This is a genomic window from Nitrososphaera sp. (assembly GCF_036397675.1).
In the GTDB taxonomy this organism is placed as follows: Archaea; Thermoproteota; Nitrososphaeria; order Nitrososphaerales; family Nitrososphaeraceae; genus Nitrososphaera.
In genome coordinates, this window is the sequence record NZ_DASWIL010000028.1 from 1 (window position 1) to 47,281 (window position 47,281).

Sequence of the window (47,281 nt, forward strand, 5' to 3'; positions counted from 1 at the left end):
TGTCATTTACGTCGGAAGGCTGTCTGGAGTCCAGTTCTCCGGCTTGCAAGCGCAGGAAGCTGGAATGACTGAGTCAGGCGCTAAACCAGATTGGATTCAATCCGGCCGCTGGATTGCCCGTGTGCACAGTTCAGGGGAGGACATGACTGTCGCATTTATGGCCACAATTGACATGCTAAGACCTGACGGCACTGCGATGCACCAGCATTCCATCAGACACTTCCAGCTATCAGAGTTCTCAGTGTCGGAGGATCATTCGACTGTCGTTCTGGAGGGAACAGCTATCGTGACAATGGCCAACGGTCCTGTCGCCGATGTTCCCCTGACCATGAAGTTCCATGATGAATCCCTGATGGAACTCGTAATAGGTCCGGAAAAAGTCGATGGGCATTTTGGTACAATTCCGATCTACGGCACATTTACATTCGCCAGGACTACCTTTCTAGATACTGGCGAGACTGAATCCAAGCAATTCTCAAAACCAGAGCCACTGCCAGCACAAGCGAAGGGTCCAGAGATACCCGCAAAGGGCTACCTGGTTGAAGAGCTCAGAGACAACCTGTACTGGGTCACCGATGGTACATACAACGCTATGTTTCTAGTCGGAGATGAGGGGGTTGCCGCGGTAGATGCTCCACCTTCTCTTGGTCAAAAGTACCTACAGGCGATCGAGGAGGTAACGGACAAACCCGTAAAGTATGTCATCTATAGCCATTCACACCTCGATCATATTGGTGCGGCGACCATGTTTCCGAACGATGCAACATTCATAGCTCACGAAAACGTGGCTGCCGAGCTGCGGAGGGCCCATGACCTGGCCGGCAGCAGTACCTTCGCATCGCAGCTTCCGCCCGTGCCCACGGTTACGTTCACCGACAGCTACACTCTGGATCTCGGCAACAATGAGATAATTGAAAACAGCCAGACGCTGCTGCTTGATTACCACGGCAACAACCACGAAGCAGGAAACATCTTCATCTATGCACCAGACCAGAAAGTGCTAATGCTTGTTGACGTCGTCTTCCCCGGCTGGGTTCCCTTCTTGGAGCTCGCACTGGCTAAGGACGTGGCGGGCTTCGTTGAAGCCCATGATATTGCTCTAGGGTATGATTTTGATACCTATGTAGGCGGCCACCTGACAAGGCTGGGAACGAGGGCGGATGTAGAGACGCAGCAAGAGTTCGTATCGGATCTCATGATGGCTGCCGGCAGGGCAAACGGGGCAGTAAGTTTCGCTGACGTAGCAAGGAAAGTTGGGCCGACAAATGATACATGGGCTTTCTTCAGGGGATATGTTGAAATGGTAAATGAAGAATGCACAAGAGAAATGTTGTCAAAGTGGGTTGGCAGGCTGGGCGGTGCGGAAGCTTTCATGGAAAGCCATTGCTGGACAATGACCGAGGCTGTGCGCGTGGATCCCTCAGCAGCCGCTTTGTCACAAGGACAGCAGTAAGCCAGGATCACTAACTACGCGAATCCGGAATACGGCGGCTTGTATGTAGCAGTTGGGGCTTGGAGCGTGGAGCCTGGAGCGCGGAGTGCGAAGCGTGGAGCGTGGGGCATGCAATTTTGCAATGCAGTGCAGTCCTAATGAATAAATCGATGAATGACGAATGAGCATCGTGGACATTCCAAAACTGCAGCACATTGGAATTGACAGGTGGAAACTGGAGCAAATCATTAACCTGTATGAGGGAGGTCATGCCCTCCAGGACATTGCTGACCAGGTGGATGTGGAAGGGCGTATAGTGGAGAAGGTAATCGAACTCGCAAAGAAGCAGAGATCAGAGCCTATCCCGCATTGATCTACGAGGAGCCTCAAAGAAAGGTCGAGACTAGGAAACTGGCTTGCATACGAAATCTCAGTGAATTGCCTTCAGTCTTCTTATGCAGAAGCGCAGCAACACTTAACACCCGCTATGGGACATGACACCTCATGTCAGAAGACGTGCTAACCAAACTCAGAGTGCGCAAGGAGCTCCTAGACAAAGAGTTGAAGGACAAGGTATCGAAAGAGTATCAGGACTTGATCAGCAAGGTAAGCGAAAACATCGAATCCATGAGAGTGGGAACCAAGGACTTCTATGCACGGAAGGCGCAAGAGGAGCTAGACAAGTGGGAACAGGCAGCAAAATCGGGCAATCCAATTTTGGCGGTCAGTCACAAAATGATGGCAGAAACCTATCTTACGCTTGCGGGAACTCTATAATCCATCATTCATTATTTACTAACCGTAAAGCCCTTCGGAAGCACACTGAAACAGAATGGTATTGCCGTACATCTCATAGCTTCCTGTAGATTTTACTACGATGGCCGAGATCGATAACAAGAATAACCATCTTACCCTTCTCAATACTTACTATTACGCGGTAATCACCAACTCTTATGGAGTAGAGGTTCACGCCGGTTAGCTTTTTTGCTATAACAAACGGATCTGTAGTTGCCTCGTCCAGTCTTTCAACTATTCTTTCTTGAGTCAGGCGGTCAAGTATTTGCAGCTTCTTGAAAGAAGACTCCGTCCATCTTATTTCAAAAGTCATCTGATGTTCAGTCTTTGCTTGACTTCCTTCATCGATAATGTCCTGCCGGCCTTGATGTCCTCGAGACTTTGTTCTATGTTCCTTATTGTTTCTTCGCTCAGTTCCCCCTCATCGGTTTTTATGGCTATTAGTCTCTCGACGACCTTGTTATAAGACTCGCCGGGATGCAGCTTGAGTTCCTTTAGTTTGTCCCTGACCTTCTTGTCAAGCTGTATGGTGGTGCCCATATACGCTAGCTATAGGCTGCTATAGCTATTTATATGTCACTATATGCGGCACTGCTAATCTCATGGGGGATATCGTGTAGTCGAGAATGCGACAGTGGTGATTCTTCGTCGGATTTCGGAGGGTGTTACATTCGTCGGATGAAGTGTTGCATTTGGCGGATGGAGCGTGATATTCACACGGTTCATTCTTGGGTTGATTTTCCCTTCCCTCTCCAAGTGTTCAGTTAGGTTGATGATTGGTCGATTAGCGCCACTTAATCAGGGTGTAGAGTTCTGTTCGACGCTGGTGAAAATTCGGGTGAAAAGCGACTCCTGTTGAATTAGGGGCATGGAGTGGTGAATTAAGGTGATAGAACATCATCGTATATGATAAAGTCTTTCTTAAGCACAACACCCCCAAGCTCAACTTCTAATATGTAGTGCCCAGACTCGCCAATCAGGACAGGAGAGTATGGGTACATGATGTCCCTCAATGTCCAAGTTATATCAATATCTACAGGATCAGACAAACACTCGTATATCACCTCAACATGGGGAATATCATAAGCCACCTCTCCTGAGTCTGCATTCAGTATTTTAGCAGTTGGGTCATCACAAAGAGCACCGCGTCCTTTAGCGGTTACTGTAAAATTTAGAGGTTCGTTGAGGGCGTGCTGATCCTTCAAATCTGCAAGGGAAACACTGATACCGCTTTTTGTTGTTCCAGTAACAATGTCGCGAAAAGGAGCAGAATAGAAAGAGAATAGCAAAACAAAGGCAATGCCAATAACCAAGCCTGCAATTACAGGTATCCCAATTCCATTGCCCAATAAGCGCCGACAGAGCAAGGAGCTTTTTGAATCTTGTGCACAGCTTATCCATTGATCATTTTTATCCAGCAGCTATCCTTGCCATTCGATAACCAGCTAAACCTATTGACCCTGAGCATGCCGTTTATTTCCTTCCATTCTCGCCTTTCAAGCTATGCCTTCTGTTTGAAAAGATGACACTCATTAACGAAAAAGACTGCATCAAGTTCAAGCAAAAGAGCTGGATTGAGAGGCAGGAATGGCGAGAGATCAATGATATTCTCAGGGTCAACGGCTTTGCGTGGCTGCCAAACGGGAAGGATAGCTGCTGGATCAAGATGATTTGATACTATTAATTTAGCTCGAACGCCATGCGGAATAGGTGTGGAACTAGCAGACATGATATTTCTTGTAATCGGATTTTTCTCAGAAGTAGTGGGTACTATGGCTGGATTTGGCTCGTCTACCATCTATCTGCCATTAGCATCATACTTTGTCGATTTCAAGACTGCACTCGTCTTGGTAGCCATATTCCATCTCTTTGGTAATATCGGCAGAATCACATTTTTCAGGCATGGACTGGAGAAGAGAGTTTTGCTATTGTTTGGCGTGCCCAGCTTTCTTCTCAGCCTGCTTGGTGCTACATTGGTTGGCGATCTATCGCAAACACTTCTCAAGTTAATGTTGGGGATATTTCTCATTGCTTTTTCTGTTACGTTCCTTGTCAGGCCCAAACTCGCTTTTCCCGCAAATTCAAAAACATTGCTTCTAGGCGGCGGGATTTCGGGATTTATCGTTGGCTTGATAGGAACGGGCGGCGCTTTACGGGCAACATTTCTTACGGGATTGAAGCTTGACAAGGAAAAATACATCGCCACAGCCGCCGTAATTGCTCTTGGCACTGATGCAACCAGAATCCCTTCTTATGTGGCAAGTGGATTTCTAACAGAGCAGTATTATTACTTCATCCCAATTCTGTTTGGTATCGCATTGGGAGGTTCATTCGTTGGTCGCAAAATAGTAAATAGAATAAACCAAGGGAAATTCAAAAAGATTGTATTGATAGCCATTATACTTGCTAGTATCAAGTTCATAGTAGACGGCATAGCAGGGTTTGGAACGTAAAACTTGCTATCTTCCTAAATTAACACCTTATCCATCTAAGAGCCTATCCCAAAAATAAGACGCCAACAGCACCGAGCAACCTATAGGACCCTTGTCATTTCGTGATAGCACGCACCATCCTTAAATGATTGTAAAGCCTTTATTTATCAAATGCAACTTTTGGACCCTCGTACCTCGAGGCAGGTTCAACCTTCTTCTACCAGCTTTATTCCCGCAGAGTGGAAGATTTTGCTAGTGGCTCCGAGATCAGATTCAGAGACTCCAAACTTCATTAGCAAGATCGACAAACAAGGCAAGCACAAATGGCTTAACGCCTACACTCCTGCCATGGGCATAAGATTCATTGCAGAGAATTTTAACGGAATAGAAGTACTAGAGTATCCCACAATTCAAGAATTTGAGAAAGTATTAGAAAATGGCTTTGATGTCGTAGGTATCAGTTTTCTTACTTCTCAAACAGAACAGGCAAGAATCATGTCACAAATTGCGCGTACTCACGGAGTAAAAGAAGTTTGGGGAGGCGGCTGGGGTATAGATACACCGGGTGCCAGAGACTACTTTGACAGGTCCTTTAGCGGCTATGGAGAACGGCTCCTCCTTCCAGTAATTGGAAACAGACTGAAAGGCAAAATGCGTCATCCTGTTCTCCTCGGGGAAGCTCATTTCTTCAAGTTCAAAGCCAAAGTTGGATACCTTTATTCTATACGCGGTTGCAAGTACAAATGCGAATACTGTCCAACGCCTGCTGTCATACCAGAACTTTTGACTATGGAGCTAAATGAGATAGAACGAGTACTCGATATTTACGCTAAGGAAAGAGTGCATGCAGTAGTAATCTACGACGAAACGTTTCTTCAAAATCCATCGCATTCCTGGAAGGTAATAGAAATGTTAAACGAACGGGGACTGATGTGGTTTTGCCTTACCAGTTCCGAAGAACTTGACGGTAACGTTTCGAAGTTGCGTGACAAAGGGTTCTTGGGATGTTTGATGGGCATGGAGTCTTTGCGCGACAAGACATTGATAGATTATCGAAGAGGCAGACTTACGAGTACGAATATGAGGGTGATTAAAGAAATGAAAGATAACAGCTGCTTTGTACTTGGCACCTATATGTTTTGTCACGAATTGGATACGAAGGAATCCATGCGTTCAGACATCGAGAAACTAGCAAGATTGGAGATTCCAGCTGTATTGCCTGTCATTTTCACCCCCTTTGCGCCTACGCCGCTCTTCCAGAAATATGAGGAACGGATTATCGATTGGAACTGGAACCACTGGGATGACGGTCATCTGGTGTGGAAGCACCCGGATGTTACTCCTGAAGAGGCCAGGCAGATGCTGTTTGAGTGTGATTCGATGTGTAATACATTCTCATGTAACGTTGGTTTTGCCATGAAAGAAGCTGTGCGCAACGTCATTCCGTTCGTAATCAAGAAAATGGTCAATAGAAGGTTTCATCCGATGGCGGTACATTAATCAGCCAGAAGCCAAATTCGACGCCGTCAGAATTTGGCAGTTATGACCGTCAAATATCAATTATTCCCATATAAGAAATGGCATCCATCGCTGACCTACCTTACGATATCACCATAGGGGTATTTTTTGGATGGGCTCAGATAAAGATTCTCGGCTCGCTCATTCTCCTTTCGGAATTATGTTAAAGGTCTCGACGAACTTTAGTGTTTTTATCGTTGTCCATATGCTTGCCTTAGACTCTGTATGTCAATCTTGACCATCTGGAGCAGCGCTTTCATGACTCTTTTCGTTTTCTCGCCGTCGTTGTCTTGCATCATCTCGCCCAAGACAGTGGGAACGATTTGCCATGACACGCCGTACTTGTCTCTCAGCCAGCCACACTGTTCTGTTGCTCCCCCTTCGGAGAGCTTCTCCCACAGTTCGTCTATTTCTTCCTGCGTCTCGCAGTTCACGAGGAATGATATGGCTGGCGAGAAAGTGAATTGCGGGCCGCCGTTTAACGCTATGAATTCTTGCCCGCCGAGCTGGAATGTAACGATCATTACCGTTCCTTTTGCTCTCCCGGTGGCCTCTGCCCCTTCTTCTCCATAGCGGGTAATGCTTCCGATCTTGGAATTTTTGAAAATCGATACATAAAAGTTCGCAGCTTCTTCAGCTTTGTCATCAAACCACAGGAACGGGTTGATTTTTTGCATGATATTCAATAGGCTAGAATCATTTAAATTTGTAGGCACATGGCCGCCCTTGTGTACAGGGGCCATTTGACCTATGACCGGCTTAGAAAGGTGTGGGTAACCACAAACAAGGGGTACGGGTTCCTAAAGTCTTGATCAGCGCACTGCAAGGACAGGGCACGAGGGTCTGCAAGGAAAGACACAGGCAGAAATAGCGGGCGTCGAGATTGAAGGACAATACAAGTGGAAAACTGCGATACAAAACGCGGCAAGGCAACTAGGCAACTAAAGCCTAACGCCCGAACCGTACCAATTCCCGTGTGGCGCCTCTTGAAAAACTATAATCACATCTTTCTTGTCTATTTTCAATATCTTCACCATATCTTCTGTGATCGCTTCTGCCAATCTGTCTTTTTCAGCTTGACTTTTCCCGCTGTACATAGCCACGGTCACTATAGGCATGATGATGATTAGCGGGATAGAAAGATAAGCATTTTGCGAAATTGAATAGGAAATTGGTGCGAAGTGCGGATTGCGACCAGTTTCATGCCCTTGACAAAAGCCTTCAAGCGGATCTTCTTCGATAAGCTGACTTTGAATCTACGCTTTTCTTTGTAGAGCTCTTTCCTCTTTTTTTCACTTTTGCCATAACCTCTCAAACTCTTTTTCCCTAGGTTTCATAGTAGACATAAAACAAGATTCTTCGATGAATCTGATGATTATCCCTCTCACGACCTACCATAGCGACAGCATAAAACGATGGGGAAAGAGCAGGATTATTTTTTGACATAACATCAAGAAAAACACCAGCAGCAATCAAACTGCTGGTTCTTGACAAGATTAGGCAGAGGAAACCGGGCTACTCAGCTTGTCTTGCACGTCTTTTGGCAGAGCCTCGAACCGTGATTTTGCTAGTGTCACAATCTGGCTTTCTTCGATCTTGGCTGCGCGCAGTAGAGTTGTTCTTGCGTCTGCATTAGCATCGTTGTATTTTGTTGTTGTTTGTGGTTGTGACATGTATATTGAATATGCTTGCATTGCACTTAATACTTCCTCCAACAAATAATAGCCTGCATACTAATGTAGTGGACCGGCCCAAATCCAAACACAAGGAAGCGGTTGTCTTTTTTACTCCTTGTCTATAAAAATAGGCATCCCCTCGTTGAGCACAAAAATCCGCTCCTTGTCGTAAACTAAACTGTCAACTTCCACGTGGTAGGAAGATGTGACTTTGAAGGGGAAGAAGAATCACTACGGGATAAAGCTTCTGAGGGGATACGGCGTATCTATCAACCTCAAAGACAACCGTATATGTCTGAAGGATGGCCGTGACCCTTTCACCCGCGAACAAGCTACTGAAGAATGGTTTGTGACTCAAATCCCGTATGAGAGGATTGTAATATCAGGCAGGCGTTACCTCTCAACTGATGCTATCAAGCCACTGACTGATCTTGCGAGGTACGAGGCAGTAGAGTTTGTCTATAACCAACCGCGTTATCTTCAGGCGGTATGTGTCAGGATAGCTCTTGAGAGCTTTTTGACTCCCTCATAGTGTTTGAGGCTTTGCTGCTTTTAGTACTTGCGTTTCGCGGGTCTGTGATATATTGGCGGGTGTTGCTCCTTGTATGCGTCTGCCATTATTTCTTTAGTATATGAACCCAGATTGGCTGTGTTTTTTTGTTCATTCTTTTTTCGGTTAGACATGTCTTTTAGTATGCGTATCAGTTATTAAAGCTCAAGCACTTGTGCTATCGGTTCTGCAGAAATTTAATAAACGACTGTTATAGATCAGTTCTACTCTTGGCTAATCCCAGCATCACATTCTATGGCGGAGTGCATGAGACGGAGGGAAAAAGTTTAACCTTTCTTGAGTATATCCTGCTTTGTGATTATTCCAGCAATTTTGTCAGCAATTCAAACTGATGAAATACGAAAAAGATGCGAAGTGCGGGATTTGAACCCGCGATCCCGAGCTTGGGAAGCTCGTACCTTAACCGGGCTGGGCTAACTTCGCATGAATTGAAATTTTTGAACTGAAGATAAAAGCGTTTTGTTATTTCAGCACGAAAGGTCTTCCTTCGCGGAACGCTATAGTCCTTGCAGACGAACGGTCGCGCAGCCCCCTCCTGTTGGCTTCCGCGTTTTGCGATGTGCCGTGCTCGTCCACTATCTCTACCTGCAAGGCATCGTGGAACTTTTTCTTTAGCGCCCACGCCATCTGCCTTGCCATCGTCATTTTGCCGTCTCCTATCCTGACCACCTTTCTGCGCGAGCTTATGCCCCCTACAAGCGCCGCGACCTGCTCGATGGTGCCCAGCGGCGACGACTCGAGCATGCTCGCAATCTCTTCGTGTAGGTAGATGACTGAAATGCCTATCCTTGTGCCGGGGTCAATGCCTATCGTCAATTGGTCGTCTGCGGCTGCGCCGACCAAGCTTTTCAGGATCTTGGCCTTGGCTATTGCAGGGTATTTTTCAAGCTCGGTGTCAAGCAGGACAGCCTTTTTGCGCCCTGCAAAAGCTCCCGCCTCGTCGCGCGTAGTTATTACCACCTTGGCGTCTGACAGCGAGGCTTCCTCGGGCGACAGCGAGTCGTATTTCACGTCCATAGACTTTAGCGCCCGGATAATCTCGTAATAAGAGCGGCCGCGGACCGTGGCCACGGTCACCCGGGTTTGCAAAAGCTCTTTTATCAGGGGCGTTTCATCGACAGGTAGGTTTTATTAAAAAGCACTTTTAAGCTTTTAGTTTTCGGACTTTTTCTTGGTCTTCTTGACCTTGAGCGGTTCCTGTTCCACGCCAAGTACTGTCTGGACTATGCTTTCGACCGCCTTGCCAAGAGAGGAGTCGATGTTCTTTTTCATGTTGGCCAAGTTCTTTTCTGCTTCTTTCATTATCTGCGCAGACTCGGCCTCGGCTTCAGCCCTTGCGCCGTCCACTATCCTTTTGGCCTCCTCGTTTGCCATCGAGATAAGCTGCTGCTTTAATTTTTCCACCTGCTCGTTCGAGTGCGCCATCAGACGCTTCTTCATCTCGTCGACGCGGGCGTTCATCCCGTCGATTTCCTTCTCGAGCTCGCCGAGCGCGCTCACTATGGACTCGACTCCAGAATGCGTGGCAGAAACAGTCGCGGTCTTTTCGTGCTCCAAGCCACCAGAAATGCGCAATAAGGGTTATTTAAAAGTAGAGAGCTAGGTCGTCAGGCTCAGTATGGCCTGCGCCATGTCGCCCTTTGACTCTGTCAGCGCGACTATCGCCTTTTCCCTTGACACGTTGGCCTGCTGCACGACGAGCATGATGTCCTCCTCCTTGAAGGTGGGCACGTCGCGCTGCTTTTCCTCGATGTCTGTTGCGACCACCTGGAATATCGTGCTGTCCTTGCCCTTCATCTCTATGACCTGCGGCTTGATAACGTAGAACTCTTTTGTGTCCGTCTTTATGATTACCTCCTCCACGTTTGGCATCTCCTTCATATCGAGGCCCATCTTGTCCAGCATGCGCCTCATTTCGCGGTTGCCGCGCATCATGCCCCTTGCTAGGCCGTTCTACCTTTTATTCCTTCGCGAACCTTGACCGCTACCCCGCGGCTGTATTTGTTGATAAGGGCGGAGCCGAGCACGGCTATGCCCACCGCTATCACGCCTTCGCCGTCCAGAATAGCAACGTCAGAGCCGGCGCGCACGTTCTGGCCGCACCATTGCACGTGGCGGCAGAAAAGCGAGCGCCCCTCGCTTACGAACGGCACGGCCTCCTCCACCGGGACGACGCAGTTCTGCCTGAACTGCTTGCTGCTTTCAACAAAGTGCCGGGCCCCCTCTATGGTAAGCGCAAGGCCGCCGTCTGTGCGAAGCGTCGCCAAGAGCCTCCCGTCCAGGCTGAAATTCTTTATCCTGCCGGTCCTTCGGGAAAATTCGAATTTCAAGCTGTCTGGGAGCGCGTCTGACACGCTTGGGCCAAATATCGCGTCGACGTGCCTTGACACTTTTAAGAGAGGGTCGATCGGCAGCGGGTTCAATTCGCAGGATGTTCGCACGGCCCCAATAAATACGGTGTAACCATGTAGGTTTCTCCCATCTATATAGGGCAAGCTACACATATATAGAATCGATGAAAACCATGTTTTTGATGGAAAGCATTGAGAACGGGAATGGCAAGTCCGCCCACGGCGAGGAGACGAGGAAGCTTCAGTACACCGGCGGTTCTTCGTACATCGTGTCGCTGCCAAAGAAATGGATTCAGGAGCTTGGCCTAAAGCAGGGAGACCACGTCGTTATTTTGAGGCAGGGCAACTCGAGCCTCCAGATAGCTCCGGCCTCAAGGCGCATGACAAAGGAGCAGAAAGAGGCCACCATAGAGGTGGCCAAGGACAACAATCCGTACTTTATTGCGCGAAAATTAATTGCGCTTTACTTTTTGGGTTACAACGTCATCAACATAGTGCCAAAGGATGGCAGGCTGCAGGCGGACCAGCGCGAGGTCATCAAGAATATTGCCAGGCGGGTCCTCATGGGGACCGAGATTATTGCAGATTCCGCCGGCGGCATCACGCTGCAAGTTCTCATCAACCTGCTCGATCTGTCGGTTGACGCGGCGTTCAAGAGGATGCTCCTCATCTCCAAGTCGATGTACCGCGACGTGCTCATTGCGCTGCGGGAAAATAACAGCGAGCTTGCGGAGGAAGTGATAAAATCGGACGACGAAGTGGATCGCTTTAGCTTCTACATAGTCAGGCAGTTGAAGATAGCCATCAAAAACGAACACCTGCTCAAGGAAATAGGCCTTGAAGAGGCCAGGAACTGCCTGGGCTACAGGCTGATAGCCAAGTCCGTCGAGCGCGTCGCTGATCACGCCTCGATAATCGCCAAGGACATCATCGACATGAAGCAGCCGATAAACAAGGACATGGTAGAAAAGATAGACACGATGTGCACCTTTGCCCTCGAGGTCCTGGACGACGCGTGCCTCTCGATGTTCAAGCGTGACTACGAGGCGGCAGACAGGGCTATTGAAAAGGCGCGGAAGATAGACGACATTGAAAAGTCCATCCTGCGCTCTGTCACAAAGCCCCGCGACTTGAACGAGACTTACAGGATAAAGTTGATAACAGAGAACATCAGGCGCGTCGCAGAATACGCAAGCGACATTGCCGAGATAGTGCTCAACATGACTGTGCAGCAAACCGTAAGGAAAGGATAAATCGCTCCTGCGCAGGTGCTTGAACAGTGTCATACTGCGAGTTGTGTGGCCGGCCGGCGCCGGAGAGAAAGCGCGTCATAGTCGACGGCACCGTGTTCAACGTCTGCATGTCCTGTTCCAAGCATGGCAAGCCCTACGAGCCGACGCCCGTTCCAAAGAAAAAGAAGGCTGCGCCGCTTGCCACAGCAAGGATAGCGCTTACAGACGACCTCATTTTGGATCCTGACTTTCCGGGCATAATAAGGGAGGCGCGCATGAAGCGCGGCCTGACTCACGAACAGCTCGGGATGCAGATGAACGAAAAATCCAACCTTCTCAGGCGCTTTGAGACAGGCGCGCTCAAGCCCGACGACCTGATGGCAAAGAAACTCGAACGCCACCTCGGCATAAAGCTGTACGTGAGCGCAGAAGGGAAGTAGGTTGACCCTTTCCAAAAGAGCGATACTGATAACATACCCCGTGGAGCAGGCCATTGGCGAAGCAGCATCCCTTGCCGACGCCGCCGGATACAAGGTGGAAAAAATCGTCACGCAGAAAAATCTCACTAGATCCCGCTACGGCGTAGGGCGCGGCAAGGCAGAAGAGGTGAAAGTCATAGCAGACAAGCTAAAGCCTGACACCATCCTCTTTGACGAGGTTCTCAAGCCAACCCAGGCCTACAACCTCGCAAGCGTCGTCAAGGTAGAGGTCATTGATAGGGAACGCCTTATCCTGGAGATATTCGAGAGGAGGGCAAGCACGACAGAGTCGAAGACGCAGATCAAGCTGGCACAGCTGCGCTATGACATGACGAGGGCAAGGGAGAGTGTCAGACTTTCAAGTGCCGGCGAGCAGCCGGGTTTTTATGGCATCGGCAAGTACGAAGCTGACGCCTACCTGCTCGACATAAAGAGGAGAGTTTCTGCGCTCAAGAAAAAGCTGGAAAAAGAAGTGACGAAGAGGCAGTTGCACAGGAACCAGCGCGCAAAAGAGGGACTGATGTCCATATCGCTTGCAGGCTACACTTCCGCCGGCAAGACCACGCTTTTCAACGCGCTCACGGGCGAGGGCAAGACGACTGCGGCGAGCGTGTTCACCACGCTATCCACCGCCACCCGCGCAGTCGGCCTTCAGGGCGACAAGGTGCTCTTGCTGGACACGGTGGGTTTCATAAGTAAGCTCCCGGCGTACATGATAGACGCGTTCAAGTCAACGCTTGAGGAGCTGTCGTACGCCGAGTTGGTGTTGCTTGTGATTGACATCAGCGAGCCGGCCCACGAAGTCAGGCACAAGCTTGCCAGCTCGCTTGAAGTGATAAGGGAGTTTGAAGTTCCGGAATCAAGGATAGTATACGTATTGAACAAGGTCGACAAAACCGGCGTCGATGATGCTTTTGAAAAAGCGGGGCAGCTCGGCATCCTTTCGTCAAAGCGTGTAATACCTGTTTCCGCAAAAACAGGCTTTAACTTGGATCAGTTGAGAGACTTGGCAAGGTCTCTGCTGTTTGAGACGGAGAAGGTTCAAGATGAGATTGGCGGTTCTTAGGATAGGGCACAGGCTGGTCCGTGACGACAGGGTGACCACCCACGCGGCTCTGGTCTCCCGGGCGTTTGGTGCCGAGAAAATCTACATGACCGGCATAGACCAGTCCGTGAAAGAAACGGTGGACGCAGTGGGCAAGAGGTGGGGCGGCAAGTTCGAAGTAGAAGTTATCGACGAGTGGAAAGGGATTGCAAGAGCCTGGAAAAAAGACGGCGGAAAAGTTGCGCACCTGACTATGTACGGCGTAAACGTCAACGATGTCGTTTCAAAGATAAGGAAGGAAAAGAAGCTGCTTGTGATAATAGGCGCGGAAAAGGTGCCCAGAGATGCCTACGACCTTGCCGACTATAACATCGCAGTTGGGAGCCAGCCGCATTCAGAGATAGCGGCGCTCGCAGTGTTCCTTGACAGGCTTGCCGGCGGCAGGCAGCTGGAAAAAGAGTTTGAAGGGGGCAGGCTGCGCGTCGTCCCCTCCGAAAAGGGAAAGAGGGTCGAGGAGAGGCAGTAAGCCTTTAATCACTCTAGCAATCAAGCCAGCCTAGTGATGACACTAACCTGCGCCGACCGCCCATTCAGCGGGATGAGGAAATGCACCTCGACTGACACAAATACAGTTACAGGGTGCACCCTAATATTTTAGGCTACCACAACAGCGTTTTTGTCATCCAAAAGCCTTCAGTTTACAGGCGATGCCCTGCTTCTGGATAAACAGCAAAGCTTACTCGTCGATTCCTTCTAGATATTGTGTAAACCTTCTCCAAAAGGAGTGCGCGGCAGAGGATTACAAACTAAGGACAAGGCTCCGCTTGCTTAGACACGCTCGTCAAGAACTGAAGAAAAGAAAAAAGCTCTGCTGCTAATTTGCCTCAGTTGTTGCAGCTATTCGGTATTGTCGTATCAGGGACCAATCCAACCAAGCGTGCTTGGACTTCATTGCCAATGCCTAGCGTGAATGTAGCCAGGAAGCTAATGAAGTCTCCAAAGAGTGATCCTCCTTGAGCATACCCGGAGAAATCAGGTCCAAGGCAAGCCTGATTGTTTGGTTGGGCTGCGTAGGCTAAGTGACCTTCAGTCGCTGTTGGCACGATAGCTGAAAATGCAGCTATTGCGGCCAAGGTTGCAATTGCTGAAATTCCAGACAGTTTGAATAATTCTGGTCCTTTTGTCATGTCTGCAGTTACACTTATGGGTTCCTTTGATAAGACAACTAAGGGAGCTTCACGCCCATAATCTACAGTACGATAATACAGACGGCATCTGCAAATATCGCCAACATATCGTCTTTAAGCCGTTTCCAGGAACTTCACTGACAGGATAGCTAAGTGGAAGTGTAGTTTACTGGAAAGACATTTACCGAAGTGCCCCTAGATGAATCGCATGGCAAGCATGCTTACATGCCCGTGTGGTTGGACGCTTGTTTCACCACAAGGAGCAGAAGACGTAAAGAAACATACCAAAATGCATCTGAGCGACGCGCACCCCGGCATGACAATGACAGAGGAAGAAATTGGAAAGATAATCAAGACTGTATAGACTCTTGCAATTAATTGAATTGGGCCTCTTGCTTTGACATGAAAATTGAAGAAGTGACTTATTTTTAGATTGCTGGAGCGCGCTGTTTCTTGTCAACTCGACTTTAGGGATGATATTTTTTGTTCGATTAGGCTGTCTATCCAATTTGGTCTTTGAGGTTCAATGATCTCTTTGAAAATCAAAAGAGAACAGGACCTGACCCCTTCGAGTTCAAGTGCGTTCACAGTCGTGTCTTCCGGTTCTCCAAGGGTAAATCCAAAGAAATTGGCGAGCAGGACCCCGCCCTCCGAAGTTCGGATGGACCAGAGCTTCTCTCCATACCCTTCACTTAGTGCCTTAACAACCACAAACTGTTTCGCCTCCTCAACCGACATGTCTAATTCATAGAATAGTAAACCCTCTTGCTTCTGTGTGTTTATTATTGCTCGGATTAGAAGACCACCTGAATCTAAAAGCCTTGTAATACGGTATTCTACCATCCTAGGTGTTATCGATAACGCTTGCGCAACATCCTTGGTGCTGCACAAGGCATCATATCTTAGCTTTTGAATTATCTGCCAGTCTAGCTTATCTGGCTGTGAAAGCTGTTCCCTAACGATGCGGCCTCCGAGGCTTGTCTTGTTCAGCTCAAATTGATTGACTATTCTTCCAACTACTTGTTCAATATCTCGGGATGAAGCTCCAGCTATACTGACAGTGATGACCGGTCCCAAGTAGTCTATTGCCTCAACAATATAGGGAACTTGCTGGATGTTCTTCACCACTCTCTGCTTTGTGGCTATATTTACCGCCTCAAGTTTGTATGAATTCAAGCTCTTCAAGCCAAACAGTGCCAAGCTGGGGATCGCTTGGTAGTATTTTATGAACCCGTCATCCTCCATCTTCCTTACTCTGACTCTGACGGTCTTTTCATCTAAACCCAACTTCCTTCCGATAGCCAGAGGACTAACACGTCTATCTGTGAATGAATCATAATCTAGACCCTTGAATGCCATTTCACAGAAGATCCTGACATCCCTGGCATCCATGCATCTATTCTCCTTCTTACCTAGCTGAGAAGCCTGAATGGCAGGCAATAAGGTTACCTAGAAAGGACTCTCAGCTGTTAGAATATCCTGACTTGTTAACCCCGCTACGTAACTCTTACAATGTGGAAAACGGGTGTCAAGTGCCCGTCCATGATTTATCACCCAACCACCATAACGTATTCTATGACACAAGAAAAAATGTCATCTGAAAAAATCGTAAACGGAGTGAATGTCGACAACCTGTTCAAAACTGTCGTAGCAGTCAAGGGCAATCCAACAATTGCGAAATTCAATTTCAAGGCAAAGAATCGATGGATAGCTGGTGGAAACAACCGTACGACAGTGAACGAGTTTTATGGTGCCTGCCAGACACATAGCCGAAGCAAACCCTTCGAATATGTGAAGGACGAGCCACCTGTGCTTTTGGGTCAAGATCAAGGTGCTAACCCTGTGGAATATGCTTTAGCTGCACTGGCAGGTTGTTTGACCACGAGCCTCGTCTACCACGCCGCGGCGCAAGGAATCAAAATAGATGAAGTTGAATCAACATTACAGGGTGACTTGGATCTCCAAGGCTTTCTTGGGTTGTCTGAGAGAATCAGGAATGGTTACGAGAAAATTGATGTGACCTTTAGAATAAAGGCGAACGCCCCAGAGGAAAAGCTTCAACAGCTAGTTGAGCTTGCACAAAAGCGTTCCCCTGTGTTCGACATCATATCAAACCCGACTCCCGTGCATGTTCATCTTGAACCCAACTAGGCATATCAAAACCTGACAATGGGGTCTGGCTCTACCCAGCATCCCCACTATTTTTCAATTGACTATAACTGATATGAAGGTGAAATGAATTTATCCCCATCGTTCCCTGTAGGCGTCCAGACTGAGACGATCTGTGCCTCGGTGCATCGCTATCTCGCCGGGCGTCTTTTCCCGTTCCCACAGCAGCACGACTATCTGCCGCCGGCTGTGGTCGGCAACTGCTTTCCATGGAGATCCCATGCCAATTCAATAATTCAATAATTACTTACATATTTAGTCACTGCGACATGAGCGCACCATGGCCTCTGCTGCCTCAGAGTCGCCGAACAGGATCTCTGCTTTTTTCTTTCTTTTCGCCGGGTTAAGCTCCACTATGTTGAGTCGGCCATCCACTAGGAATTCAAGGTGCAGTGAAGTCCTCACGATGCCGGTGTTGCGGATGCCAAACCGTTTCCCCGCAAGGCTGTCTGGGCTTGACGGCTCTAGGAGCGATAGCCTGCAGACCGCGTCCACGAACAGGTCCAAGAGCGCAAACATTGGGTCAGGTTTTTCTCCAGCTCCCCACCGCACCTTGCTCTGGGAAGCAGACGCAAGGCTGTCGAAGGTTTTCACAAACTCGCCAAACACGGACTCCATTGTTACGTCGATTACATGGCCGTTTCTGACAAACTGCGATGTCACCTTCTGGTCCGTAAATGCTAGCCCACGATACTTGACGTAAAAGAGCGGCTGCCCGTACTTGACCAGGGTCGGTTCGCACCCTTCCATCTGCGATACGAGTTTCTCAAAGTATTCTCTCGAAGCCTTGTTCCGGGCAGGCGAGTTCATCTTTGAAATTATCATCAGCTTGACAAGGTCGCGGACAAAGTCGTCGGCGTACCTCTGGTGATCCTCAAAATCGTACCGGACCTCTTCTACAACCAAGTCATGGGGTATGGCCGGGCCTCTGCATTTAATTTTTCTTACCAGTAACGAACCGACTTGAGCCTTCAACACCGCCGGTTAGTTAAGTAAAATAGGTATCGGGCTCGCCAAAGCTGGGTTGCAAGGCTTTGCGCACGTGCCGACCGAGCCCCACCTGTCTGGGAGCAACATTGCCCGGTTTATGAAAAGGCATGGCATTTCGGATTACCGCGAGCTTGTCAGGCGCGCAAATAACGACATAGGATGGTACTGGGACGCCGTCAACGACGATCTCGGGCTTGAATGGCAGCGCAAATACGACCGTGTTTTTGACTCGTCGGCCGGCCTGCCGTGGACAAAATGGTTCGTTGGCGGTAAATGCAACATTGTCGCTAATGCTATTGACAGGCATGCAAAAGTTCGCCCAGACAAGACGGCCTACATATTTGCCAGCGAGACCGGCGCAAGAAGGGCGACCTACGGCCAGCTCAACCTTGAGGTGGGCAGGCTTGCCTCTGCCCTGAGGGAGGCAGGCATAGGGAGGGGCGATGTCGTGGGCATCTACCTGCCTATGGTGCCCGAAGCGTTCTACGCCGCTTTTGCCTGCTCCAAAATAGGCGCGGTGCACGCCACCGTGTTTTCCGGCTTCAGCGCGCCCGCGCTCAGGGAAAGGCTCGCAGACTCTGGCGCCAAGATGCTCATAACGGCCGACGCCGCAAGGAGGCGGGGCAAGGACATTGACCTGAAAGGCCAGTGGTCAAAGGCCGTCGAGGGCACCAAGGTCTCCAAGATAGTCTCCGTGGGAGGGCAGGACAACAATTACGAAGAGTTTGTGAAGAACAAGGGCAAATGCGAAACAGAGGTCATGGACGCGGAGGACCCGCTGTTTATCCTCTACACATCCGGCACGACCGGCCGCCCAAAGGGGACACTGCAGACGCACGGCGGCTTTATGGCAGTCGCCGCCCAGCAGACTTCGTACTTGATTGACATGAAGCCCGACGACATGTTGTTCTGGTACGCCGACATCGGGTGGATAACGGGACAGGTCTGGGTAGTTTACGGGAGCCCCATAGTTGGTGGGATGTCGCTTGTCTACGAAGATGCGCTGGATTATCCCGACGCGACGGCGTGGTGCCGGCTGGTCGAGCAGCACAAAGTCAGCATCTTTGGAGCCGCGCCCACCGCCATCAGGATGTTCATGAAGGCCGGTATCCCCGAAAAAACAGACCTGTCGTCGCTTCGGATGCTTGCGTGCACCGGCGAGCCGATAAACAGCGCGGCGTGGGGATGGTTCTACGACAGAGTCGGCGGCAAGAGGTGCCCCGTGATAAACCTCTCTGGCGGCACAGAAATCGGGGGCGCCATCCTGAGCGCCCTGCCGGTGATGCCGCTAAAGGAGTGCACGGTAGGCGTGCCTATCCCAGGTTTTGACGCGGACGTTTTCGATGATGAAGGCAAGTCAGCGTCAGAAGGCTACCTTGTCATAAAAAAGCCGTGGCCTTCCATGACAAGGGGGATACTTAACGACCCGGACAGGTTCATTGCCACCTACTGGTCGAAATACAGGGACGCCTGGTACCACGGCGACATCGTGCTCGTTGACGCCGACGGCCTGTGGTACATGCGCGGCAGGGCCGATGACGCCATCAAGGTGGCTGGCCACAGGATCGGAACGGCGGAGGTCGAAGCAGCCGTGTCGTCGCATCCGGCCGTGGCAGAGGCAGTCGCCGTCGGAAAACCTGACGGCTTAAAGGGCGAGGTAATAGTCATTTGCGCCGTCGTAAAGGACGGCCTTGCCGGCGATGGCCTCAAGGCCGAAATTGCCAAGAGGGTCGAAGACGCCATAGGCAGGTTTGCCCGGCCCAACGAGGTGTGGTTTGTTGCTGAACTGCCAAAGACAAGAACCGGCAAACTCGTGAGGCGCCTCGTGAGGGCCAGGGTGGCAGGTGAGGACGTGGCGGGGCAGGACCTCTCAACCGTCGAGAACCCCGCCTCGCTTGACGGCATTTAGCACTCATATAGGGTCGCTGCCATAGCACCGGCCATGCAGGGGGAGGACAAGAAAAAATTCGAGCTTCCAGGCAGCCGAGCCCACTATGCCCCGTCGCTTGCCGTTACGGTAAACCACATGCGCCTTGAGATAGAGCCCGACCTTGAAGCGCAGTCTGTATCCTGCAGGCAGGAGCTGGAGCTGATCGCCATCCAAGACACGGACATCGTCGAGCTCGACGCGGCCGAGCTTGTCGTCAAATCAGTCTCCTCTTCAAACAAAAAACTGTCATTCAAGACGATAGATGACAGGCTCATCGTAAAGCTTGGCAGGAGCCTTGCAGCGGGCGCGAGGGCGAAAATTGCGATCGTCTACGCTGCAAAGCCGAGGAAGGGCTTTTACTTTGTCGCGCCCGACATGCACTACCCGGACAAGCGCGTGGAGGCGTGGACGCAGGGCGAGACCACGGAGGCCAGGCACTGGTTCCCATGTGTTGACCACCCGCAGGTGAAATTCTCGAGCGAGATAACGGTGATGGTGCCGGCAGGCTTTACGGCCATATCTAACGGCAAGCTCTTGAAAGTCGAGAAAGGAAGAAAGTGGAAATACTTTTGGCGCGAGAACAACCCTCACCCTGCCTACCTCGCGTCGGTCGTGGTCGGCAAGTACGTCGAGATAAACGAGGGCATTATATACCATTACGTCCCGGCGCAATACGCGCACGATGCCAAGAGGACGTTTGACAGGACGGCCGAGATGGTCGAGTTCTTTGAAGATTACTTGGGCACAAAATACCCGTTTGAAAAGTACTCGCAGGTCTGCGTCCAAGATTTCGTTTACGGCGGCATGGAAAACTCTAGCTGCACTACCCTGACGCAGGAAACGCTGCACGACAAAAAGGCGCACGTCGACTTTTCAAGCGACTACCTTGTGTCGCACGAGCTTGCGCACCAGTGGTTTGGAGACCTTGTCACGTGCCGGGACTGGCAGCATCTATGGCTCAACGAGAGCTTTGCCACGTACTGCGAAGGGCTATACTGGGAGGCGAGCAGGGGCGCAGACGAGTTCGTGTACTATGTCATGCAGACTGCCGAAGACTATTTCGAGGAGGCGAGCAGCCGCTACACGCGACCTATTGTAACAAAAGTGTACAAGCACCCCGACGAGCTTTTCGATAAGCACACGTACGAGAAGGGCAGCTGCGTGCTCCACATGCTGCGCAACGTCGTGGGCGACAGGCATTTTCGCCGCGCGCTAAAGACATACTTGCAGAGGTTTGCAAACGGAAACGCCGAGACTGAGGACCTGCGCAAGGTCTTTGAACTTGAAACTGGCACGAGCCTGCAGCAGTTCTTTGACCAGTGGCTGTACCGCGCAGGCCACCCGGACCTGAAGGTCGAGTTTTCCACCGAGGGCAAGGTGGCCAGGATAAAGGTGGAGCAGGCGCAGGAAGGCGAGCCGTTCTTGTTCCGCCTCGAGGTGAGGTTTGGGTTTGCCAAGGGCGACAAGGTCGTGACTTTTGACGTGTCTGAAAAGGAGAGTGTGTTCCAGGTTCCAGTCGACAAAGAGGTAGAGTGGTTCTCTGTCGACCCCGGCTTTAAGGTCCTAAAGACGATGTCGCTCAAGGCTCCAAAGGAGATGCTGGTAAAGCAGTTGCAGAAGGGCAAGACGGTGGCCGAGCGCGCGTCCGCGGCCCACGCACTTGCTGGCCACAGCGCCGACGTGGTGGTCGACGCGCTGCAGAAAGCAGTCATGTCCGACTTTTGGGGCGTTGCTGCCGAAGCCGCCAAGTCGCTTGGCGCGATAAGGACCGACACGGCATTTGACGCGCTGAAAAAGTGCCTGAAGGTCGTGCACCCAAAGGCAAGGCGCACAGTGGTGCGGGCGCTGGGAGAGTTCAGGCGTGAAGAAACTGTGAAGCTACTAAAGCCGCACCTACATGAAGAGAGCTACTTTGTCGAGTCCGAAGTCGCAACAGCGATGGGCAAGACCAAGAGCATGGAGGCGATGCCGCTGTTGAAAAAGGCGCTGGAGACCTCTTCGTTCCAGAACGTGGTGGCGCAAGGGGCTATAGCCGGCCTCAAGGAGTTTGCCGACGACAACGAGATAGCGTCGTTGCTTGTTGAAAAGAGCAAATACGGCAACCACCACCGCGTAAGGGAGGCCGCCACGTTTGCGCTTGGCAGGTTCGTTGACGGCAACAACGTCGTCGTTGATCACCTGAAGTTACTGCTGACCGACAAGTGGTTCCGGGTCAGGATAAGTGCCTGCAGGGCGTTTGCAGACGCCGGCTACGCAAAGGCCCTGCCGGACATCACCCGGGTGGCAGAGACCGACCTTGACCACCGGGTCAGGCGCATAGCCGAAGAGTGCATCAATTTGATAAAAGACGCGGCTAGAAAGCCTAGGGAGATAGCCCAGCTCAGAGAAGAGCTCGACAAGGCCAGGGCCAGGTCACTTGAAATGATGCAGAGGATGGACAGACTCGAGAGGGACTTTGGCTAGCTCTCGAGCACGAACCCTGTAACCAAGCTGTTAAAGGCCTCCGGCCTGTCCCTGTGAACGCGGTGGCCGCAGTTCTCCAGAAGCACGACCCTGATGTTTTTCATCTTAATAAATGGCTCTGCGTATTGCACCGGTATGATGATGTCGTCCTTGCCCCACAGGACGAGCGTGGGCATCTTTATCCGGCCAAGCCGGCTGTTCAGGCGGGGCGCCTTTGTGCTGCCGGCAAGGGCTGACAAGAACGCGTCCTTCGCGCCGGGCAGCGACATCTTTTCAAACGTCGCTTTTGCGTAGACGTTGTCTACGGGCTTGTTGTCTACGGCAGAAAGAGCCTCACTTGTTTCCTTCACGCTTGTCGCTTGAAGCACCTTTGAATAGCGCCAGAGAGCCGGCGACCCCTTGAACGATTTTGGAAGGGCGCCCGGCGGACATAGCAGCACCAGCCTTGCGACGAGGTCTGGCCGCTGGATGGCAAGCTCTGCAGCGACGTGGCCGCCAAGCGACGAGCCGCAGACTGCAAGCGGCGCTACTTTCAGAGACTCGATGAACCTTGCAACAAAGCCGCAGTAGAATCTTATTGAATAGTTTATCCTAGGCTTGTCGCTCAGCCCAAAGCCGGGCAGGTCAAGCGCAATTACGCGCAATCGTCTTGAAAGGGGCCCGATGTTGTTTGCCCAGCTGTCCACCGAGCCTCCAAGGCCGTGTATCAGCAGTATTGCGTTTCTGGCCCTGCTGTTTGCGTCGACTAAGTGCGCGCGGATTCTGCCCACCTTGACGAACTTTTCCATCAGGGCGCAAAACCATTCATTGCGTAAAAACTTTCTTGCTGTAGAGCAGGAATATTTCGGACTCTTCCATCTCGAATTTTTCCACGGCAGACGTCATTTTTTCGCTGTTGTGGCACAGGACGTGCAAGCGGGAATAGCCTTGCGCGTAGAGGTTTGCCGCAAAAGCCAGAAGGTCTCGCAGGGAACTTGCGGAACCCGGATCGAGGTAGACTATTTGCAGCACGTCGGGCTTGTCCCAGTAGCCTGCCTTGTTGAGGACTGCAAGCCCGTCCACCGGCCTGCCTGTCATCACGATGCGTCCGGCCGCGACAAGATGCTGCAGTGCTTTCCTGTCAAGGCGGTACCACTGCCACGAGCTGACGTAACGCCCGGCAGACAGCCTGTATGTGCTCGATTTCTTCAGGTATTCCCACGCCTCTGCAAGGTCTTGTTTTGCTGCGAAGCGGGCTTCTGTAGCGCGCTTTTTCGGCTTTTCGACTGTGCCGTAGTATGCCCAAGCCGATATCATAGAAAATCCGTTTCTTTCCATCATCCGCTGCGAAGGCACATTTTCCTGCGACACTATTGCTGACGCTTCCCTTGCGCCATTTTTGGCCGCCCAGCCAAGCATCTTATCCAGAAGCGCCGTCGCGACCTTGGCGCGCCTGAAATTGGGATGCACCCTCACGCCTTCGAGCCACGCGACGCCGCTCGGGCACATGCTGACGTGCGCAAGCGCTATCCTTCTTCCGCCAGACTCTCCCACAAAAAGCTTGCCATTCTTTCTGGCAATCCAGATGTTCCAGACGCGGTCGATATAGTCGCCCCACGAAAACGTGTCTGTGCAAAATCGCAGTATCTCCTCCCTGTCGGAGCCTTTGGCCGCCCTTATCCTGATGCCTGTTCCATCTCCTGCATCATGGTGGCTACAAACTGCTTCACTCCCGCTATCGACTCGAGCGCCGACGCAAGCGAGCTGGTCTCGTTAAAGATGGTCACCACGTACGAGCTTTCGTTGAACTGGCTCACGCGTATGTCGCTCCAGTCACTGTGGAAAAGCTCACCACCAGTCCTCGTAACAAGCTGTATCGCGTCCATGGGGTTCTTGTGTGCCACGAACTTGCCGGCAAGCGACGGGATGTTGTCTATGGAAGTCAGTTTTGAAAGCACGCGGTGGATGTCCGGGCTGCCGTTCACTATGCAATGTGACACGACCCTGACCACGCAAATGTCGTTTTCAGGGTCGATGTTGAGGCGCTCCTGGAGGCGGCCGGCGACAAAGCGCACGCAGGCAAGCGTCTCTGCATCCTGCTCCTGCAAGACATTTGGAAAACTCGTCACCTGCAGAATTCGAAATGGCAAAACATTGGACTGGACCGGCGCTATGCGAAAGCCCTCGCGGGAAAACGCGGTTGTGCCCTGCATGGGGTGCGTGCCATAGTCCCGCGCGACCTGATTTGCGGAGAAGCCCTCCGCGGCCGTAAAGGCGTCGTCCAACCGCTCGCTGTCAAGCACGGGCTTTTTGAAATACAGCTGGACGTTGAACTGTGTGATGTTGACTTGCATAGCTACTTGCTTACAGCCCTAGCAGAAGTCTCTGGGTCCTGCGGTATTATGGTCAGCCACGGCGTCAGCTTTTCGGGGTCTATTCTTACGAGATCTACGCCGGCATCGCGCAATAGCGACGTGCCGTCTTCCGGGTAGTCTGCAAGAACGACAATGCGCTTTATCCCCACGGTTATCGTCATCTTGCTGCACTCGATGCAGGGCGCAAACGTCGAGTAAAGCGTCGCGCCTCTCGTGCTGCCCGCGTTGCCAAACAGCGCGCACTGCATTATCGCGTTTGCCTCGGCGTGCGTGCACAGACAGCGCTCAAGGCTTTCGCCGGACTTGACCTCGCCCCTCACGCGCGCCGCGCACCTCGGGCAGCCGCCCTCAAAGCAGTTGGTTACTCCCGGGGGAGTGCCGTTGTACCCGGTGGCTATTTGCCGGTTGTCCTTTACTATGACTGCGCCTATGTGCCGGGTTAGGCAGTTTGAGCGCAGCTTTGCTATCTCGGCCTGAAGCATAAAGTAGGTGTCCCAGTCGGGTCTTTGCATCCGCACTATCTGGGCAGGGTTGCTATAAAAGCTGTTAGTGAACTCTTAGCACGAGACACTTGGCTTTTTCCGACACCGTCCTGGAGACGCTGCCTATTGCCATCAGCTTTGAAAAGCCGAAAAGCCCGATGTTGTTGATCACGATGAGGTCCGCGTCCTCCTCTTCTGCTACGGCAAGTATTCTGTCCGGCGGGTGGCCCACTTCTACCCTCGTCTTTACCTCCACGCCCAAAACCTCTATCTCAGGTTTTTTTTCCGCAAGCATCTTCTGCGAGGTGAATTTCATGTCCTGATGGAGCTCCTTCCAGACCGCCACGACCGAGGTCTCCTCGCCTGTCCTAGTGGAGCGCATCCTGGATTCGAACATCATTGGCGGCAACGGTACTTCCTGAACAAGGTTAAGGAGCACCAGCTTGCCGGTCTTGGCCAGCTTGACAAGCGAGACTGCATGTTTCAACGCAGCCTCCGAAGGCTTTGATCCGTCTATGGAACGAGAATTTGCCGAAAAGTCACGCATGTAAATCAGTGTGAGTCGATATCTTTTGCCCGTATTCTTTGCAATACAGTGCACGGGCTACCTGGCGCGCCTGAACCTCTGCTCGTCCCGGGCTATGCGCAGGCCCAGCAGGCCGCAATAAAAGCAACGCCCGCGGTGCCGGCGATGGTGAGGGCCTCGGTCACTTTGCCCTCACTTCAAGGACTGGGAGCCCGCGCTTTCCCATCCTCCACGCAGCCTCCATCGCGGCCAGGGTGGCCGCAAACCCGATTGCCACGTATTCGATTGCTTCGATCATGTCGATCACGACATTACTATGCGAAGAAGAGAGATTAACCGTGCTAAAAGGCTGGCACGAGCTTTCAGAACAGCACCATACAGATCATTGCAGGATGCAGATGTCAGCGGCGCTTTTGCGCTATCATAAGCGCGCGCTACAAGTCAAGAACGCGTTTTATCAAGGGTAAAATCGCCCGGCCTGTATGCAAAGGCGACGACTTCACGGCATTGGAAGTGGTTACGGCATTTCCAACCAAGTCCCACTTCCCATGCTTTTTATCATGAATTGCGAACGGCTCAGAGCTAGAAAGCTGTCATCACCACCGTTCAGCAGTAAACAGCACATGTTCTAACAACACCCGGCAGATAAACGTTAAGAACACTTGTATTCGCATATACGGTACTTGACTAAAAACCAGCAGCTGGCAAAGGCACTCCGGGAGATAGGCTTTCTCACGGAAGTTGAAGGCGCCGCTAACGCCCAGTTCAAGTCCCGCGCCTACTACAGAGCAGCCGACAGCATCTACAGCCTTTCTGCAGATGTCGTCGAACTGTACAAGAAAGATGGCTTAAACGCATTGTTGAAGATGCCGGGCATAGGCAAGGCGATCTCCGGAAAAATCGAAGAGTTCATCGAGACTGGCTGCATTCACCAGCTTGAAGACTTGAAAAAACAGATACCGATAGACATCCACCAGATGAATTCTGTCGAGGGCATCGGACCCAAGACAGTCAAGGCCATCTACAACAAGCTGGGGGTGACGGACCTCGCGGGGCTTGAATCCGTTGCAAAAGAGGGCAGGCTAAAGACCGTGCCTGGAATTTCGGCAAAAAAGGAGCAGGAAATTCTAAAGAGGATAGAGTTTGCGAAAAAGAGAGAAGGGAGGCGCATAATAGGCGAGGCGTGGCCCCTCGCAAAAGGGATCGAGTCACGGCTCCAAAAGCTGGAGGGAGTCTTTGCCGCGGCGCTTGCCGGCTCTGCACGACGCATGAAAGAGACGGTGGGCGACCTTGACTTTCTCGTCGCCTCGGACGACGGCAGCGCAGTCATGGACTTTTTCACCAGGATGCCCGAGGTTGAGGAGGTAAAGAGCAGAGGCCCTGCAAAAGCGTTTGTCAGGCTGGAAGGCGGCATAGACGCCGACGTTCTGGTCGTCCCTGAAGAAAGCTGGGGGTCGGCGCTATTATATTTCACTGGGAGCAAGGACCACAATGTCGAGCTGCGCAAGATTGCCATCGAGAAAAAATTGAGGCTCAACGAGTGGGGCGTCTTTGAGGCGGGCACGGAAAAGAGGGTCGCCGGAACAAATGAAGAACAGGTCTACAGGGCGCTTGGCCTGCAGTGGATACCGCCAGAAATGCGGGAGAATGCCGGCGAAATACAGGCTGCCGCGAAAAACCAGATCCCCGACCTGATAGGGTACGGCAGCCTGAGGGGCGACCTGCAGGTGCACAGCAACAGCACCGACGGCACCGCGACAATAGAAGAGATGGCCCGCGCGGCAAAAGAATTCGGCCTTGACTACATCGCACTTACAGACCACACCAAGAGCTTGGCGATGGCCGGCGGCCTTGACGGCGACGAGCTGTTGGAGCAGGCAGGCGAGATTGCAGAGCTGAACGACAGGCTCGACGGCTTTCGTGTGCTTGCATCGGCTGAAGTGAACATCATGAAGGACGGCTTGCTTGACATACCCAATAACGTCCTTGACGAGCTGGACATCGTGGGTGCCGCCATCCACTCGAACTTTAACCTGCCAAAAGAGGAACAGACCGCGCGCCTTGTCAGGGCCGCGAGAAACCCGAGCGTGGACATCATATTCCACCCTACGGGTAGGCTCATCAACAGGCGCGAGGGCTACCCCGTCGATGTTGAAAAGCTCATAGAGACTGCGTGCGAAACCAATACGGTGCTAGAGATAGACGCGCACTATAACAGGCTGGACCTGAAGGACGAGTACGTGAGGCTTGCAGTGCAGAAAGAGGCAAAGCTGGTCATAGACTCTGACGCGCATCATCCTGTGCATTTTGCGTTTTTGCAGTTCGGAATAGGGCAGGCGAGGCGTGGGTGGGCAAAGTCTTCTGACATCCTCAACACACTTTGTGCCGGCGAGCTTCTCAAGGCAATCAAGTAAACATATATCCCTTTTTGCAATACCCTAGCCCGTGCGCTCCGCACTTGAAAAGGACGACCGCAGCGCGAGGAAGATCTACCTTGGCGTGTTCTACTTTTGCGCCATCGTGATGGCGTCCATCACATTTTACGCGCTGTACGTCAGCATCGAGGAATACCAGAAGACCGGCAAGGTCGTAATAGGCGAGGTGCTGGTCAACACCGAGTTCCCGCTCCCCGGCCTTGCCAAGCTGGTGACGTACCTCATGATAGTGTCAGTGGTAGGCTGGTACTGCGTCGTCAGGCTCGGGGGCGACAAGGTGAGCAGCATACCCAAGTGGGCCAAGGCTATACTCCAGCTGACAGTGCTTGCCATTGCGGTCGTCTCGCTTTACGAGTTTGTCTACAACTTTATCGTGTGGAACTCGCTGATAACCGCGGACGTGTTGCAGGGCGTTTTCAGGTTCGACGACATCAACGTGGAATACCCCAAGCCCGAGACGCCGTGGAACCTGGTGTTTGCGACCAAAATGTCGCTGGCAGCATTCCTCATATCGGCGCACGGCTTTTACACGATGTCCAAGCCAGAGAAAAAGGACCTACAGTAGCCACTCTCTCAGCCGGGTACGCTCAAAGTCGTGCTTTTTCTCAAAGTACTTTTCGGATGGCGCATCGAGCGTGAACACAGGGCCTGAGGTATTGTAAAAGTCTGCCTCGACGTAGCCGGCCATCCTGTTGCCGGCCTCGACGTAACAATAACCCTGCCCATTGTACGTGACTTGCGGCTGCCTACCGCTTATTTCGTCGATAATCTCTTGCGCCACCACCTTGGCCTCCCCTTCCGCAAAGATGCCGGCCTTCGGCATGGCAAGTTGGCCGATCTTTATCTCTGTCACGTCGCCTATGGCAAAGACGTTTTCAAACTGCGTCCTCAGCGTCTGTCTGTCTACGGGTATCCATTCGCCGGCCGCGAGGCCAGAGTTCTTGACTACGTCCGGCCCCCTGTGCGGCGGTATTCCCACAAGCACGTCATATCGTTCGCGCCTGCCGTTTTCAAACTCTATCTCGCCGTCCCTCACCAGCTTGGGCTTGCAGTTCGGGCTGAAGCGGATGCCGTATCTGCCTATCATGTCAACCACGTCGCTGCTGACCTTCGGACCTGCTACCGGCAGGGCGATGGGCGACGGGGCAAATACCTCCAGCTCGATGGCACCTCTTGTCCCGTTCCCCACAAGCATGTCGCTTATCATCATCGCAGCCTCGTAGGGCGCAGGCGGGCACTTGTAGGGTCCTCCCATAATGGAGATCACCACCCTGCCCTGCTTGAGCGCCAACAGTTTCTCCCTCAGCTGCGGCACCTGCTTTGGGTCATATAGGTTGAAGCCTCTACCCACAAAGCCTTCTATCCTTTCCGGCGCAAGCTCGGTTCCAAGGGCAACGACGAGGTAATCGTATTCTAGCCAGCCGTGTTCTTTGACCTCTACCCGGTCTTTGGCCACTTGTATCGTCGTGACCTCGTTGTTCAGGTACTCGATGCCTTTTGCGTTCAGGCTAGCAAGGGAAGTTTGTGAGTCTTCCAGTTTCCTTGTCCCGTTCAGCACCCACAGCTTGACAAGCCCCATCATGAACTCTTTTTTGCGGTCAACGATGATGATGCGGTGCTCCTGTCCAATGTTCTTGCGCAGCATGGTTGCGCAGGCAAGGCCGCCAAAGCCTGCCCCGAGTATCACTATGCGTTTGCCCATGACATTTGACGGTCGTTGCGGAGTAAAAAATCTAGTGGTTAGCGTTCCTGTGTCGTCGGCCTAATCAGGATCTCGTTCACGTTCATGTGCGCAGGCGACTCGACCGCGAACAGGATGGCATTTGCAATGTCCTCCGCCTTCAGCGCCACCATGTGTTTCGCGGATTCGACAAACTTGGTAAGAGACGCGTCTGTAATGGTGTTGTTTATCTCTGTGTCGACAACTCCCGGCTCGATGCATGTGACGCGGATGTTTGAGTGCTGGCTGAACTCCTGCCGCAACCCTTCCGAAAAAGCGGTAACCGCGTGCTTGGTTGCGCAGTAGACGCTACCGGCCGGGAAAACAATCCTGCCTGCTATCGACGACATGTTGACAATGTGGCCTGATTTCTTTGCGACCATATGAGGTATCACGGCGCCAGTACAGTACAGCACGCCCTTGATGTTGACGTCTATCATCTGGTCCCACTCGCTCACCTTGAGATTCTTGAAAAAGCTTAGCGGCATCAGCCCTGCGTTATTGACGAGAATGTCTGCAGAGCCCCACTTCTTGACTGCAGCCTCGGCAAAGGAGTCGCATTCAGCCTTTTTCGTGACATCAAGTTTTTGGACAATTATCTCGCCCCCGCTCTTCTCTATTTCCTGGTTGAGCGATTCCAGCCTGTCCGTGCGCCTTGCGCCCGCGGCCACCTTGGCGCCGGCGCGGGAAAGCGCAAGCGCGACGGCGTGGCCTATGCCGCTGCTCGCCCCGGTGACCAGTGCGACCTTGCCCTTTATCATGGCCGTAGAATTTGTTTGCGTCGTAATATGTCTTTGTCTTTGCAAAACTTAAGTAGAAAGACGCCGTTACCATTTCGATGAGCTTGGATGATGGGGACGAGCTTGCCTACTTGTGGACCAAGGTCAAGTTCGTGCAAAAGTACATGAGCGCCAACAATTGCTCTTTTGACGTAGCGGAGCAGGAGTTCCGCCGGTGGATAGACGGCCTTATGGACAGTAGAATAGAGCTTTCAAACCACATGCTAAACGCGTCGAACAGCTGATAAATCGGGCCGCTGTCCGGCCTAGCCGAGCAACTCTGGAGGACGTCCCAAGCCTCTCAAGGAATCTGAGCATGTAGCCAAAGAGGATGTGTATGTCATGCTGGCCGACGGCGACCGTGCCAGAAGCTGAAATTTACGCGTTCTGTTTCTCCTCGGCCTGGAGCTTTTGCTTCCGGGCCATGAAGAGCAGCAGCCCGCCGAACATGGCAAGAATGACTGCTATGCCCTGCGCGCCGCCCAGGGGGACAAGGGTAAAGTAAGCTACCGAAAACGCAATGCAGACGGTGGCTTGGGCGATGTAGGTGTAGAGCTGCTTCATGCCAGTCTTTTTCGCCGTCAACCCTATTGCGAAAAACGCCGCAGTGGGGTAGATGGTGTACAGCACAAAGTCGACAATGTCAACGCCGTTGTGCGTCAAGCATGCTCCAATAGCCGAGATCGGTATTTAATTTTACAGCTGGGCGTGCACCTGTACCACGACGCCGGCCTTGACGAGCGACCGGGCGTTTTCGAGCGGGAGTGTGGCGACGTCTTCCTGCTGGAAGGGGCCGTACTTGCTCATGTCAACTCCGATGAACTGTGCCATCGGCTTTACGAAACGGACTATGACGCGCTTTTCGCGCATCCTCGCCGATATGGCTTCGAGCACCTTTGGGCGCCCCCGGCTTGCGGCCGCCACAACCTCGCCCATGCGGTTTTCAGACTCGCTCTTGCCGTCGAGCACGTATTTCTCCTCGTCTGTCAGCCGGGAATAGTCGACCGGTTCGGAACCGGCCTGCGCCTTTCTTTGCCTCATTCCCACAAGCAGCCGCGCAGACGACGACATCAGCTCCACCATCCTGTCGCGCACTTTTGCCTCCATCCCCTCAAAGCCCTGCCCTTTCAGGCTGCCAAGCGACGAGGCTATCTTCTGGTAGATGTCAGGCTCGACTTCCTGCAGGCTCGAAGATTCCACTTCCCGGCGCAAAAGCTCGCAGACATCCTTCAGTGAAATGCCGCCGTCGTTTTGCTCGCTCATTTTTTTATCGCCGGATCATGTCCGAATAACCTTAAAGTATAGGGTTTTCGTGTCCTACTGCGAGAGGTTAACCAGGTTGCCTTATAAATTGATTGACGGGAAGATCGAGCCCCTTACATTCACGGCCCAAGAGGTCACGCGCCGGCTCAAGGAGGACTGCATCAAGTTCCTCGACCTCCAGTTCACCGGGCTCTTCGGCAGGTTCCACCACACCACGATGGATGCCAAGATGTTCCGCATCGAGGATTTCGAGGACGGTCTGCCCAAGCTGGACGGCTCGTCAATCCGCGGTTTCACTGAAATCCACGAGTCAGACCTGATAATCAGGCCGGACCCTGCCACTTATGCCACCATACCATGGATAGAGAAGGCGCCAACGGCCAGGCTCATCTGCGACATCTTGAGCGGTGGCTCGGAGCGGGACGTTTTCCCCCGCGACCCGAGAGGCCTCGCTAGAAAGGCCGGGCGCTACACCGAAGAGCAAGGGTATGACACCTCTTACTGGGGGCCGGAAGTAGAGTTTTTCGTCTTTGACAAGCTTGAGGTGGACACCATGACGCCGTACCGGGGACAGAGCTACCGCATCACGTCAAGGGAAGCTCCCTGGTCGACTGACAACGTCGGCTACACGCTCCGGCTAAAGGAGGGATACCTGCCGAGCGCGCCAGGCGACACGCTCATGGAATACAGAAACGAGTGCGTCGATGTCCTCACCAACAACTTTGGCATAGTGTGCGACGCGCATCACCACGAGGTCGCGACGGCGGGGCAGTGCGAGATAGACATCCGCTTTGACACACTTATGAACGCGGCCGACGGCGTCCAGAGCTACAAGTACATCGTCAAGAACATCGCGCAAAAGAGAGGCATGATGGCGACTATGATGCCAAAGCCAATCGCCCTTGACAACGGCTCTGGAATGCACGTTAACGTCAGCCTCTGGAACAAGGGCAAGAACTTGTTTTACGACCAGGACGACGATTACGCGGAAATGTCGCAGACGGCGCGGTATTTCGGAGGGGGCATAATGGAGCACGCGCAGGCGCTGGCTGCAATCGTGGCACCGACAACAAACTCGTACCGCAGGCTAGTGCCCGGCTATGAGGCGCCCGTTTATGTCGCGTGGAGCACCGGCAACAGGTCTGCAATAATCAGGATACCGGCGCACTACAAAGGCAAGAAATTTGCAAACTTGAAGCGTATTGAATTCCGCGCGCCGGACCCGTCGTGCAATCCGTACCTTGCCTTTTCTGCGATAATGGCCGCAGGCCTTGACGGCATCAAGAAAAAGCGCGACGTAGGCGACCCTGTCAAGGAGGACATCTTCAAGATGACGCCCAAGCGTAGGCGCGAACTTGGCATTACACAATTGCCAGCATCGCTCAGGGATGCGTACGAGGCGCTTGAAAGCAACAGCGCGTTCTTGAAGCCGGTGTTTGACGAGTTGACGATAGAAAAGATAATCGAGCACGAGCATGCCGAGCACGTCGAGGTCACCGTGAGGCCGCACCCCCACGAGTTCTCCATGTACGCCGACGTCTAGTACTTCCACTCGCCGGAGATGCTGTTCCACCAGGAGCGGTAGGGCCGGGCGTCCTCGCCTATCTCGCCCTGTATCCTGTTCTCTATTGCAAAGAACATGTTCTCCGTTGCGTCGGCCCCGCTGTCGGCTGCCAATTCTTTTCCAATTTCCGCGATCCTGTTTTTCCTTGCGGCAAGCTCGGGCGAGTCTGGCTGCTGTATGCATGCAGTCAGCAGATCGTACAGTTCCTCTTCAAGGTAGGCGTCCATCAGTCAACCCTCTTTATAATGTGGTAGCCAAACTCGGTCTTGACCGGCTCTGAAGTCTGCCCCTTTTCGAGCTTGAACGCTGCTTGCTCAAACGGCTTGACCATCATGCCCCGCGTAAAGTAGCCAAGGTCACCTCCGCGCTTGCCAGAGCCCCTATCTATTGAAAGCTCCTGCGCAAGCTTTGAGAAGCTCTCCCACTTTTTCAGCCGGTCAAGTATCGCAAATGCCTCGCTTTGCTTTTGCACCAGTATGTGCGAGCACTTGATCTTGTTTGACATGACAGAACCGGGCGCTCCGGCCGGAATTAACCTTTGCTATACTCTGAAAAACTGGCATCGATGAAGGGCGAGTCATACCACAATCATCTCAATGTTCCCGTCTTCGGTTCCGGTCATTCTAAATTCTGCAAAGACAGGAGAGGCATTGCCCAGCCTTTCGATCTCCTCTGGGTCTGTTCGAAGAAACGATTGAGCCAACCTTGTCTATAAATACTATAAAGTGTAGGCTACGGGGATGCTTTACTGCAACTGGAAGGCATCAGGTCCGTCGGAAAAGTCAGCGACGTATCTATCTTGCATTACTCCAAGGTCGCGCGTACCTTTGTGAGTAAAGTCGTACGTTACGTCTGACAGCGGTTCGCCAGTGCCAGAGTCGGTTATTAGTATTTCAAATTCTGCCAAGGGTTGACTTTTCAACTTGTAAGTGTCCCACGCAAGATGGACAGTGAAAGGCTTTGCTGATGTCACTTGTATTTCCAAAGCGTTTGTCTCAAATAGCGTCCACGCATTCCTTCCAGCCTTCTATGTTTCCCTCACTAAATGTTGGGCTGTATCCGCCACTAGTAATTACCGATAGGCCCCCATTGGTCGTAGAAAATTGGACAACAGATAATACTATGCGGATGCAACGACACCAATGGTTATCGCTATAATGCCGGTCCTCAATTTTCTGCTCTTGTCTGAAGAGTTATTCTCAGTTCAACCTATTCAGCCTTTATCGGCCCCGCCCGCCCGAAACTGTGATATAAGCGCCAAAAGATGTGCGTTTGATGTCCGACGACACGGCGGCCGCCGGCCCCATACCTTTTCCGACGCTCACAATCGTCTACGTTCCGGCTGAAGCGGCCTCGGTAGTCGAGGACGTGAGCCAGAAATACCCCAACATCACGGTCGAGGACTGCGTCGGCTTTTTCCACGGCGGACAGAAAAATTACAAAAAGATAACAATATGGAGCCAGGGCATCGATAGTTTATGGATGGATGCAGTGATTGCAAGGACAAAAGAGCTTGGCGGCGTCGAGTTCGTGACCGTCGTTTCCGGCGGCATGATGCACATACTGTGAAATACCGGTATTACGCAGTTAGCGCGTGGAAGACGACAAGATAAAGCGCTGCCCAATCTGCGGGTGCACCGAGCACAGGCTTGTCGGGTGCAACAGGCACTGGGGCAAGCACAAGCACGGCCCGGACGGCCGCTGCGTGCCTACTTGATCTCGTACAGCGCAACAGATAACTTGAACGCAAAGCGCTCATCAGTTTTCTGCGCAAGTGGGATGGTATGTTTTTGCGCCTCGTCCTTGAACCTGAGTGCCCGTTCGCGGTATGCATGGTTCTTCATGGCCCGGGCGATGTCCAGCTTTTCTGCCAGCTTTACGAGCCTTGCCTCCTTGGACTCTTTCGCAAGTTTTGCGTAGTATTCTTCAGGTCCGGCTTCGGCCGGCTTTGGGTCCGCCGCGGCGCGCACGATGCTCGCAATATTGTCGCCGCACTCTTCCTTCACATCGCTTTCCGGCACGCTTTCAAGCGCGTCGTGTAGGAACGCCGCTGACACGAGCTCGGCGTCGCGCACCTGGAATTCGTCTGCAAGTATAAGCGCGACCCGGAGTGAGTGGTTGATGTGTGGCTCGTCCATGAACTTGCCCCTGTGCGCCCTATTTGCAAGCGCAAACGCCTTGGTCAGCTTGACAACGTCGTCCGTGTTGGTCTCGAAATGCTTGAGAAGGCGCGCAAATCCGGCCTTTGTAAAATCGTCAAACCCCACTTCCACACCCTCTTGTGAATACAGAGCCCTTATAATGATTCGGAAGAAAGCATAATAGTTCTTCGGCACGATTACCTTACATTGGTCGACAGCAAGGGCTACTACGCCACGCTTGGAGTGCATGAGAGGGCGAGCCACCATGAAATAAAGAAGGCGTACAGGCGCCTTGCCAGAAAATACCACCCGGACAGGAACGCCACCGTGTACGCGGAGGACATGATCAAAAAGATAAACGCCGCGTATGAGGTCTTGTCGGACGACCACAAGCGCGCCCAATATGACAAGACAGGCTTTGCAGACGCAAAGCAGGAAGCAGAGCCAGCGTACGACGTGAGCGAGCAGGCGTATGAGCCCGAGTACAGGGCCGAGCGGGTGAAGACCGCCAAGAAAGACACGGACTATTACAACGGGCCCACGTTCATCGAGACGCCAAAGAGCAGGTTCCACGTCATCGTCGAGCCGTCGCTGTGCATGGCGTTTGGCTCCTGCGAGACACTTGCGCCCAAGGTGTTTGTCGTCGAGAAGAACAAGCGAGTCAACCCAAAGGCGCGCGTAGAATCAGAGACCGGGGCGGACCTTGACACCATCTACGCGGCAGCGCAGACGTGCCCCACAAAGGCCATCAAGATTATCGACCGGTACACTGGCGAGCAGCTCTTCCCTTAGCCTTAAATTGCTGCGAGCGTGAGCAGTCCTCATGAAGCTTTACTGCGTCGGCTGCGGCCCCGGCGATCCTGAACTGCTGACTGTCAAGGCCGTCAACCTGATAAAGAGCGCGGAGGTGATATTTGCGCCGACCGCGAGGGAAGGCAAGCCCAGCATCGCGCTTTCAGTCGTCGAGAGATACATCGACAAGTCTGCAAAGACAACGAGCCTAGTTTTCCCGATGGTCAAGGACAAGGAGTCGCTCAAGGACTACTGGAAGCGCAACGCCGGCGAGATTGCAGACGCAGTCAGGGCGGGCAAGATGGTCGTTTACCTAACGGTGGGCGACCCTGCGCTGTACAGCACCTGGATCTACATCCAACGAGAGCTTGGGCACAGCCACCCTGACATAGAGGTAGAGATCGTGCCTGGCGTCACCTCGCTTTTTGCGATTGCCAACAAAGCTAGGATAAGCTTGGCGGAGGCCGACGAGACGGTGGCAATAGTGCCGGCGTGTTATGACCTGGAGCGCGTCAAAAAGGCGGCAAGTGCGTGCGACACCGTGATATTACTGAAAGACGGCCGGTACTTTGACAGCGTGATTGACATACTCGGGCAGGCGGGCTTTCCCGATGACGCATCCATTTCTATAGCGCAGGACATCTCAGTGCCCGAAAGTGAGATACTTGAGCAGAGCACTCTTGCAGAGCAGCGAGGCAAGAAGGGGCCGGCAGAAAAGTACTTTGCAATAATGGTGGCGAAAAAACATGCCAGAAGATAAGACTGTGTATTTCGTTGGCTCTGGGCCCGGCGACCCTGAACTAATAACGTTAAAGGCCAAAAAGCTTGTCGAGCAGGCCGATGTCATCATATATTCTGGCTCCCTTTTCAACCCAAAGAACCTGGAATATGCAAAAAAAGACGCGGAGATGTATGACGCGGCTGTCATCGACCGTGAGGAAATCTACCAGATACTGCGCGACGCAGCCCTTGAGGGCAAGCTTGCAGTTAGGTTCCACGACGGCGACCCCGCACTCTTCAGTACCATCCGCGAGCAGATAGACAAGCTCGAAGCTGACGGCATCGAGTGCAAGGTCGTGCCCGGCGTCACCGCCATCTTGGGCGCGGCAGCGGATTTGAGACTTGAACTGACACTGCCGGGCGTTACACAGACGCTCATAATCACCCGGGCAGAGCTGCGCACGCCCGTCCCCGAAAGGGAGTCGATTGCAGAGCTCGCAAAGCATGGCGCGACGATGGCGTTTTATCTGAGCGTGCATTTGATAGGCGATGTAGTTAAGGAATTGCTGAAGGGTGGAGCCTACACAAAGGATACGCCGGCGGCAGTCGTGTACAGGGCGACTTGGGATGATGAGAAGATAATCAGGGGCACGCTTTATGACATTGCGGAGAAAACAAAGAAGGAGAAGATAATCAAGACGGCGCTCATCATAGTTGGCAACGTGATTGCGCCCAAAAGGTACGAATATTCCAAGGTGTACGACGCCGGGTTTACCCACGGATACAGAAAAGCGAAATAGTGTGTTGGAAAAGAAATAGAAAAAGAAGTGAGGGCTATGACCTTTTTGCCCACACAGTCACGGTCACAGTCGATATCAGCGCGCCTGCCGCCCCGGTTATTGTGGCGAACACAATGCCTGGGTCGAGAGTCAGTGTCGGAAGCACCTCGATGAGCCACTGCGCGACTGAAGGCGATGCCAAGAACGCCATAAACCCTATCGCAAACCCGACTGCGCCGAACGCTGCAATTACTCCAACTCTTGATGACACCACAATCACCTACTGCTGATGCTCCTCAGAAAGGTTGTAGCCTGCCGATGGAATTGAGGGGAACCTGTCGTTCACTTTCTGTTCGGCTACGGCTGATGCCTCCATCATTATCTGGTCGATGTCTCCTCCTGAGGAGGTATTCATCTCGATGTTCAAGCTGCTTCCCTGTAGCGACTCCATGAGCACTCCATTGAGCACGTTCTGCATGTTTCCTATCTCGCCGTCTGCGCCCGGCAGGAATTGTGCGAGTCCTGGTTTTAGTCCCTTGATCTGGCCTATAGCTGGACCTAATAAAGCCATCACGTCGCCGAGGTCGTGTATTGTGTTAAGCCTCATCTGAACCTGCTCGAGTGCCAACTTGGCCTGATTAAGTGTCTTTGAAATCTTGCGCACTTGGGCAAGTTCGTTTGAAAGCGCCTTAGCCGCGTCGATGTCGTGCTTCTGCGTGGCTTCGACAACGCGCCTGAAAAGCGTGGCGTCTTTCGCGTTCATCTTGGTTATCATTGTGTCTAATTTTGATGTCTGGAGGTGAAGCTTGTTAACCGCGGTCTCGATCTGTGGCTTCAGAGGAACCTGCGGCCTGAGCGACTCTTTCAGCTTTTCGGATGTGCCGGCATGGCTCTGGTTATTCCAGTTTTTTTCAAACCCGGTCATGCCTTTGCATAAGAATTTGTGTTATTAATTCCGGGTGTATAATCTGGTGAACAATAAGGTCAGCTAATTGCAGCGATGGTGAGACGTGCGCTGATGTCTACTTCATCGGCAATTTCAGCACCTCTTTCATGGCGACAGAGCCCCACGCACCCATACCTCGACTCTGTCCCTCTTTTGCAGGTCCAATTATCTGGCTCACGGCAATGTCAGTTGCTGCCATTGGCGGCCATAGCATTGCGACGTACTCTCCGGGGTTGCCGGCCTTCTCGAGGCTTGCCATCTCCATGTTCTCTTTCGCAAAGCCAGCTGCGGCAAGCTGGTTTTTGACCGACTCCAAGAGATCGCGTTTCCCGTGTACAATGATGTAAATCTTTTTCATGCTGTCTATCTGCAACACGAAATTTCAACAGGGCTAGGACTATAAACATGTTAGCTATTTCTCTTTCCAATTGATTGTCGTCGACTCGCACATGGCAATGGTGCTTCCCGACGACATCGCAGAGCGCATATCAGAGTTTATTGCCGGCAAGCGCAGCTTTCCATTTGTCGAGAAGAATGAAACCATGTGCTTAATGTACCTGTACGGAAGGAGAAGTGGCATCAAAGACGGCGAAATCATGGAGGCAGCCGGGCTTGCCAAGCGCACCGCCAACCAGATGGCAGTGGACGTTGACGTTTATATGAACAGCTCGCAGGCCAATCTCGAAGCCGAACGTATCCGGGACAAATTCCTAAATCGTGGGCTCCAGCTTGCAGTCGAGAAAAAGCTTACCGACGATAGGCTTGTCGGCGACCCCACTATGTTGGCAGACTGCTTTGCGCAACACGTCGCCTTTTACAAACAGGACTACTTTTTTGGCCTATACGGCCCGCTAAAAGAAACCGAGCTGACAGCAGACATTAGGGGACCGCTCTTGGGCAGAATGGTGATGGTCTGCTATAACAAGAAAGGCGAGCAGGAACTTGGCGCGCATCCGCTTATGCCCGTGTACGTGTGGTTCAGGACAGGGTAAAGTAGCAATATATACAGAAAAACATCCCTTGCAGGCATTGCATGAAAAGCCTGCTCCAATGGTAAGGTTTTCCGAGTTTCTCGGAATCGGCTACTTTGGCGACGAAAAGCAAGACGTAATTGCGCCGATTTTCGACTCGCAACGCAACGCCGAAAAGGGTTGGGCAAGGGTCGCAGAGGCCAGACCTAGGTTCCACGCCGTTTTCGTGGAACACGAGTCAAAGTATGAGTTCATCGCCTACCCGCTTGAAATGGACGGGGGTAGGATAAACTATGTCTTGTACAGGTCGTTCTCAAGCTTGGGCAGCCTGAACAAGTTCAGGGCAATGCATGGTGGGCGCACGTTCATCAAGTTTGGCTGGCACGATCTGACCAAGTCGGAAAAATTCGACGTCATGGCGGGTTACGCAATAGTTGATGGCGTCGAGTTTATCGTCCCCAGCGATGTCAAGCCGGGTGCTCTTGTCGACAGGATAAGGAAAAACGAGCTATAGGCCCGGCAGGAAGTGATTTGAGAGTTGTTGGCAAATTTAAACAGTACGACTTGTGCCGGGCTCTGAAGGCTTCAGTCTCCTGTATCTGTAAAAATGACAACGCGGAATCTTTTTTTCTTTTGCTGCCACAATTGTTCCTCTCAATCCTGTCTAAGGCAGCTTCAAAGTCTTCCAGCGAGATCTTTGGTTTACTACCTTTTTTCTTGACCAGCCTCCTGATGTCTACGTTTATACCCCATTTGCTAGATAGCAATTGAGTTGACGAATAACCCTATAGCCGTGTTTGACTCGGGCATAGGATCGCTTTCCATAATCAAGGAGCTCCGGCGCGAGGTCCCCGCAGAGGACCTCTTGTACTTTGCCGACAGGGCCCACTTTCCGTACGGCTCCAAGTCGCACAGAGAGCTACACGAGATAATTGTTAACACCATAAACTACCTGAAGAGGTTCAAGCCAAAGCTGGTCGTGGTGGCGTCAAACACCCCTTCAGTGCAGGTGCTCGAAGAAGTAAAGAAAGCCGTGACCGGCGTCCCGATAATGGGCGTCAGGCCGCCACTCAAAGAGGCTGCAAGGATGACCCGGAAAAATCACATAGGGATACTGGCCACTGCCGGAACGGTGCACAGCAAGGAACTTGAAAACCAGATTGGAAGGGAGGTGCCGCAGCACATCCTCGTCACGAAATTCAACGCGTCGCCCATTGTGCAGCTCGTCGAAGAAGGAGTGCACCTACTAGACGAGCGTAGGACGTTTGACGTCATTTCAAGGGTTCTTGGCGACGGCGTCGGCGACAGGATTGACGTGATGACATTATCGAGCACGCACCTGCCATTTGTCAAGCGATACCTAAACGCGCTCCTGCCCACTGTTAAGTTCGTGGATCCTGCGCAGATGGTCGCCAAAGACGTGAAAAAATTTTTAAAGTTCAATAGGATGACCAAGAAGAGTGGCAGCGGGAAATTGCAGATAATGGTGTCAGATCGCAAGCGTGAGTTTGAAAGGTCGGTGCGGGCGATGGGCGTTAGGGAGCCGGTCGAAGAAGTGTTTCTCACGTTCTAGTTATGGTTACAGTAGGCCAGTGATGAGTAAATAATTAAAAAAATTATTGGCCTCTCCATTTTCCACTGGCGTACCGAAGAGGGTCGGGAACTCTCTGGCGCGGCTTGTCGATGTGGATGTTTAATATCTTGAGGTCCAGTCCATGATCATCGCAGATCTTGATGTTGAATTCGTCAAACGTCTTGTCGACGTCCGAGGTTATACCGTGAAGAATTTGTTGTCATGATCTTTCCTTGCAACTCGTGGTCCAAATGAAACAGACTTAACCAGAGATATAGTAGGTTAACGCAAAAGCAGCGGCAACGTTCCAAAGTTTGAGTACCGTTTTCAATAGACGAGAAGAAAACTAGGCATTGCGAAACGAAAGCCCCGAAACCTCGGGCCAGCATGACGATATCAAAGGAAATAGCTGAGAAGACGCGACTACGGGAATGAAGCAAAATGCGGAGGTTGAAGAACTGGCTAGGGGTGGCGTAGGGCCTGTGACTGCATAATGGTGGGGTCGCGGGCCGGTTGCAACCGCGCCGCCTGCGAGGGAGACTTTTGGTCGTGCTGTTGATAGCAGCTGAAAAACTGACGAGAAAAACCTCATTCAAAGCGCCCTGGTCCGCAAGACGTGCATTGGGCGGGCCTCGCGCGTCTATTTTACGACAAGGACAGGTATCTTGGCATTCTGCACTACTGACTGCGATATGGCTTGCCAAGCAGCAGCCTGCCTATCTTGCCCATGCCGTGGCTCCCGATGACGATGATGTCCGCGCCATTACCCCTGGCTACAGCCAGTGTCTTTTTCCGCGCGTCGCCTGTCTCCAGCAGCGTGTCTATCTTGAAATCGTATTTTGTGCTTGCCTCCTAAGCAAGGTCTGCAAGGAGCCTGCTCCCGGCGCTGATGTATGCCTTTTCCAGCTTTTCAAGCGTGGGCGGCGGGACCACGTGTACGGCAAGGAGCCGAGCGTCTGAGGACTTGCTTGGCAAGCCATATCGCAGTCATTAGCGCCCTTTTTGCGTGAACTGACTGATCCACTGCAACAAGGGTCGTGTAGGGCCTCTTCAACAGCCTTTCTTGCCAAAGAGCGATTATATTGTTGGCGCCTGCTTGAGAGAATTCGGTAGTATCTTAAAATAAATGTCAGATGACAGGAATCCTGTATAGATGGGGCTCAGCGAGGACTTCGACAGGGGAGGCAGGGCCGTCATGGACAGAGTGCTCCACGCAAGCCGCGTCTATTCCTATTACGAGCGCCGGCTCGAGTCAGAGATACTGAAATATCCGTTGCCAAACCACATCGCAATAATCCTTGACGGTAACAGGAGGTGGGCCCGATACCACTTTCTGGACAGCGAGCGGGGCCATCAGTATGGCGCCGACAGGGCCGAAGATTTGCTGAACTGGATCCACGACATCGGCGTCAAGATAACAACGCTCTATATCCTTTCCACGGAGAACCTAGATAGGGAGGACGAAGAGCTCCACAACATCTACTGCCTGCTTGAGATAAAGCTGAACAAGCTGTATAACGACGAGCGCGTCCACCGGCGCCAGATGAGGATAAAGGCGATAGGCGATAGGCACAAGCTGCCGCACAACCTGCAGGAGATCCTGACAAAGCTGGAAGAATCGACAGCAGAGTACAACAAGATGTTCCTGAACATCGCGATAGCGTACGGCGGCCAGAGGGAACTTGTGGACGCGGTGAAGAAAATAGCCAGAATGACAAAGATGGGCGAGATTGAAGTCGACAACATCAACGAGAAGACCATAGAGGCGTGTCTGTACACTTCCCACTTGCCGCAGTCATCGCCAGACCTGATACTCAGGACGTCTGGCGAAAAACGGCTGAGCGGGTTTTTGATATGGCAGAGCGCCTACAGCGAGCTGATGTTCATGGACGTTTTCTGGCCCGAGTTCCGAAAGATAGACCTGATGAGGGCGATAAGGACGTACCAGCGCAGGGTGCGCAGGTACGGAAGGTGAGCCAGTTGTTCTTCAAGGCAGTTCTCGAACAGCTCGCCTTCCGTAGAGTCTGGCTGCTGTATTGGAATTCTCTCAGTAAGGTCCGCTGCTCGGATACTACCAGGTTAGAACCTCAGATTGCAAACGGTCGTTTCAAACTCCGGCCCTGTTGGAATAACGTTCAGGTTTGGCCCCCCAAGTCAAGCGTTACGCTAGAGTCTCTAGGCATAAAGTCAGGGTTGGGCACGGGCATTCTTCCTTGGTCGCGTACGTCAAAGTTGGCGACGACTATGCGCTGCGGCTCGCAGTTTTCGATGGGACGCTTTCTCACGGCAAACGCCGCGGTGCTGCCTAGTGCAGACCTGCTGTTTTCTACCCTAGCAAGGAACCTGTTGCCTGTGTCTTCAAGCACGTGAGCCGTGAAATCACCTTCTGTATATGATGTGGCTGGAACCGTTCATGGTTGAAGGCTGGCATGGTATGGGAAAAGGACGCCTGCTGCCGCAAGCGCAATACCGCCAATTGTAGCAAGATGTAAAGTTTTTAACATGCGTCTATGACGCAGCTTGTTATTATGTGGTGCGAGCTGTAGGCGGCATGTTTCTCTTGTGAGTGCTTGCCTTGACGATCGACTCCACCTTTTTGACCTTTTTTAGAGAAATGCGCAGTTTCTTCGCGGCCTGCTGCGGTTTCATTTTCTTGTCTATCAGGCAGCAAAGAATGGGGTCCATGGTGTTGTAGTCCATGCCAAGCTCCTCCTCTGCGAGCTGTCCAGGCCACAGGTGGGGGCTGCTCTTCTTTTCAATGATTCCCCGCGGTACAGCAAGGTGTTTTGCCAGTTCCCTGACTTGCGTCTTGTAAAGGTCGGCAAGAGGCATTAGGTCGGAGCCGCCATCGCCATACTTTGTGAAATAACCAATCCAAATTTCGCTCTTGTCGCTTGTACCTATAACAAGAGAATTCCAAGAAGCTGCAAGGTAATACAGAATGCTCATTCGTATGCGGGCTGTCAGGTTCCCCCTTGTCTTGTCGTCTGCTGCTGGCAAAGCTTTGGAGTAGCTCTCCACTAAAGGATCGATGTTGATTATCTGGTACTTGACACCAAGGCTTGACGCGTGGCTAATTGCGTCAGATACATCGCCATCGGGAGTCGATGTTGTTGGAAGAATCAAGGCAGAGATCTTTCCTGTACCCACAGCGTTTGCGCATAGCTGTAGCGCCACAGCAGAGTCCAGACCTCCGCTTAATCCTATGACCAGTCCTTTAGCGCGGCTTGATGTAAGGTGATCGGAGATGAATCGCTGTATCTTGCTCGAAACCTTGGAGAAATCCTTTCGCAACAAGCCCGTTCCTGCTTGCTTCACAAGACCAACTCATCGAGGGTATATTTATTGATAATCTTGGTCGGCATAGAAGGCAAATTCAGAATGCCTGAATACAATCGTTGAGGTGGTATTATCATTACCAATGCTTGGAAGAGCCTCCATAGTCTTCCTTTTGTTTTCTCTTGGCAGCTCTGCCACGGCATACGCACAAAACGAGCCTGTTGCTGGTGACAAGTACAGCGTCAGAAATACGGGATTTTAAATACAGTTTCCTGGCTGCTGAAATAGTAAATCGATAGATGACATGCACGCCATAGTCGATCCAGCCGGTGCGGAATAAGATGTCGTTCCGAGCGCCGTGATGACGGTCCTGATAGATTGGCAGGCGGTAAGGCGAGACAGATACCATCATCATTTATTCAAACACAAACGCGGAAATGACGCTCGAGATGAGCTACCGCCACAGCGAACGTACTGGAGAAGCGACTGGAACGAACGTTGTACCAGAATTTCCTGTCTTGGTAGTGATGGCCACGGCGGTAAGCGCGATGGTAGTTGCTGCAACCGTAGCGGCAAGAAGGGGCTTGACGCGCAGTGCAGAGATCTGGGCTGCATCAAGAGTTAAGGCGTGATGGGCTTTAGACCGGTGAGCTCCTCACTCAGCTCCCACAGCTTCGCTGCTTGCTCATCATACGATGCATCGAAAGGTCTTTCCTGCCTTCTTTTTACGAAATACGCGCCAGTTACGCCTGCCACTTCATCGGACGAAGCTAGGTAAATGGCAGTGTCCGCGCCCTTTTCAGGCCCTATAAAGAACGCACCTGCAGCCCTCCACACCAGGCTGTAAATAGAACTGCCATGCACCAAGTTCGTCTTGACTGCGCCTGGGTGGAAGCAGTTTGCAGTCGCCTGCGTACCGGCAAGCCGCCTTGCCAGTTCGCGCGTAAACAAAATGTTTGCGAGCTTGGACTGGCTGTACGCTGAAATGCCGCTGTAGCGTCTCTTCTCAAACTGGATGTCGCCAAAGTCGATGTGTCCGCTCTCGTGCGCCATAGAGCTTGTTGTGATTATCCTTGACGAGGCGCTTGCCTTCAGCTTGTCAAGCAGTAAATTGGTCAAAAGAAATGGCGCAAGGTGGTTCACTGCAAACGTGTACTCGATGTCATCTACAGTCACTTTTCTCCCTGCAAGAAACACGCCGGCGTTGTTCAGCAGAACGTCGAGCCTGTCGTATCTCGACGAGAATTCCGCAGCCATCTTTCGCACCTCGGCCTGCGAAGAGAGGTCGGCCATAAAGTAAGACGCGCTATTGATCTCTTGCACTGCGCTTTCGCATTTTTCCCTACTTCTACCTACAATTATCACAGTCGCGCCAAGCTTTGATAATCCTCGCGCAATCTCCTTGCCTATTCCCGAGGTGGCTCCAGTTATCAGGCAGACCTTGCCTTGCATTGCGATTCAATGGTGCCCCTATATTATTTACCTGTAGTGGGACAGCGCCCGCCTTTCCTCTGGCCTCATCTCCTTCTGCGCCCTTATCTTCCTTATCGCCCCTTCTAGGTCGCCCATGCCTATGTGCGCCTCCGACGCGTGCTTTGCCGCCTCTTCCGGTGTAGGATACAGGGCAAGGTGCTTCTGCAGAACTAACGACACTGCCGTGTTTATGACCGCAGCCGTGTCCGCTCCGCTCAGCCCGTCGGTTACCTCGCCCAGCTTTTCGAAATCCGCGTCGTGCCCAAGCGGCACATTTTTTGCGTGTATCTCCAGTATCTTCTTCCTCGTCTTTGCGTCCGGGTTTGGCACCAGCACTATCCTGTCAAACCTCCCTGGCCTCATGAGTGCAGGGTCTATCATGTCCGGCCTGTTGGTAGCAGCAATCACCACGACTCCGTGGAGTTCGCTTATTCCGTCCATCTCTGTCAGGATCTGCGAGACTATCCTCTCGGTGCTCCCGCCACCTTCGCCCCTTGCGCTCGCTATGGCGTCTATCTCGTCAAAGAATATGACGCAGGGCGCGGCCTGCCTAGCGCGCCGAAACACCTCGCGGACGCCCCGCTCGGACTCGCCTATCCACTTGCTCAAAAGCTCGGGTCCGTTGACCTTGATAAAGTTCGCCTCAGATTCCGTGGCGACTGCCTTTGCGAGCATGGTTTTCCCGGTCCCCGACGGCCCGTGCAGGAGTATGCCCTTTGGTACCGCGTGGCCAAGCTTTGAATACAAATCAGGGTATTTCAGCGGCCACTCAACGGCCTCCTGCAGCTGGCGCTTGACTTCATCGAGGCCGCCGATATCTTGCCAGCTCACGTCCGGCGACTCTAGGAAAACCTCCCTCATAGCAGAGGGCATTACGTCCATTATTGCCTGATCAAAGTCTGCCTGCGTCACGATGAGCTTTTCGAGGCTTTCAGGTGACACCTTTTCCTCCTGTAGGTTGATTTCCGGCAGCAACCGCCGGAGGCAGCGCATAGCAGCTTCTTTGCACAGGTATTCAAGGTCCGCGCCCACAAAGCCATGCGTGACTGCCGATATCCTTGTTAGGTCTATGCCGGTTTCAAGTGGCATGTTGCGCGTGTGTATCTGCAGTATCTCCAGCCTGCCGCGCTTGTCCGGGACTTTGATTTCTATTTCGCGGTCAAACCTGCCGGGGCGCCTGAGCGCTGGGTCAAGGGCGTTTGGCCTGTTCGTGG

62 protein-coding genes and 1 tRNA gene are annotated in these 47,281 nt (G+C 52.4%); 28 read left to right on the forward strand and 35 right to left on the reverse strand.

Annotated elements, in window-relative coordinates; genetic code table 11:
* The 3 genes from VGA14_RS06415 to VGA14_RS06425 all read left to right on the forward strand — a co-directional run.
* The coding region (locus VGA14_RS06415) for an MBL fold metallo-hydrolase (protein ID WP_331002926.1) at nucleotides 1–1,453 on the forward strand (1,453 nt) is incomplete at its 5' end.
* Between the two features lie 169 nt (nucleotides 1,454–1,622).
* Nucleotides 1,623–1,805, forward strand: a complete 183-nt coding sequence (locus tag VGA14_RS06420) for a hypothetical protein (RefSeq protein WP_331002927.1) — start codon at nucleotides 1,623–1,625, stop codon at nucleotides 1,803–1,805.
* 131 nt (nucleotides 1,806–1,936) lie between these two features.
* Complete coding sequence (locus VGA14_RS06425) at nucleotides 1,937–2,209, forward strand: hypothetical protein (RefSeq protein ID WP_331002928.1); 273 nt, start codon at nucleotides 1,937–1,939, stop codon at nucleotides 2,207–2,209.
* 73 nt (nucleotides 2,210–2,282) lie between these two features.
* Here VGA14_RS06425 and VGA14_RS06430 read toward each other — a convergent pair whose 3' ends face one another.
* The 3 genes from VGA14_RS06430 to VGA14_RS06440 form a co-directional block, all read right to left on the reverse strand.
* Entirely contained in the window at nucleotides 2,283–2,540 is a 258-nt protein-coding gene (locus tag VGA14_RS06430; protein ID WP_331002929.1) for a type II toxin-antitoxin system RelE/ParE family toxin, read from the reverse strand.
* The gene (locus tag VGA14_RS06435) at nucleotides 2,537–2,767 is read right to left on the reverse strand and encodes a DUF7557 family protein (RefSeq protein WP_331002930.1); all 231 of its coding nucleotides are present in this window, start codon (nucleotides 2,765–2,767) and stop codon (nucleotides 2,537–2,539) included. The genes VGA14_RS06430 and VGA14_RS06435 overlap by 4 nt, the downstream gene beginning before the upstream one ends.
* A gap of 341 nt (nucleotides 2,768–3,108) precedes the next feature.
* Nucleotides 3,109–3,576 carry a hypothetical protein gene (locus tag VGA14_RS06440; RefSeq protein WP_331002931.1) on the reverse strand — a complete coding sequence of 156 codons (468 nt, stop codon included), beginning with the start codon at nucleotides 3,574–3,576 and terminating at the stop codon, nucleotides 3,109–3,111.
* 173 nt (nucleotides 3,577–3,749) lie between these two features.
* On the opposite strand from VGA14_RS06440, the gene VGA14_RS06445 reads away from it, so the two are divergent.
* From VGA14_RS06445 to VGA14_RS06455, 3 genes are all read left to right on the forward strand, one after another.
* Nucleotides 3,750–3,902: a hypothetical protein gene (locus VGA14_RS06445; protein WP_331002932.1), complete on the forward strand. Its 153-nt coding sequence runs from the start codon at nucleotides 3,750–3,752 to the stop codon at nucleotides 3,900–3,902.
* Nucleotides 3,903–3,939: 37 nt separating this feature from the next.
* Nucleotides 3,940–4,680, forward strand: coding sequence for a sulfite exporter TauE/SafE family protein (locus VGA14_RS06450; RefSeq protein ID WP_331002933.1), 741 nt, complete (start codon nucleotides 3,940–3,942; stop codon nucleotides 4,678–4,680).
* A 234-nt stretch (nucleotides 4,681–4,914) separates the two neighbouring features.
* Nucleotides 4,915–6,159 carry a B12-binding domain-containing radical SAM protein gene (locus tag VGA14_RS06455; protein WP_331002934.1) on the forward strand — a complete coding sequence of 415 codons (1,245 nt, stop codon included), beginning with the start codon at nucleotides 4,915–4,917 and terminating at the stop codon, nucleotides 6,157–6,159.
* A gap of 209 nt (nucleotides 6,160–6,368) precedes the next feature.
* Here the strand turns inward: VGA14_RS06455 and VGA14_RS06460 are convergent, their stop codons facing one another.
* Both VGA14_RS06460 and VGA14_RS06465 read right to left on the reverse strand, forming a co-directional pair.
* Nucleotides 6,369–6,854, reverse strand: coding sequence for a VOC family protein (locus VGA14_RS06460; RefSeq protein WP_331002935.1), 486 nt, complete (start codon nucleotides 6,852–6,854; stop codon nucleotides 6,369–6,371).
* Between the two features lie 264 nt (nucleotides 6,855–7,118).
* Nucleotides 7,119–7,433: a tautomerase family protein gene (locus VGA14_RS06465; RefSeq protein ID WP_331002985.1), complete on the reverse strand. Its 315-nt coding sequence runs from the start codon at nucleotides 7,431–7,433 to the stop codon at nucleotides 7,119–7,121.
* 631 nt (nucleotides 7,434–8,064) lie between these two features.
* Between VGA14_RS06465 and VGA14_RS06470 the strand changes: the two genes are divergently transcribed.
* On the forward strand, nucleotides 8,065–8,385 hold the full coding sequence (locus tag VGA14_RS06470; protein ID WP_331002936.1) for a hypothetical protein: 321 nt from the start codon (nucleotides 8,065–8,067) through the stop codon (nucleotides 8,383–8,385).
* A 387-nt stretch (nucleotides 8,386–8,772) separates the two neighbouring features.
* Here VGA14_RS06470 and VGA14_RS06475 read toward each other — a convergent pair.
* From VGA14_RS06475 to VGA14_RS06495, 5 genes are all read right to left on the reverse strand, one after another.
* A tRNA-Gly gene (locus tag VGA14_RS06475) sits at nucleotides 8,773–8,847 on the reverse strand.
* 39 nt (nucleotides 8,848–8,886) lie between these two features.
* Complete coding sequence (locus VGA14_RS06480; RefSeq protein WP_331002937.1) at nucleotides 8,887–9,495, reverse strand: hypothetical protein; 609 nt, start codon at nucleotides 9,493–9,495, stop codon at nucleotides 8,887–8,889.
* A gap of 81 nt (nucleotides 9,496–9,576) precedes the next feature.
* Complete coding sequence (locus tag VGA14_RS06485) at nucleotides 9,577–9,981, reverse strand: hypothetical protein (RefSeq protein WP_331002938.1); 405 nt, start codon at nucleotides 9,979–9,981, stop codon at nucleotides 9,577–9,579.
* A gap of 42 nt (nucleotides 9,982–10,023) precedes the next feature.
* Nucleotides 10,024–10,359: a nascent polypeptide-associated complex protein gene (locus VGA14_RS06490; protein ID WP_331002939.1), complete on the reverse strand. Its 336-nt coding sequence runs from the start codon at nucleotides 10,357–10,359 to the stop codon at nucleotides 10,024–10,026.
* A gap of 8 nt (nucleotides 10,360–10,367) precedes the next feature.
* Nucleotides 10,368–10,847: a PUA domain-containing protein gene (locus VGA14_RS06495; protein ID WP_331002940.1), complete on the reverse strand. Its 480-nt coding sequence runs from the start codon at nucleotides 10,845–10,847 to the stop codon at nucleotides 10,368–10,370.
* 110 nt (nucleotides 10,848–10,957) lie between these two features.
* Between VGA14_RS06495 and VGA14_RS06500 the strand changes: the two genes are divergently transcribed.
* The 5 genes from VGA14_RS06500 (at nucleotide 10,958) to VGA14_RS06520 (ending at nucleotide 15,082) form a co-directional block, all read left to right on the forward strand.
* Nucleotides 10,958–12,028, forward strand: a complete 1,071-nt coding sequence (locus tag VGA14_RS06500; RefSeq protein ID WP_331002941.1) for a phosphate uptake regulator PhoU — start codon at nucleotides 10,958–10,960, stop codon at nucleotides 12,026–12,028.
* A 26-nt stretch (nucleotides 12,029–12,054) separates the two neighbouring features.
* Nucleotides 12,055–12,447: a multiprotein-bridging factor 1 family protein gene (locus VGA14_RS06505; protein ID WP_331002942.1), complete on the forward strand. Its 393-nt coding sequence runs from the start codon at nucleotides 12,055–12,057 to the stop codon at nucleotides 12,445–12,447.
* A 1-nt stretch (nucleotide 12,448) separates the two neighbouring features.
* Nucleotides 12,449–13,552, forward strand: a complete 1,104-nt coding sequence (gene hflX / locus VGA14_RS06510; RefSeq protein ID WP_331002943.1) for a GTPase HflX — start codon at nucleotides 12,449–12,451, stop codon at nucleotides 13,550–13,552.
* Nucleotides 13,533–14,057, forward strand: a complete 525-nt coding sequence (locus VGA14_RS06515) for a tRNA (cytidine(56)-2'-O)-methyltransferase (RefSeq protein ID WP_331002944.1) — start codon at nucleotides 13,533–13,535, stop codon at nucleotides 14,055–14,057. Before hflX ends, VGA14_RS06515 begins: the two co-directional genes overlap by 20 nt.
* 869 nt (nucleotides 14,058–14,926) lie before the next feature.
* Entirely contained in the window at nucleotides 14,927–15,082 is a 156-nt protein-coding gene (locus tag VGA14_RS06520; RefSeq protein WP_331002945.1) for a hypothetical protein, read from the forward strand.
* A 92-nt stretch (nucleotides 15,083–15,174) separates the two neighbouring features.
* Here the strand turns inward: VGA14_RS06520 and VGA14_RS06525 are convergent, their stop codons facing one another.
* Nucleotides 15,175–16,110, reverse strand: a complete 936-nt coding sequence (locus VGA14_RS06525; RefSeq protein WP_331002946.1) for an Lrp/AsnC family transcriptional regulator — start codon at nucleotides 16,108–16,110, stop codon at nucleotides 15,175–15,177.
* Nucleotides 16,111–16,293: 183 nt separating this feature from the next.
* Here VGA14_RS06525 and VGA14_RS06530 point away from each other — a divergent pair, with 183 nt between their 5' ends.
* A complete protein-coding gene (locus VGA14_RS06530; protein WP_331002947.1) occupies nucleotides 16,294–16,869 on the forward strand; it encodes an OsmC family protein in 576 nt (191 codons plus the stop codon).
* A gap of 273 nt (nucleotides 16,870–17,142) precedes the next feature.
* On the opposite strand, the gene VGA14_RS06535 is transcribed toward VGA14_RS06530, so the two are convergent.
* A complete protein-coding gene (locus tag VGA14_RS06535) occupies nucleotides 17,143–17,793 on the reverse strand; it encodes a hypothetical protein (RefSeq protein WP_331002948.1) in 651 nt (216 codons plus the stop codon).
* Nucleotides 17,794–17,911: 118 nt separating this feature from the next.
* Between VGA14_RS06535 and VGA14_RS06540 the strand changes: the two genes are divergently transcribed.
* Nucleotides 17,912–19,786 carry an AMP-binding protein gene (locus tag VGA14_RS06540; protein WP_331002949.1) on the forward strand — a complete coding sequence of 625 codons (1,875 nt, stop codon included), beginning with the start codon at nucleotides 17,912–17,914 and terminating at the stop codon, nucleotides 19,784–19,786.
* Between the two features lie 33 nt (nucleotides 19,787–19,819).
* A complete protein-coding gene (locus VGA14_RS06545; protein WP_331002950.1) occupies nucleotides 19,820–22,270 on the forward strand; it encodes a M1 family aminopeptidase in 2,451 nt (816 codons plus the stop codon).
* On the opposite strand, the gene VGA14_RS06550 is transcribed toward VGA14_RS06545, so the two are convergent.
* The 6 genes from VGA14_RS06550 to VGA14_RS06575 all read right to left on the reverse strand — a co-directional run bounded on the left by VGA14_RS06550 (nucleotide 22,267) and on the right by VGA14_RS06575 (nucleotide 25,939).
* Nucleotides 22,267–23,058 carry an alpha/beta fold hydrolase gene (locus VGA14_RS06550; RefSeq protein WP_331002951.1) on the reverse strand — a complete coding sequence of 264 codons (792 nt, stop codon included), beginning with the start codon at nucleotides 23,056–23,058 and terminating at the stop codon, nucleotides 22,267–22,269. The two genes, VGA14_RS06545 and VGA14_RS06550, sit on opposite strands and share 4 nt — an antisense overlap.
* Before the next feature lie 16 nt (nucleotides 23,059–23,074).
* The gene (locus VGA14_RS06555) at nucleotides 23,075–23,935 is read right to left on the reverse strand and encodes a GNAT family N-acetyltransferase (RefSeq protein ID WP_331002986.1); all 861 of its coding nucleotides are present in this window, start codon (nucleotides 23,933–23,935) and stop codon (nucleotides 23,075–23,077) included.
* The gene (locus VGA14_RS06560) at nucleotides 23,926–24,603 is read right to left on the reverse strand and encodes a hypothetical protein (RefSeq protein ID WP_331002952.1); all 678 of its coding nucleotides are present in this window, start codon (nucleotides 24,601–24,603) and stop codon (nucleotides 23,926–23,928) included. Before VGA14_RS06560 ends, VGA14_RS06555 begins: the two co-directional genes overlap by 10 nt.
* 2 nt (nucleotides 24,604–24,605) lie before the next feature.
* Nucleotides 24,606–25,136, reverse strand: coding sequence for a dCMP deaminase family protein (locus VGA14_RS06565; RefSeq protein WP_331002953.1), 531 nt, complete (start codon nucleotides 25,134–25,136; stop codon nucleotides 24,606–24,608).
* Nucleotides 25,137–25,170: 34 nt separating this feature from the next.
* Nucleotides 25,171–25,653, reverse strand: coding sequence for a universal stress protein (locus tag VGA14_RS06570; RefSeq protein ID WP_331002954.1), 483 nt, complete (start codon nucleotides 25,651–25,653; stop codon nucleotides 25,171–25,173).
* A 160-nt stretch (nucleotides 25,654–25,813) separates the two neighbouring features.
* Nucleotides 25,814–25,939, reverse strand: coding sequence for a hypothetical protein (locus VGA14_RS06575; protein WP_331002955.1), 126 nt, complete (start codon nucleotides 25,937–25,939; stop codon nucleotides 25,814–25,816).
* Between the two features lie 376 nt (nucleotides 25,940–26,315).
* Between VGA14_RS06575 and polX the strand changes: the two genes are divergently transcribed.
* The gene (gene polX / locus VGA14_RS06580; RefSeq protein WP_331002956.1) at nucleotides 26,316–28,046 is read left to right on the forward strand and encodes a DNA polymerase/3'-5' exonuclease PolX; all 1,731 of its coding nucleotides are present in this window, start codon (nucleotides 26,316–26,318) and stop codon (nucleotides 28,044–28,046) included.
* A gap of 31 nt (nucleotides 28,047–28,077) precedes the next feature.
* Nucleotides 28,078–28,632, forward strand: a complete 555-nt coding sequence (locus VGA14_RS06585; RefSeq protein WP_331002957.1) for a hypothetical protein — start codon at nucleotides 28,078–28,080, stop codon at nucleotides 28,630–28,632.
* On the opposite strand, the gene VGA14_RS06590 is transcribed toward VGA14_RS06585, so the two are convergent.
* Nucleotides 28,624–29,769, reverse strand: coding sequence for an FAD/NAD(P)-binding oxidoreductase (locus VGA14_RS06590; protein ID WP_331002958.1), 1,146 nt, complete (start codon nucleotides 29,767–29,769; stop codon nucleotides 28,624–28,626). The two genes, VGA14_RS06585 and VGA14_RS06590, sit on opposite strands and share 9 nt — an antisense overlap.
* Nucleotides 29,770–29,807: 38 nt before the next feature.
* On the reverse strand, nucleotides 29,808–30,548 hold the full coding sequence (locus VGA14_RS06595; RefSeq protein ID WP_331002959.1) for an SDR family oxidoreductase: 741 nt from the start codon (nucleotides 30,546–30,548) through the stop codon (nucleotides 29,808–29,810).
* Nucleotides 30,549–30,625: 77 nt separating this feature from the next.
* On the opposite strand from VGA14_RS06595, the gene VGA14_RS06600 reads away from it, so the two are divergent.
* Entirely contained in the window at nucleotides 30,626–30,811 is a 186-nt protein-coding gene (locus tag VGA14_RS06600) for a hypothetical protein (RefSeq protein ID WP_331002960.1), read from the forward strand.
* Between the two features lie 133 nt (nucleotides 30,812–30,944).
* Here the strand turns inward: VGA14_RS06600 and VGA14_RS06605 are convergent, their stop codons facing one another.
* Complete coding sequence (locus tag VGA14_RS06605; RefSeq protein WP_331002961.1) at nucleotides 30,945–31,229, reverse strand: hypothetical protein; 285 nt, start codon at nucleotides 31,227–31,229, stop codon at nucleotides 30,945–30,947.
* Between the two features lie 33 nt (nucleotides 31,230–31,262).
* Nucleotides 31,263–31,829, reverse strand: a complete 567-nt coding sequence (locus VGA14_RS06610; RefSeq protein WP_331002962.1) for a hypothetical protein — start codon at nucleotides 31,827–31,829, stop codon at nucleotides 31,263–31,265.
* Between the two features lie 76 nt (nucleotides 31,830–31,905).
* On the opposite strand from VGA14_RS06610, the gene glnA reads away from it, so the two are divergent.
* Entirely contained in the window at nucleotides 31,906–33,372 is a 1,467-nt protein-coding gene (glnA, locus tag VGA14_RS06615) for a type I glutamate--ammonia ligase (protein WP_349257148.1), read from the forward strand.
* Here the strand turns inward: glnA and VGA14_RS06620 are convergent.
* The 3 genes from VGA14_RS06620 to VGA14_RS06630 form a co-directional block, all read right to left on the reverse strand.
* The gene (locus VGA14_RS06620; protein ID WP_331002964.1) at nucleotides 33,369–33,620 is read right to left on the reverse strand and encodes a hypothetical protein; all 252 of its coding nucleotides are present in this window, start codon (nucleotides 33,618–33,620) and stop codon (nucleotides 33,369–33,371) included. The genes glnA and VGA14_RS06620 overlap by 4 nt on opposite strands.
* Nucleotides 33,620–33,898 (reverse strand): peptidylprolyl isomerase, encoded by a 279-nt coding sequence (locus VGA14_RS06625; RefSeq protein WP_331002965.1) that lies wholly within the window; start codon nucleotides 33,896–33,898, stop codon nucleotides 33,620–33,622. The genes VGA14_RS06620 and VGA14_RS06625 overlap by 1 nt, the downstream gene beginning before the upstream one ends.
* 240 nt (nucleotides 33,899–34,138) lie before the next feature.
* Nucleotides 34,139–34,300, reverse strand: coding sequence for a hypothetical protein (locus tag VGA14_RS06630; protein WP_331002966.1), 162 nt, complete (start codon nucleotides 34,298–34,300; stop codon nucleotides 34,139–34,141).
* Between the two features lie 368 nt (nucleotides 34,301–34,668).
* Between VGA14_RS06630 and VGA14_RS06635 the strand changes: the two genes are divergently transcribed.
* Nucleotides 34,669–34,962, forward strand: a complete 294-nt coding sequence (locus VGA14_RS06635; protein ID WP_331002967.1) for a hypothetical protein — start codon at nucleotides 34,669–34,671, stop codon at nucleotides 34,960–34,962.
* Nucleotides 34,963–34,987: 25 nt separating this feature from the next.
* A complete protein-coding gene (locus VGA14_RS06640) occupies nucleotides 34,988–35,110 on the forward strand; it encodes a hypothetical protein (RefSeq protein WP_331002968.1) in 123 nt (40 codons plus the stop codon).
* Here the strand turns inward: VGA14_RS06640 and VGA14_RS06645 are convergent.
* A complete protein-coding gene (locus VGA14_RS06645; RefSeq protein ID WP_331002969.1) occupies nucleotides 35,103–35,666 on the reverse strand; it encodes an HD domain-containing protein in 564 nt (187 codons plus the stop codon). The genes VGA14_RS06640 and VGA14_RS06645 overlap by 8 nt on opposite strands.
* A gap of 75 nt (nucleotides 35,667–35,741) precedes the next feature.
* On the opposite strand from VGA14_RS06645, the gene VGA14_RS06650 reads away from it, so the two are divergent.
* The 3 genes from VGA14_RS06650 to cobM are packed head-to-tail and all read left to right on the forward strand — an operon-like array spanning nucleotide 35,742 to nucleotide 37,846.
* A complete protein-coding gene (locus VGA14_RS06650; protein ID WP_331002970.1) occupies nucleotides 35,742–36,326 on the forward strand; it encodes a ferredoxin in 585 nt (194 codons plus the stop codon).
* 31 nt (nucleotides 36,327–36,357) lie between these two features.
* Nucleotides 36,358–37,086 carry a precorrin-2 C(20)-methyltransferase gene (gene cobI / locus VGA14_RS06655; RefSeq protein ID WP_331002971.1) on the forward strand — a complete coding sequence of 243 codons (729 nt, stop codon included), beginning with the start codon at nucleotides 36,358–36,360 and terminating at the stop codon, nucleotides 37,084–37,086.
* The gene (cobM, locus tag VGA14_RS06660) at nucleotides 37,073–37,846 is read left to right on the forward strand and encodes a precorrin-4 C(11)-methyltransferase (RefSeq protein WP_331002972.1); all 774 of its coding nucleotides are present in this window, start codon (nucleotides 37,073–37,075) and stop codon (nucleotides 37,844–37,846) included. Before cobI ends, cobM begins: the two co-directional genes overlap by 14 nt.
* A 34-nt stretch (nucleotides 37,847–37,880) precedes the next feature.
* On the opposite strand, the gene VGA14_RS06665 is transcribed toward cobM, so the two are convergent.
* The 3 genes from VGA14_RS06665 to VGA14_RS06675 form a co-directional block, all read right to left on the reverse strand.
* Complete coding sequence (locus VGA14_RS06665) at nucleotides 37,881–38,099, reverse strand: hypothetical protein (RefSeq protein ID WP_331002973.1); 219 nt, start codon at nucleotides 38,097–38,099, stop codon at nucleotides 37,881–37,883.
* 6 nt (nucleotides 38,100–38,105) lie between these two features.
* The gene (locus VGA14_RS06670; RefSeq protein WP_331002974.1) at nucleotides 38,106–38,750 is read right to left on the reverse strand and encodes a hypothetical protein; all 645 of its coding nucleotides are present in this window, start codon (nucleotides 38,748–38,750) and stop codon (nucleotides 38,106–38,108) included.
* A 97-nt stretch (nucleotides 38,751–38,847) separates the two neighbouring features.
* On the reverse strand, nucleotides 38,848–39,144 hold the full coding sequence (locus tag VGA14_RS06675) for a hypothetical protein (RefSeq protein WP_331002975.1): 297 nt from the start codon (nucleotides 39,142–39,144) through the stop codon (nucleotides 38,848–38,850).
* A 55-nt stretch (nucleotides 39,145–39,199) separates the two neighbouring features.
* On the opposite strand from VGA14_RS06675, the gene VGA14_RS06680 reads away from it, so the two are divergent.
* The 3 genes from VGA14_RS06680 (at nucleotide 39,200) to murI (ending at nucleotide 41,315) form a co-directional block, all read left to right on the forward strand.
* Entirely contained in the window at nucleotides 39,200–39,763 is a 564-nt protein-coding gene (locus VGA14_RS06680; RefSeq protein WP_331002976.1) for a hypothetical protein, read from the forward strand.
* A 37-nt stretch (nucleotides 39,764–39,800) separates the two neighbouring features.
* The gene (locus VGA14_RS06685; RefSeq protein ID WP_331002977.1) at nucleotides 39,801–40,256 is read left to right on the forward strand and encodes a hypothetical protein; all 456 of its coding nucleotides are present in this window, start codon (nucleotides 39,801–39,803) and stop codon (nucleotides 40,254–40,256) included.
* A gap of 258 nt (nucleotides 40,257–40,514) precedes the next feature.
* A complete protein-coding gene (gene murI, locus VGA14_RS06690; RefSeq protein ID WP_331002978.1) occupies nucleotides 40,515–41,315 on the forward strand; it encodes a glutamate racemase in 801 nt (266 codons plus the stop codon).
* Nucleotides 41,316–41,993: 678 nt separating this feature from the next.
* Here murI and VGA14_RS09640 read toward each other — a convergent pair.
* Nucleotides 41,994–42,140 (reverse strand): universal stress protein, encoded by a 147-nt coding sequence (locus VGA14_RS09640; protein WP_414690234.1) that lies wholly within the window; start codon nucleotides 42,138–42,140, stop codon nucleotides 41,994–41,996.
* A 27-nt stretch (nucleotides 42,141–42,167) separates the two neighbouring features.
* Entirely contained in the window at nucleotides 42,168–42,290 is a 123-nt protein-coding gene (locus VGA14_RS06695) for a hypothetical protein (RefSeq protein ID WP_331002979.1), read from the reverse strand.
* A 178-nt stretch (nucleotides 42,291–42,468) separates the two neighbouring features.
* On the opposite strand from VGA14_RS06695, the gene uppS reads away from it, so the two are divergent.
* Nucleotides 42,469–43,290 carry a polyprenyl diphosphate synthase gene (uppS, locus tag VGA14_RS06700; RefSeq protein ID WP_331002980.1) on the forward strand — a complete coding sequence of 274 codons (822 nt, stop codon included), beginning with the start codon at nucleotides 42,469–42,471 and terminating at the stop codon, nucleotides 43,288–43,290.
* Between the two features lie 160 nt (nucleotides 43,291–43,450).
* On the opposite strand, the gene VGA14_RS06705 is transcribed toward uppS, so the two are convergent.
* From VGA14_RS06705 to VGA14_RS06720, 4 genes are all read right to left on the reverse strand, one after another.
* Nucleotides 43,451–43,681: a hypothetical protein gene (locus VGA14_RS06705; protein WP_331002981.1), complete on the reverse strand. Its 231-nt coding sequence runs from the start codon at nucleotides 43,679–43,681 to the stop codon at nucleotides 43,451–43,453.
* Between the two features lie 160 nt (nucleotides 43,682–43,841).
* On the reverse strand, nucleotides 43,842–44,612 hold the full coding sequence (locus VGA14_RS06710; protein WP_331002982.1) for an NAD+ synthase: 771 nt from the start codon (nucleotides 44,610–44,612) through the stop codon (nucleotides 43,842–43,844).
* Between the two features lie 603 nt (nucleotides 44,613–45,215).
* Nucleotides 45,216–46,046, reverse strand: a complete 831-nt coding sequence (locus VGA14_RS06715; protein ID WP_331002983.1) for an SDR family oxidoreductase — start codon at nucleotides 46,044–46,046, stop codon at nucleotides 45,216–45,218.
* A 27-nt stretch (nucleotides 46,047–46,073) separates the two neighbouring features.
* Nucleotides 46,074–47,281 (reverse strand): AAA family ATPase (locus tag VGA14_RS06720; RefSeq protein WP_331002984.1); only part of this gene is annotated, 1,208 nt, incomplete at its 5' end.

Coding starts and splice junctions, on each gene's coding strand:
- VGA14_RS06515 (WP_331002944.1), top strand. CDS start 13,533: ATGAGATTGGCGGTTCTTAGGATAGGGCACAGGCTGGTCCGTGACGAC.
- VGA14_RS06430 (WP_331002929.1), bottom strand. CDS start 2,540: ATGACTTTTGAAATAAGATGGACGGAGTCTTCTTTCAAGAAGCTGCAA.
- VGA14_RS06560 (WP_331002952.1), bottom strand. CDS start 24,603: ATGCAAGTCAACATCACACAGTTCAACGTCCAGCTGTATTTCAAAAAG.
- cobM (WP_331002972.1), top strand. CDS start 37,073: ATGCCAGAAGATAAGACTGTGTATTTCGTTGGCTCTGGGCCCGGCGAC.
- VGA14_RS06620 (WP_331002964.1), bottom strand. CDS start 33,620: ATGGACGCCTACCTTGAAGAGGAACTGTACGATCTGCTGACTGCATGC.
- VGA14_RS06715 (WP_331002983.1), bottom strand. CDS start 46,046: ATGCAAGGCAAGGTCTGCCTGATAACTGGAGCCACCTCGGGAATAGGC.
- VGA14_RS06460 (WP_331002935.1), bottom strand. CDS start 6,854: ATGCAAAAAATCAACCCGTTCCTGTGGTTTGATGACAAAGCTGAAGAA.
- VGA14_RS06670 (WP_331002974.1), bottom strand. CDS start 38,750: ATGACCGGGTTTGAAAAAAACTGGAATAACCAGAGCCATGCCGGCACA.
- uppS (WP_331002980.1), top strand. CDS start 42,469: ATGGGGCTCAGCGAGGACTTCGACAGGGGAGGCAGGGCCGTCATGGAC.
- VGA14_RS06435 (WP_331002930.1), bottom strand. CDS start 2,767: ATGGGCACCACCATACAGCTTGACAAGAAGGTCAGGGACAAACTAAAG.
- VGA14_RS06550 (WP_331002951.1), bottom strand. CDS start 23,058: ATGGAAAAGTTCGTCAAGGTGGGCAGAATCCGCGCGCACTTAGTCGAC.
- VGA14_RS06490 (WP_331002939.1), bottom strand. CDS start 10,359: ATGATGCGCGGCAACCGCGAAATGAGGCGCATGCTGGACAAGATGGGC.
- VGA14_RS06570 (WP_331002954.1), bottom strand. CDS start 25,653: ATGCGTGACTTTTCGGCAAATTCTCGTTCCATAGACGGATCAAAGCCT.
- VGA14_RS06590 (WP_331002958.1), bottom strand. CDS start 29,769: ATGGGCAAACGCATAGTGATACTCGGGGCAGGCTTTGGCGGCCTTGCC.
- VGA14_RS06445 (WP_331002932.1), top strand. CDS start 3,750: ATGACACTCATTAACGAAAAAGACTGCATCAAGTTCAAGCAAAAGAGC.
- VGA14_RS06625 (WP_331002965.1), bottom strand. CDS start 33,898: ATGTCAAACAAGATCAAGTGCTCGCACATACTGGTGCAAAAGCAAAGC.
- VGA14_RS06500 (WP_331002941.1), top strand. CDS start 10,958: ATGGAAAGCATTGAGAACGGGAATGGCAAGTCCGCCCACGGCGAGGAG.
- VGA14_RS06545 (WP_331002950.1), top strand. CDS start 19,820: ATGCAGGGGGAGGACAAGAAAAAATTCGAGCTTCCAGGCAGCCGAGCC.
- VGA14_RS06635 (WP_331002967.1), top strand. CDS start 34,669: ATGTCCGACGACACGGCGGCCGCCGGCCCCATACCTTTTCCGACGCTC.
- VGA14_RS06610 (WP_331002962.1), bottom strand. CDS start 31,829: ATGAGCGAGCAAAACGACGGCGGCATTTCACTGAAGGATGTCTGCGAG.
- VGA14_RS06595 (WP_331002959.1), bottom strand. CDS start 30,548: ATGATAAAGGGCAAGGTCGCACTGGTCACCGGGGCGAGCAGCGGCATA.
- VGA14_RS06425 (WP_331002928.1), top strand. CDS start 1,937: ATGTCAGAAGACGTGCTAACCAAACTCAGAGTGCGCAAGGAGCTCCTA.
- VGA14_RS06600 (WP_331002960.1), top strand. CDS start 30,626: ATGAGCTTGGATGATGGGGACGAGCTTGCCTACTTGTGGACCAAGGTC.
- VGA14_RS06520 (WP_331002945.1), top strand. CDS start 14,927: ATGGCAAGCATGCTTACATGCCCGTGTGGTTGGACGCTTGTTTCACCA.
- VGA14_RS06565 (WP_331002953.1), bottom strand. CDS start 25,136: ATGCAAAGACCCGACTGGGACACCTACTTTATGCTTCAGGCCGAGATA.
- VGA14_RS06530 (WP_331002947.1), top strand. CDS start 16,294: ATGACACAAGAAAAAATGTCATCTGAAAAAATCGTAAACGGAGTGAAT.
- cobI (WP_331002971.1), top strand. CDS start 36,358: ATGAAGCTTTACTGCGTCGGCTGCGGCCCCGGCGATCCTGAACTGCTG.
- VGA14_RS06525 (WP_331002946.1), bottom strand. CDS start 16,110: ATGGATGCCAGGGATGTCAGGATCTTCTGTGAAATGGCATTCAAGGGT.